46 protein-coding genes (1 of these 46 running past the window's edge) are annotated in these 57,671 nt (G+C 60.5%); 43 read left to right on the plus strand and 3 right to left on the minus strand.

The window, feature by feature from the left end:
* On the minus strand, window positions 1–1,534 hold a 1,534-nt coding region (locus A6M21_RS14495; RefSeq protein ID WP_066670182.1), incomplete at its 3' end, for an FAD-dependent oxidoreductase.
* 323 nt (window positions 1,535–1,857) lie between these two features.
* Between A6M21_RS14495 and fabZ the strand changes: the two genes are divergently transcribed.
* From fabZ to A6M21_RS14655, 26 genes are all read left to right on the plus strand, one after another.
* Window positions 1,858–2,283: a 3-hydroxyacyl-ACP dehydratase FabZ gene (gene fabZ, locus A6M21_RS14500; protein WP_066670312.1), complete on the plus strand. Its 426-nt coding sequence runs from the start codon at window positions 1,858–1,860 to the stop codon at window positions 2,281–2,283.
* Between the two features lie 245 nt (window positions 2,284–2,528).
* Window positions 2,529–3,599 (plus strand): glycosyltransferase family 4 protein, encoded by a 1,071-nt coding sequence (locus tag A6M21_RS14505; RefSeq protein ID WP_066670185.1) that lies wholly within the window; start codon window positions 2,529–2,531, stop codon window positions 3,597–3,599.
* A gap of 106 nt (window positions 3,600–3,705) precedes the next feature.
* A complete protein-coding gene (gene galU / locus A6M21_RS14510) occupies window positions 3,706–4,578 on the plus strand; it encodes a UTP--glucose-1-phosphate uridylyltransferase GalU (protein WP_066670314.1) in 873 nt (290 codons plus the stop codon).
* 59 nt (window positions 4,579–4,637) lie between these two features.
* Complete coding sequence (locus A6M21_RS14515; RefSeq protein WP_066670316.1) at window positions 4,638–5,558, plus strand: SDR family oxidoreductase; 921 nt, start codon at window positions 4,638–4,640, stop codon at window positions 5,556–5,558.
* A gap of 493 nt (window positions 5,559–6,051) precedes the next feature.
* Entirely contained in the window at window positions 6,052–6,789 is a 738-nt protein-coding gene (locus tag A6M21_RS14525; RefSeq protein ID WP_066670191.1) for a DUF421 domain-containing protein, read from the plus strand.
* A gap of 265 nt (window positions 6,790–7,054) precedes the next feature.
* On the plus strand, window positions 7,055–8,527 hold the full coding sequence (locus A6M21_RS14530; protein WP_066670320.1) for a phosphoglucomutase/phosphomannomutase family protein: 1,473 nt from the start codon (window positions 7,055–7,057) through the stop codon (window positions 8,525–8,527).
* A 478-nt stretch (window positions 8,528–9,005) separates the two neighbouring features.
* The gene (metK, locus tag A6M21_RS14540; RefSeq protein ID WP_066670206.1) at window positions 9,006–10,193 is read left to right on the plus strand and encodes a methionine adenosyltransferase; all 1,188 of its coding nucleotides are present in this window, start codon (window positions 9,006–9,008) and stop codon (window positions 10,191–10,193) included.
* Between the two features lie 225 nt (window positions 10,194–10,418).
* Window positions 10,419–10,895 (plus strand): hypothetical protein, encoded by a 477-nt coding sequence (locus A6M21_RS14545; RefSeq protein WP_066670209.1) that lies wholly within the window; start codon window positions 10,419–10,421, stop codon window positions 10,893–10,895.
* A gap of 304 nt (window positions 10,896–11,199) precedes the next feature.
* Window positions 11,200–12,900 (plus strand): GGDEF domain-containing protein, encoded by a 1,701-nt coding sequence (locus A6M21_RS14555; RefSeq protein WP_066670323.1) that lies wholly within the window; start codon window positions 11,200–11,202, stop codon window positions 12,898–12,900.
* A gap of 271 nt (window positions 12,901–13,171) precedes the next feature.
* On the plus strand, window positions 13,172–14,188 hold the full coding sequence (locus A6M21_RS18490; protein ID WP_066670213.1) for a ComFC family protein: 1,017 nt from the start codon (window positions 13,172–13,174) through the stop codon (window positions 14,186–14,188).
* A gap of 422 nt (window positions 14,189–14,610) precedes the next feature.
* Window positions 14,611–14,808 carry a cold shock domain-containing protein gene (locus tag A6M21_RS14565; RefSeq protein WP_066670216.1) on the plus strand — a complete coding sequence of 66 codons (198 nt, stop codon included), beginning with the start codon at window positions 14,611–14,613 and terminating at the stop codon, window positions 14,806–14,808.
* 134 nt (window positions 14,809–14,942) lie between these two features.
* Complete coding sequence (gene hpf / locus A6M21_RS14570; RefSeq protein WP_066670218.1) at window positions 14,943–15,467, plus strand: ribosome hibernation-promoting factor, HPF/YfiA family; 525 nt, start codon at window positions 14,943–14,945, stop codon at window positions 15,465–15,467.
* 337 nt (window positions 15,468–15,804) lie between these two features.
* Window positions 15,805–18,444, plus strand: a complete 2,640-nt coding sequence (gene secA / locus A6M21_RS14575) for a preprotein translocase subunit SecA (protein WP_066670220.1) — start codon at window positions 15,805–15,807, stop codon at window positions 18,442–18,444.
* A 312-nt stretch (window positions 18,445–18,756) separates the two neighbouring features.
* Window positions 18,757–19,861, plus strand: a protein-coding gene (gene prfB / locus A6M21_RS14585; RefSeq protein WP_151191963.1) for a peptide chain release factor 2 whose coding sequence is annotated in 2 segments (ribosomal slippage) — window positions 18,757–18,825 and window positions 18,827–19,861 — 1,104 coding nt in all. Because the reading frame shifts where the segments join, the coding sequence is not laid out codon by codon here.
* Between the two features lie 454 nt (window positions 19,862–20,315).
* A complete protein-coding gene (locus A6M21_RS14590; protein WP_201721907.1) occupies window positions 20,316–21,734 on the plus strand; it encodes a YeiH family protein in 1,419 nt (472 codons plus the stop codon).
* Window positions 21,735–21,877: 143 nt separating this feature from the next.
* Window positions 21,878–22,075 carry a hypothetical protein gene (locus tag A6M21_RS14595; RefSeq protein ID WP_151191964.1) on the plus strand — a complete coding sequence of 66 codons (198 nt, stop codon included), beginning with the start codon at window positions 21,878–21,880 and terminating at the stop codon, window positions 22,073–22,075.
* 718 nt (window positions 22,076–22,793) lie between these two features.
* Complete coding sequence (locus tag A6M21_RS14605; RefSeq protein WP_242868867.1) at window positions 22,794–23,657, plus strand: YitT family protein; 864 nt, start codon at window positions 22,794–22,796, stop codon at window positions 23,655–23,657.
* Window positions 23,658–23,841: 184 nt separating this feature from the next.
* On the plus strand, window positions 23,842–24,663 hold the full coding sequence (locus A6M21_RS14610) for a transketolase (protein WP_427854632.1): 822 nt from the start codon (window positions 23,842–23,844) through the stop codon (window positions 24,661–24,663).
* A gap of 162 nt (window positions 24,664–24,825) precedes the next feature.
* Window positions 24,826–25,773, plus strand: coding sequence for a transketolase family protein (locus A6M21_RS14615; protein WP_066670329.1), 948 nt, complete (start codon window positions 24,826–24,828; stop codon window positions 25,771–25,773).
* A 449-nt stretch (window positions 25,774–26,222) separates the two neighbouring features.
* Window positions 26,223–26,909: a cell division ATP-binding protein FtsE gene (gene ftsE / locus A6M21_RS14620; RefSeq protein ID WP_066670240.1), complete on the plus strand. Its 687-nt coding sequence runs from the start codon at window positions 26,223–26,225 to the stop codon at window positions 26,907–26,909.
* Window positions 26,899–27,786 (plus strand): permease-like cell division protein FtsX, encoded by an 888-nt coding sequence (gene ftsX, locus A6M21_RS14625; protein ID WP_066670242.1) that lies wholly within the window; start codon window positions 26,899–26,901, stop codon window positions 27,784–27,786. Before ftsE ends, ftsX begins: the two co-directional genes overlap by 11 nt.
* Before the next feature lie 27 nt (window positions 27,787–27,813).
* On the plus strand, window positions 27,814–28,938 hold the full coding sequence (locus A6M21_RS14630; RefSeq protein WP_078060756.1) for a murein hydrolase activator EnvC family protein: 1,125 nt from the start codon (window positions 27,814–27,816) through the stop codon (window positions 28,936–28,938).
* Between the two features lie 525 nt (window positions 28,939–29,463).
* Window positions 29,464–30,633 carry a S41 family peptidase gene (locus tag A6M21_RS14635; protein ID WP_066670332.1) on the plus strand — a complete coding sequence of 390 codons (1,170 nt, stop codon included), beginning with the start codon at window positions 29,464–29,466 and terminating at the stop codon, window positions 30,631–30,633.
* 3 nt (window positions 30,634–30,636) lie between these two features.
* On the plus strand, window positions 30,637–31,890 hold the full coding sequence (locus A6M21_RS14640) for a PDZ domain-containing protein (RefSeq protein WP_345788107.1): 1,254 nt from the start codon (window positions 30,637–30,639) through the stop codon (window positions 31,888–31,890).
* Between the two features lie 379 nt (window positions 31,891–32,269).
* Window positions 32,270–32,467 (plus strand): CooT family nickel-binding protein, encoded by a 198-nt coding sequence (locus A6M21_RS14645; protein WP_066670338.1) that lies wholly within the window; start codon window positions 32,270–32,272, stop codon window positions 32,465–32,467.
* A gap of 319 nt (window positions 32,468–32,786) precedes the next feature.
* Window positions 32,787–33,425, plus strand: a complete 639-nt coding sequence (locus A6M21_RS14655) for a uracil-DNA glycosylase (RefSeq protein WP_242868861.1) — start codon at window positions 32,787–32,789, stop codon at window positions 33,423–33,425.
* A 197-nt stretch (window positions 33,426–33,622) separates the two neighbouring features.
* Here the strand turns inward: A6M21_RS14655 and A6M21_RS14660 are convergent, their stop codons facing one another.
* Complete coding sequence (locus tag A6M21_RS14660; protein WP_066670249.1) at window positions 33,623–33,922, minus strand: hypothetical protein; 300 nt, start codon at window positions 33,920–33,922, stop codon at window positions 33,623–33,625.
* Window positions 33,923–34,305: 383 nt separating this feature from the next.
* Between A6M21_RS14660 and A6M21_RS14665 the strand changes: the two genes are divergently transcribed.
* Together A6M21_RS14665 and A6M21_RS14675 are read left to right on the plus strand one after the other, a co-directional pair.
* Window positions 34,306–35,862, plus strand: coding sequence for a substrate-binding domain-containing protein (locus tag A6M21_RS14665; RefSeq protein ID WP_161486088.1), 1,557 nt, complete (start codon window positions 34,306–34,308; stop codon window positions 35,860–35,862).
* Between the two features lie 183 nt (window positions 35,863–36,045).
* Window positions 36,046–36,735: a YkgJ family cysteine cluster protein gene (locus tag A6M21_RS14675; protein ID WP_066670255.1), complete on the plus strand. Its 690-nt coding sequence runs from the start codon at window positions 36,046–36,048 to the stop codon at window positions 36,733–36,735.
* A gap of 25 nt (window positions 36,736–36,760) precedes the next feature.
* On the opposite strand, the gene A6M21_RS14680 is transcribed toward A6M21_RS14675, so the two are convergent.
* The gene (locus A6M21_RS14680; protein WP_078060754.1) at window positions 36,761–37,339 is read right to left on the minus strand and encodes a Uma2 family endonuclease; all 579 of its coding nucleotides are present in this window, start codon (window positions 37,337–37,339) and stop codon (window positions 36,761–36,763) included.
* 132 nt (window positions 37,340–37,471) lie between these two features.
* Between A6M21_RS14680 and uvrB the strand changes: the two genes are divergently transcribed.
* The 15 genes from uvrB to rpoN all read left to right on the plus strand — a co-directional run.
* The gene (gene uvrB / locus A6M21_RS14685; protein WP_282434546.1) at window positions 37,472–39,541 is read left to right on the plus strand and encodes an excinuclease ABC subunit UvrB; all 2,070 of its coding nucleotides are present in this window, start codon (window positions 37,472–37,474) and stop codon (window positions 39,539–39,541) included.
* Window positions 39,542–39,621: 80 nt separating this feature from the next.
* Window positions 39,622–39,771: a hypothetical protein gene (locus A6M21_RS18840; RefSeq protein WP_161486089.1), complete on the plus strand. Its 150-nt coding sequence runs from the start codon at window positions 39,622–39,624 to the stop codon at window positions 39,769–39,771.
* Window positions 39,772–39,787: 16 nt separating this feature from the next.
* The gene (gene uvrA / locus A6M21_RS14695) at window positions 39,788–42,676 is read left to right on the plus strand and encodes an excinuclease ABC subunit UvrA (protein ID WP_066670259.1); all 2,889 of its coding nucleotides are present in this window, start codon (window positions 39,788–39,790) and stop codon (window positions 42,674–42,676) included.
* 242 nt (window positions 42,677–42,918) lie between these two features.
* Window positions 42,919–44,913, plus strand: coding sequence for an excinuclease ABC subunit UvrC (uvrC, locus tag A6M21_RS14700; RefSeq protein WP_066670261.1), 1,995 nt, complete (start codon window positions 42,919–42,921; stop codon window positions 44,911–44,913).
* A 28-nt stretch (window positions 44,914–44,941) separates the two neighbouring features.
* A complete protein-coding gene (locus A6M21_RS14705; RefSeq protein WP_345788108.1) occupies window positions 44,942–45,751 on the plus strand; it encodes a Cof-type HAD-IIB family hydrolase in 810 nt (269 codons plus the stop codon).
* 177 nt (window positions 45,752–45,928) lie between these two features.
* Entirely contained in the window at window positions 45,929–46,900 is a 972-nt protein-coding gene (locus tag A6M21_RS14710) for an ROK family protein (protein WP_242868862.1), read from the plus strand.
* 318 nt (window positions 46,901–47,218) lie between these two features.
* The gene (locus A6M21_RS14720) at window positions 47,219–49,207 is read left to right on the plus strand and encodes an amylo-alpha-1,6-glucosidase (protein ID WP_066670366.1); all 1,989 of its coding nucleotides are present in this window, start codon (window positions 47,219–47,221) and stop codon (window positions 49,205–49,207) included.
* Window positions 49,208–49,363: 156 nt separating this feature from the next.
* Window positions 49,364–50,440, plus strand: coding sequence for a bifunctional phosphoglucose/phosphomannose isomerase (locus tag A6M21_RS14725; protein WP_242868863.1), 1,077 nt, complete (start codon window positions 49,364–49,366; stop codon window positions 50,438–50,440).
* A gap of 309 nt (window positions 50,441–50,749) precedes the next feature.
* Window positions 50,750–51,622, plus strand: coding sequence for an RNase adapter RapZ (gene rapZ / locus A6M21_RS14735; RefSeq protein ID WP_066670371.1), 873 nt, complete (start codon window positions 50,750–50,752; stop codon window positions 51,620–51,622).
* A gap of 5 nt (window positions 51,623–51,627) precedes the next feature.
* A complete protein-coding gene (locus A6M21_RS14740) occupies window positions 51,628–52,965 on the plus strand; it encodes a gluconeogenesis factor YvcK family protein (RefSeq protein ID WP_066670270.1) in 1,338 nt (445 codons plus the stop codon).
* A 187-nt stretch (window positions 52,966–53,152) separates the two neighbouring features.
* Window positions 53,153–54,040 (plus strand): polysaccharide deacetylase family protein, encoded by an 888-nt coding sequence (locus A6M21_RS14750; protein ID WP_066670274.1) that lies wholly within the window; start codon window positions 53,153–53,155, stop codon window positions 54,038–54,040.
* Window positions 54,041–54,436: 396 nt separating this feature from the next.
* Window positions 54,437–55,414, plus strand: a complete 978-nt coding sequence (gene whiA, locus A6M21_RS14760) for a DNA-binding protein WhiA (protein ID WP_066670283.1) — start codon at window positions 54,437–54,439, stop codon at window positions 55,412–55,414.
* 121 nt (window positions 55,415–55,535) lie between these two features.
* Window positions 55,536–56,072: an acyltransferase gene (locus A6M21_RS14765; RefSeq protein ID WP_242868864.1), complete on the plus strand. Its 537-nt coding sequence runs from the start codon at window positions 55,536–55,538 to the stop codon at window positions 56,070–56,072.
* 168 nt (window positions 56,073–56,240) lie between these two features.
* Window positions 56,241–56,855, plus strand: coding sequence for a DUF1405 domain-containing protein (locus tag A6M21_RS14770; RefSeq protein ID WP_242868865.1), 615 nt, complete (start codon window positions 56,241–56,243; stop codon window positions 56,853–56,855).
* A gap of 120 nt (window positions 56,856–56,975) precedes the next feature.
* Window positions 56,976–57,671, plus strand: partial view of an RNA polymerase factor sigma-54 gene (gene rpoN / locus A6M21_RS14775; RefSeq protein ID WP_066670377.1) — the 5' portion only. It continues 726 nt past the right edge of the window; only the first 696 of its 1,422 coding nucleotides appear in the window; it begins with the start codon at window positions 56,976–56,978; the stop codon falls past the right edge of the window.

Consider the following 57,671-nt stretch of genomic DNA (forward strand, 5'->3'; position numbering starts at 1 on the left):
CCCGCCAGTCGGGGCGGTCGCGGCCGGTGACCGGCCAGCCATAAACCCCCTGCCTCTTCAGATCGCGGTGGGAATAGGCGTTGATGTCCATGGCATAAAAACCCAGCCCGATGCGGGTGGCGTAGTTGGCGGCGTCGGTTCCGGGCGGGGAGGCCTGCCCGCTTGCGGCCCGGCCGCCGGGACCGGCGACGGTCATTTTCCCGCCCGCGCCCTGGCAGGCCGCCGGTGTGAGTGCATAATTGCTGTTTTCCGTACCGTTGCCGTTATGTGCCGGGTTCAGGGGCAGGTGGACGGTTTCCCGCAGGTAAAGCAGGTCGCCGACCACCGGTTTGCCCTGGCCGTCTTTGACCAGCGCGGCGTTTTCCAATCCGTAGCGCCGGCCGGTGCGCGGATCGACCACCGAGAATTGGCGCAGGGCCTGTATGAATTCCGGCTTGTCCAGAATATCCCGCGCCTTTACCCAGGCCGTATCGGTATCCAGGCCGTCCGGGCGCACCGCCGGCCAGGCGGGTGTGCCCCGGTCACGCTGATCGGCGCGGCCGTCCACGTTGAAGACCAGCAGGGCGTTGACCCACCACTCCCGGCTGTCCGGCCCGTCCTGGGCGGCATTGAATGGCTTGAGCGCGAACCCCAGCGGGGCGTAATGATCGTTGAACGCACGGACCACCGGATTGTCACGGAAGGTGAGGCTGCCGCCGTCCACCCCCCAGACGCCGTGCCTGCTGCGGGTGAAGTAAATATCGCCGACGCGGGCGGAGCCGGCGGGTACGGTGACCCCGGTGATTTTAAACTGCAGTGTGGCCGCCTGCTGACGGGCCGTTTCCGCCGGCGGGGCGGGCGCGCGCTTTGTATCGCCGCCGTTTCTTTCCGCCGGGTCCAGGTACTGCGCCGGCCAGTCCGCGCGGCCGGTGGTGACGGGCACGCCGGCCAGGCGCGTCAGACGGCCGTCTTCCGAAGCGTCTACGAAGACGCGGCCGGTGACCCGGCGCTCATCGTTACCCCAGCGGATCACGCCCGCGCCGTCCCGGAAAACGTCGCGCAGTTCAAGACCGGTGATGCGCGCCGGCGCTCCGTCCGTTGACACTTTTTCAATGTCATGCGTCCACAGGATGTGAATATTTTTATATTCGGCCAACTCCGCCCGCAGCAGGGAAGCCATGGCGCCGGTATTGTAAAATTGTCCGGTCTGGTTATACCAGTGGGCGAAGGAACCGCCGGCCACCAGTTGTCCGTGCCAGCGCCAGGTATCGAAATAGTTCTGTCCGCCGGAGGTGCCGATGCCGCCCAGCACCGGCTCCGGATCCGGCACGACCAGCAGGATGCTCCTGTCCGGGGCGTTGATGGCCGCGCTGCGGGCGGCCGCGCAGCCGGTGAAACCGCCGCCGTAAATCACGATGTCATAAGATGCGCTTTTTTGCGCATTGCCGGCCGCCGCGCAGCCAAACAGGGCAAACAGCAGGATAATGAGCAATGCCGGTGGAACCAGCAGCACGGCCTGTTTTTTGGTTAAAACGGAACACATCCCTTTGCTCACAGTCATCACCCGGTTTTACACAGCGTTGTTTTTCCGCCGCGGATGTTCCATGCCTTGCCCCGCCCGTCCGGAAAGTTTCCAGCCGTTGCAATGTTCCGTCCGCCGGGGTGTGCGGCAATCCCAGCGGCGGCCGGCCGCCGTTTAAGGCTTGTTTTTATAATGCTACCCGGCAGGAGCTTTTCCGGTTGAGGGAGAATAAACAACGGACGGGTTGTTTACAGTTTATTTTGTGCCGCATACGGCAAGCATACCTTAAAATGCATCCGCAAGCAATCAGCGGCCGAACCGCCGCACAGGGTTTTGGTTGAAAGGAGTTGGACAAAGTGCTGGATATCCAGTCCATACAAAGTATTCTTCCCCATCGCTACCCTTTCCTGCTGGTGGACAGGATTTTGGAACTGGAAGCGGGCAAGCGGGCGGTGGGTATAAAAAATGTAACCGGCAACGAGCAGTTCTTCCAGGGTCATTTCCCCGGCCGTGCTGTCATGCCCGGAGTACTGATTATTGAAGCCATGGCCCAGGTGGGGGCGGTGGCGCTCTTGCAAATGCCGGAGTATGCGGGCAAAATTGCCCTTTTCGCCGGCATTGACCGGGCCCGTTTCCGCCGGCCGGTGGTTCCGGGTGATCAGCTGCGCCTGGAGGTGGAGATTTTAAAACTGCGCGGTCCGGTGGGCAAAGCCGGGGCGCGGGCACTGGTGGACGGCCGGCCGGTAGCGGAAGCGGAATTGATGTTTGCCGTTGAACAGTGAGTCGGAAACAAGACGGTGCGCCCGCCGGCCCGGGAGCGGAACTGTTTCGTGTTGCCGGACAGTTGCCGGACAGTTGATTGATAAAAAAAAGCAGTTTAACCAAAACCGTTAAAAAGCTCGTCCATACTCCCCCGGGTGGCTTTATTCGACTTACGGCGCCATCTGACATGATTTGTAGTAATAAAGTTCACGATGGTACAATACAACTGATACTGTGTTTTATTGTCAACCATGGAGGGATAAAATTGCTCAAGGCAATTATCGGCATCTTGCTGGCCGGGGGGGTAGCCTTTGCCGTCACTCCGTTGGTGATTAAGCGTGCGTTTGTGTGGGGTGCAGTGGACCGGCCCAATGCGCGCAAGGTACATAAGGGATTGATGCCGCGCCTGGGGGGATTGGCCGTTTACCTGGGCTTTGTTCCGGCGGTTTTGCTGACCATGCCGCACAGTCTGTCGGTTTATGGCCTGTTGGCCGGGATGACCCTGATTATGCTGGTGGGTGTGGCGGACGACATCCGCGGTATTTCACCCCGGGTCAAGCTGGCCGGGCAGGTTGTTGCCGCAGTGGCCATGTTTCCCTTCGGATTACATGTGGATTTTATCACCAATCCGTTTAACGCCCGGATCATTGACCTGGCCTGGATGAGCGTTCCGGTGACCGTGTTCTGGCTGGTGGCGGTAACCAACGCTGTCAATCTGATTGACGGACTGGATGGACTGGCGGGCGGGGTTTCCTGCATTGCCGCCCTGACCATGGCCACTGTGGGCTGGACCCAATGGAGGGCCGGCGCCACCGGGCAGCAGGAAGTGGTCCTGCTCGCGCTGACGCTGGCCGCGGCCGTGCTTGGTTTCTTGCGCTACAATTTTCATCCGGCGCGCATTTTTCTTGGTGATTCCGGTTCCATGCTGCTCGGTTTTGCGCTGGCCGGCATGTCGATTATGGGGCTGACCAAAAGTGTGACGGCCATTTCCGTCCTGGTACCCCTGGTTATTCTGGGCATCCCCCTGCTGGATACCACCTTTGCCATTCTGCGCCGGTATCACAAGCACCGGCCCATTTTTCAACCGGATAAGGAACATCTGCATCATCAGTTGATGGCCATGGGCCTGTCCCACCGCCAGACGGTACTGGTGATTTACGGCGTGAGCGCCTTGCTGGGCGTCAGCGCGGTGGTGCTGAACCTGGTGAGCACCGATCAGGCGCTGGCCCTGCTGGCCATACTGGCTGTAGTGATCATTGCTTTTGCCAACAAAGTGGGCGTATTCGGCGGTATATCCCATAAGCGCCCGGTTGGCCGCCAGCACCACCGGATATGATTTTGGCACTGTTGATGGAAACCGTCCCTGCCGGCTTAAAGTTATCCAAGCTGTAAAGCGGTCCTTGTATTTAAGGGCCGCTTATTTTATAAACGGGGGTGTTGGCATGAATATCCGTAAAGCAGTCATACCGGCGGCCGGGCTGGGAGTACGCTTTCTGCCCGCGACCAAGGCGCAACCAAAGGAAATGTTGCCCATTGTAGACATACCCACCATCCAGTACATTGTTGAGGAGGCTGTAAATTCCGGCATTGAGGATCTGATGATTATCACCGGACGAAATAAACGGGCCATCGAGGATCATTTCGATAAATCACCCGCCCTGGAGGAGGAACTGCGCCGGAAGAACAAGCATGCCATGCTGGAACTGGTGCGGGATATCAGCGAGTTGATCGAGATACACTATATCCGCCAGAAGGAGCCCCGCGGCCTGGGACACGCTGTTTACTGCGCACGCAAGTTCATCGGGCCGGAGCCGTTTGCCGTTCTGCTGGGCGACGACATTGTGCGCAGCAAAACCCCCTGTTTGAAGCAGTTGATTGATCTGTACGGGGAAATGCCGGGCACCATCCTGGCTGTGCAGGAGGTGCCGGAGGCGGATGTATCCAAATACGGCATCCTGGACGCCGAGATAGTGCGTGAAAGTGTTTTCCGGGTGCGCGATTTGGTGGAGAAACCGGCCCCCGGCGAGGCGCCTTCCCGCCTGGCCATTATGGGGCGCTATATAATCAGCCCGCGCATCTTTGAAATACTGGCCGACACGCCTCCCGGCGCAGGCGGTGAAATCCAGCTCACGGACGCCCTGCGGGTGCTCTGCCGGGAAGAACCGGTATACGGGCTGGTTTTCAAGGGGCAGCGTTTCGATGTGGGCGACAAGCTGGGCTTTTTAAAGGCCACGGTCGAATTCGCCCTGGACCGGCCTGATTTAACCAAAGAATTTGCCGAGTATCTGAAAGAAGTGGTACAGGATTTGGGTTGAAACCGGCCGGCACGGACGGGGTGTCCCGGTGCGGCTCACTGGAAGGGAGTTCTGTTTTGATGCAAGTGCTGGTCACCGGCGGCGCCGGTTTTATCGGTTCCCACCTGGTTGAACAATTGCTGTCCGGCGGGGCGGATGTAGCCGTGCTGGACGATCTCTCCCGGGGCAGTCTGGCCAATCTGGATTCCCGCGCCGCCCTGTATCACGGTGATATCCGCGATGCCGGCTTTGTCCGGGAAACACTGGACCGGGTGCGCCCGGAGGTGGTTTTACACCACGCCGCCCAGGTGGATGTTCAGATTTCAGTGGCTGATCCGGCGCTGGATGCGGCCGTCAATACCGGCGGCGCCATCAACCTGCTGGAAGCCTGCCGGACGGCCGGCGTGCGCAAGGTGGTCTATGCTTCTTCAGCGGCTGTTTACGGCGATCCGGTTTATCTGCCGGTAGACGAAAAACACCCGCTCAATCCCCTGTCCGGCTATGGCATTTCCAAGCATACGGCGGAACATTACCTGGCCGCCTACCGGGCGCTGTACGGTCTGGAGTTTACCGTCCTGCGCTATGCCAATGTCTACGGACCGCGCCAGGACGCCACCGGGGAAGGCGGTGTGGTGGCCATCTTTACGGACCGGCTGCTGCGCGGGGAGCCGCCGCGTATTTTCGGCGACGGCGAACAAACCCGCGATTTCGTCTACGCCGGCGATGTAGCCGCGGCCAATCTGGCGGCGCTGGACAAAGGGGATGGCCGGGTGCTCAACGTGGGCACCGGGCGGGCCGTGACGGTGAACCGGTTGCTCGCCCTGCTGCAGGAGTTGACGGGGGTTTCTTTGTCCGCTGAATATTGTCCGCCCCGTCCCGGTGACATCCGGGACAGCTATCTGGACTGCACTGCCGCGCAGGAGGCGCTGGGCTGGCGGGCGGACACCGGTTTGCGCGACGGACTGGCCCGTACGGTGGCCTGCTGCCGGAAGCGGTTGTGATCGGACTGCGCCCCGGCCATACCGGCGCCCCGGTTTGGATCGCCCCGGACGGCGGTCCGGGCTCTGCGGGTGCCGCCCGGCGGCCCACAATTGACCGGGGCGCCCGGCGTGCTGTAAAACCCGGTTCCGGCAGCCCGGGTGCGGCGCACCAGGAAAGTTTGAAACCGGGGCGAAAAAAGGCGGCTGTCCCCATTGCTTCCGGGACAGCCGCCCTTTTTTCACCGGCCTGGCGCGGCCGTTTTCTTTTGGGCCTGTATTTTTTTAATCTGCTGCAGGTAGCCGGTGAACATCTTTTTACGCTTATCCAATTGGTTGATTAGTTCCTTCTTTTTATTCATATAACTCCCTTCCATCCAATAAATTTCCGCGTTTGAACATATTATTGCCACTTTATGGAATAAATAAACGCCTTGCCCGCCTGTGGCGGCGCATATTTCCCTTTTCCAGCCGGTAAACTAACCCTTGTACAAAATACTGACGGGGGGCGGGGAATATGAATCCATTCCTGGAGATTTTGCTCCGTGGCCTGGTGGCTTTTCTGGCGGTGCTGGTGATTACCCGGGTGGTGGGCAAGAGCCAGGTCGGTCAACTGACCGTGGCCGACTTTGTCAACGCCATTGTGATTGGCTCCATTGCCGCCACTATGGTTACGGATTTGAAAGAGAGCGGCGGCTATTACCTGTTCGGCCTGCTTTTGTTCGGCCTGCTCACGGTGCTGGCCGAGTATGTATCCTTGAAATCCCGGCCGGCGCGCAAACTGATTGGCGGGGAACCGACCGTGGTCATACATAACGGCAAAATTCTGGAAGACAACATGAAAAAATTGCTGTACAACATAGACGACTTGATGATGCAGTTGCGTCTGAAAAACGTTTTTAACATCGGTGATGTGGAGTACGCCATCGCCGAGCCCAACGGCGGTTTGAGCGTTCTGCTGAAAAGTCACAAGCAGCCCCTGACGCCAAATGATATGCAATTGCCGACCAAATATCAGGGCGTACCCTCGGAGTTGATTGTGGACGGCGTGGTGATCCGGCAAAACCTGCAGCAGAACGGCCTCAACGAAGACTGGCTGTACGGGGAACTGGAAAAGCAGGGGATCAAGTCGCTGCAGGATGTGATGTACGCCAGTCTGGACAGTGACGGCGGGCTTTATGTGGATAAAAGGCAGGATATCATGGACCACGTGACCGACATCACCGATCAACTGCCGGGCAAGATGCCCCAGTAGGCGCTTTTCCGGCCGTACTGCCGGCCGGAATGCTTGTGATAAAAAAATTGCCTTCAGGAAGGAAATATATGGTCCGTAGTGGAAATGTTCCAGTGACCGGCGACAGGGAAGGATGCACCGTGACAGGGAATGCAGCTTCAAGCCTCCGGTGCGGCCGGCCGGTGTCAAATCCGGCCGGGTGGTGGGATTCAGGTCTGTTGTTTCACAGTCGGGGCCGGTTCTGGAATTGGACCGGGGCAGGTACTTTTGCACGGGAGGGAGAACGATGGCGAAAATTTCTTTTGGTACCGACGGCTGGCGGGGTATTCTGGCCAGGGACTTCACCTTTGATAATGTGGCCCTGGTGGCCCGGGCGGTGGCCGGTTATGTGCAGGCGCACGGCCTGGCCGGCCGGGGAATGGTGATTGGTTATGACAACCGCTTTTTGTCTGATCAGCTGGCCGCTACAGTGGCCGGTGTTTTTACCGGACTGGGTATTCCGGTTTATATGACCGGCCGGGCCACGCCCACGCCGGTGACCGCCTTTGCCGTCAAACAACGGCGGGCCGCCGGGGCGGTGATGCTCACCGCCAGTCACAATCCGCCGGAATACAACGGCTTCAAGTTCATCCCCGATTACGCCGGTCCGGCGCTGCCTCATATTACGAAAGAAATCGAAGACAATATCCACCGGCTTCAAGAGGAGGCGGGCGGGGAAAAATCAGCCTTGCCGGCAACTCCGGCCGGACCCGGCACTGCGCCGGGGACAAACGCGCCGCCCGCAGCCGGACGGATGGAGCCGGCGGCGGAAGAGGTCGTCGACCCGCGTCCGGATTACTTTGCACACATCAGAAACCTGGTCGATTTAAGCGCAATTGCCCGTTCCGGCTTGAAGGTGGTCATTGATCCGATGTACGGCGCCGGTATTGGTTATCTGGAAGAACTGCTCGGGGAAGCCGGCGCGCGGGTAACCGTGCTGCATAACCGGCGTGATCCTCTTTTCGGCGGCGGCCTGCCCGAGCCCACAGGCAAGTCCCTGGGAGAGTTGCGCGAACTGGTGCGGGAACAGGAGGCTGATCTCGGGCTGGCCCTGGATGGTGACGCGGACCGCTTCGGTATCATCGACCGGGACGGCGGCTATATTCCGCCCAATCAGTTCCTGCCTCTGCTGTACTATCACCTGCTCACGCGCGGGGAGCGTGGGCCGGCGGCGCGCACCGTGGCCACCAGCCATTTGCTGGACCGGATTGCGGCCGCCAACGGCCAGGAAGTGTTTGAAACCCCGGTGGGCTTCAAGTATATCGGTCAGCACTTGATGGAGAAAGACTGTCTTCTGGGCGGGGAGGAAAGCGGCGGTTTGTCCGTACGCGGCCATATTCCGGAAAAGGACGGCATTCTGGCCGGCCTGCTGGCCGCCCGGATGGTCGCCCAGCACGGCAAGAGCCTGGCCGCCCTGCTGGAAGAAGTGTGGGCGCGTTTCGGCCGGCTGTACAGCGAGCGGCTGGACATTCGCACCACGGCGGAAGAAAAGCGGCGTGTGCTGGGCCTGCTGGGGGAATTGAATCCCGCGCGGGTGGCCGGTTTGTCCGTGGTCCGGCGTGTGACTCTGGACGGTATCAAGCTGGTGCTGGATAACGGCGCCTGGATGCTGGTACGTGCTTCCGGCACCGAACCGGTGTTCCGCATATATGTGGAGGCCAATAGCGCGGAAGAGATGCGCCGGATACAGGAAGGGGCACGGGAGTTGCTCGGCATATAAGAATTTCCGGAGCACAGGGTGCCGGTGCAGCCCGGCCGCAGGCGCATATCCCCGGGCATGTCACGGTTGACATGATGGTATGGAGACGGCGGAACCGGCGGGTTCCGCCGGCGCTCTTTCAGGAGGGCGTCCGGCCGGGGGGCCGGGTATTTTGTTTGACACCATCCGGACCATCTGCTAGAATTAATGTGTGCAAATTGGGGACAGGTGTAAAAAATGATCACGGAGCCGGAAATATCCTGCAGGCGGGGCCGGGCACTGCCCCGCCTTGTAGCGCCCGCAGGTGCTTCGGGCCGGCGTTTCCCGGTGCGGCCGGGAGAAGGCGGCGGTTTTCCGGGCCGGTTTCCGGAACGGAACCGGCCGTCCGGTTGTTTTGTGTGTTGGGGGGAAGGCTGGTTTGGGAGCCGGTGGCTGATAGCTGCATTTCCGGCTGGTGGTTTTTAGTTTTTCATTTTTCACGAAAAAGGGGGCTTGATCAGTGAGACGCCTGTTTACTTCGGAATCGGTGACGGAAGGTCACCCGGACAAGGTGGCCGACCAGATTTCCGATGCCATCCTGGATGAAATTATCGGGCAGGATCCCTATGCCCGGGTAGCCTGTGAGGCGCTGGTGACCACCGGACTGATTCTGGTGGCCGGCGAGATTACCACCCGTTGTTATGTTGATATTCCAAAAATTGCCCGGGAAACGGTGCGCGGAATCGGCTATACCAGGGCCAAGTTCGGCTTTGATTGCGATACCTGCTCGGTAATTACCTCAATTGACGAGCAATCACCGGATATCGCCATGGGGGTGGACAAGGCGCTGGAAGCCCGTGCCGGGGAAATGACCGATTCGGAAATCGAGGCGATCGGTGCCGGCGATCAGGGCATGATGTTCGGTTATGCGACCAATGAAACGAAAGAACTGATGCCCCTGCCCATTTCCCTCGCCCATTGCCTGGCCCGGCGTCTGGCCGTGGTGCGCAAAACCAGGGAGATTCCGTATCTGCGCCCGGACGGCAAGGTGCAGGTGACGGTGGAATACGAAAACGAACGGCCCGTACGCGTGGACACGGTGGTGGTATCCACCCAGCACCATCCCCGGGTGGAAATGGACGCCGTCCGGGAGGATGTTATTCAAAAGGTGATCCGGGCGGTGGTACCGCCGGAATTGCTTGACTCCGCCACGCGCTATTTTGTCAATCCCACCGGGCGCTTTGTGGTGGGTGGACCCCAGGGGGATACCGGCCTCACCGGACGCAAGATCATTGTGGATACTTATGGCGGCATGGCCCGGCACGGCGGGGGAGCCCTTTCCGGCAAGGATCCGACCAAGGTGGACCGTTCCGGTGCCTACGCCGCCCGTTACGTGGCCAAAAACATCGTGGCCGCCGGGCTGGCCGACAAATGCGAAGTGCAGGTGGCCTACGCGATTGGCGTGGCCCGGCCGGTGTCCATTTCGGTGGAAACCTTCGGCACCGGCCGGATCAGTGAGGAAATGCTGGTGCAGCTGATCCGCCGTCATTTCGACCTGCGTCCGGCCGGGATCATCAAGACGCTGGACCTGCGCCGGCCCATTTACCGGCGTACAGCCAACTACGGTCATTTCGGCCGGACGGATATCGATTTGCCCTGGGAGCGCACGGACAAGGCTGAATTGTTGTTAAAAGACGCGCAGTGTTAGCATAAAAGTGGAGCTTGTTGTGAGCCGGCCGCCTGTTTCAGCCCCGGGCATTTCAACGCCCGGGGCAAAGCAGGCGGCCGGACCGGTTTCCGCCGGTGGTGCAGCGGCCCGGAATCTTTTGCCGGAAGTTGCCGGCACAACCGTTATTAACCGCCGCCCCCGTTTTCACCTCCCGGCCGTCACCCGCATATGGTGCAGTAAGAATAACGGCGGGAGGCGGTGGGGATGCTGGCGGTTATGTTCCTGGCGTTGCTGCTGGGGTGGTATGTCTGCGCGGTGGTAAAGGTTTTGCGGCTGTATTCGGCCTGCCTCCGGGGCGGGGAGCATCCGCGGGTGAAACTGGTGGTCATGGTGGGCGGACAGGATTCCGCCGTGGAAGGTTTTTTACGCCGCCTGGCCGCCCGGCGCAACGCCTTCTGGCCGCGGTTGGAGATACTGGTGGTGGTGGACGGGCACCGGGATGACGCCACCCTGTCCATTGCCCGCATCCTGGGACGGGAAGCGGCACTGCCGGCACTGACGGCGGAACAAACGCCGGCCGGTTTGCGGCCGGCCGTGGCGGCCATGTGCGGGCGGCTGCCGGGAGAGCCGCGGGACGGCCGGACCGGAGGAGTGCGCCCGGTGTGGTATTACGACGCCCGCGGCTTGCAGGGGCGGGGCCTGTTGCGGGCGCCGGTTTTCAGTCAACTGGGATGGATTTAGTCCCGGCATGATTGCCCATGCCGGTTTTTTGCCGGGAAAAAATAACCGGGACTTTGGAACCATAATCCAAATAAGATGAAGGTAATAACCGCTTATTGTCGAAATATACCACGAAGCCGGGATGCCGGGGTATCCGGCGCGCCTTGCCGGTATATGCGGCCGCCTTTCCGGTGGCGTGGGGAACGCGTCCCGGGAACGGCCGGCCCGTCCGGACGGGATGCATCCGGACTGAAAAATGCCGCGGCATTTCCGGATGAGGGGGAGCACCGGCTTTTTTAATGGATATTCCCTTGGAGTGATTGGCTTGCGGGGCGGGCGAAGCGTTATACATATTACTTATACCTGGCTGGTTATTGCCCTGGGCGCCTGGGTCATGGTACGAATGTTCAGCCAGCTGGATCTGGATCAGGGGCGTGAGCTGCTTTTGCTGGCCTTCCTGGGAGTACTGGCCGAGTGGCTGGCGGTGACGTTTCCCCAGGGACAGCTTTCAGCCGGCTTTACCGTGGTCCTGGCCACTTACCTGGTTTTCGGCCCCGCCGCCGCCGTTTGGACCGGCGCGCTGGCCATCATGTGCGGGCAGGGCATAATCAACCGGGGCAATCCCCTGCGGGCCACCCTGTTTAACGCGGCACAGCATGTGCTGGCAGTAAAGGGCGGGAGCCTGGCCTTCCAGTTGGCGGGCGGCAGCCTGCCGTTTGTTTTCGACGTACACCGGCTTGCTCCGTTGCTCTTGTTTACGGCCGTATATTTTCTGATCAACCAGCTGCTGGTATATTTTTTTCTTGCTCCCCGGCGCGTCAGGAGTTCCCTGCTGGCCTGGGGGGACGCCCTGCGCTGGGATGCCCTCACCTATGTTTTCAGCGCCCCGCTGGGAGTGCTGACGGGGCTGCTTTTTACCCGGATGGGCGCCGGCGGGGTGGCGCTGTTTTTTATTCCCGTGCTGGTGGCGCAGTTCATATTGCGCCTGTATGTACATCAGGAACTGGCCAACCGCGAATTGACCGCCCTTTACCAGGTGGCCAGGCGCCTGGGTGAACGCCTGGATGTAAAAGAGATTGCGGATCTGGTGCTGCAAGAATCCCGCCGGGTGGCGCCCTGTCACAGCGGGGTGATTTATTTGTGGGACGAGGACAGGCAGCGTTTTGCGGCCGCCGCCACCGCCGGGAGCCGGGCGCCTGAACTGGCGGGCAGTTCCCTGGCCCGGGGCGAGGGATTCCTGGGTTGGGTGATGGACAACGGTCAGGCGGAGATAATTTACGATGCCCGGGAGGATCCGCGGGTGAAAGATCAGCCGGGGCTGTTTCAGGTTTACCGTTCACTGCTAATTATCCCCCTGCTGGCCGATGCCGGAACAGTGGGGGTATTTGTGCTCGGTGACAAGCGCCGGCTGGCTTTTGACGACAACCATCTGCAGATGCTGTCCATCATCGCCGGCCAGGCCGCCGTATCCATGGCCAACGCCCTGCTCATGCGCCGCCTGGAGGAAAGCGCCAATACCGATGGTCTGACGGGCATTTTCAATCACCGTTATTTTTTCCGGCGGGCGGCGGAAGAGTACCGGCGGACACAAAACGAACAGCTTCCCCTGGCGCTGATCATGCTGGATATTGATTCATTCAAATCGGTCAACGATCGATTCGGCCACCAGGCCGGGGATGCGGTATTGGCCGAATTGGCCGGACTGCTGCGTGATGCGGTGGGTGGTTCCGGAATTGTGGCACGTTATGGCGGGGAGGAGTTTGCCGTGTTGCTGCCCGGTTTCGGCCTGGAGCAGGTCGCCGCCATGGCCGAAGTGTTGCGCCGGCGGGTGCGTGAACACGAGTTTGTGGCTGCGGACATGTCCCTTCAGATCCGGGTGAGCCTGGGTGCGGCCGTATGTCCCGGCGATGCGGACGATGTTTCCGCCCTGGTCCGTCGCGCCGATCAGGCGCTGTACCGGGCCAAAGAGAAGGGCAAGGACCGGGTGGTATTGGCTTCCCGCCTGCTGAAACCGGGCGGGCACTAAATGTTGCCAGATACTCCCGGATTGGAGACACAATCAAAAGGCAAAATTTCCGGCACTGACGCCTAAAACACTGGAGCAAGGCACCGGCAAAGGAATAGGGACCGCTTAACCGTCCAACGGCGGAATATCACCGGCACATCCGTTTGCTGTAAGCCGCCGGTGGTACCGGGTCAAGTGAAAAACGGTTTTGCCGCCCGAAACCGGCAGGTGCTTTCCGGTAAGCGGGTGTACGGGCTCTTGAAAGCAGTTATGCAGCGGGGGGAAACTTGTCATGCCATATTTTGTCAGCCCGGCCGGGGGACTGCTGGCCGATTTGCTGGACCTTCTTTTCCCGCCGCGCCGGGCCTGTCCTTTGTGTGGGGCCGCCGGCCGGCCCGGTGAATTTTGTCACCGCTGCCGGGAGATGCTCGCCGCTTTTGGGGAGCGTCCCTATTGTTACGGTTGCGGACGGTTCATGGCCGGTCCGGCGTCCGGCGCATCTTTTGCGGGATTGCCCGCGGTCGCCGCCCCGGACGCGATTGCGGCTCCCGTTACAGGTATGATGGCGGACTCCGCCCCGGACTTGGCCGTGACCCCGGCCGGGGAAGCGGTGTGTCCGGACATTCCTTATTTTTGCCCCGACTGTCTGGTCGGGGGCTTTCCGTTTGCCGCCGGCCGGGCGGTGGGACCGTATGCCGGGTTGTTGCGGGATGCCGTGCACCGCTTGAAATACCGGCGCCGCCGTATGCTGGCCCGTCCGCTGGGCGTTCTGCTGGCCGGCGTGGTGGAATCGCTGCTGCGCGCCGGGGAAGCGACGGATCCGGCGTTGACGGCCGGCCGTGCCGGGCGGGGCGGCCGGGGGGCGGCGGGTGGCCGGATGGTAAACGGGGCGCCGGGCCAGGGTGAAACGGGTATACCCGGCGGAAGCGGGCCGGGTGGTCCCCTGTTGGTGCCGGTGCCCCTGTCGGCGCGGCGCCTGCGGGAGCGGGGGTTCAACCAGGCGGAGTTGCTGGCCTGGGAAGCGGCGTTGGTGCTCGGCATACCTGTTTTGCCGCTGTTGCGCAAAACAAGGGAAACACCATCCCAGGTCGGTTTGTCGCGCCGGGAGCGTCAGGCCAATCTGGCCGGTGCCTTTGATGTCCCGGATGCGTCCGCCGTCCAGGAGCGGGTTGTTTTGCTGGTCGACGATGTACTGACCACGGGCGCCACCGCGTCCGCCTGTGCCGGCGTCCTGCTGGATGCGGGCGCAGCCGCGGTGTGTGTGGCCGTGGTGGCGGCCGGTATTTGGAAAGCGCCGGCAGCCCGGTGAGGGCCGCCGGGGCGATGGTGGGAAACGGGCGCTTTCGACATCATGCATCATTTATGCCGGGGAAAACCGACAGAAAATTCAGCCGGCGGCTGGTTATCCAGACCTAAAACCCTGTAATGGCAGGTTATTAACAGAGTTATCCACATTATCCACAGGCCGGACATCCACAGACCTATTTTTTACCGGAATTTTTCGACATGACAACAACTGCCGTATACCGGCGGGGCAAGCGGCTGGCGGGTCGAAAAAACATGTCCGGGCGGTGTTGCCGGATGACCGGAAGGGCAGGCTGAAGCAATACGTACAGTCTCGCGAACCCGCCACAACCGGTGGAAGGCCTTGACAATAGCGGCGGGATGTGTTAACATACTCCCACGTGAGTTCATTGCCCACGGGATTTTATGCTAGGAGGAATGTATTAAATGCAAGGCAAGGTCAAGTGGTTCAACCCTGAAAAAGGGTACGGCTTCATTGAGAGGGAGGACGGCGGCGACGTGTTCGTCCACTTCTCTGCCATTCAGGAAGAAGGCTTCAAATCCCTCAACGAGGGGCAGATGGTCGAATTCGATATCGTCGAAGGCGCCCGTGGGCCGCAGGCGGCCAACGTTGTGAAAATATAAACTGAGTACGGCAAAAACCCCGGTCGTCCGGCCGGGGTTTTTTTACGGGCAAATTTATCCTGACCCGGCAGGATTTTGGCTTAATTCCGGGAATAATATTAACACGTCAGACCAGAAAGGAGCTGGTGTACCGTATGAAAATACAGGTACGGGGCAGAAATGTGGAAGTTACCGATGCTTTGAAGGAGTATGTGGCCAAACGCCTGGGCAAACTGGAAAAATACAGGGAAAATCTGGGTGACGCCCAGGTCACCATGACGGTGGAAAAGGAATCCCACCGGGTTGAGGTAACTATTCCTGTCAACGGCATGCTGCTGCGGGGGGAAGAAACCACGGGCGACATGTATGCTTCCATTGATCTGGTCGTGGATAAGCTGGAAAAACAGCTGGAAAAGTACAAAGGGAGATTGTTTAAACGGACCGCCAAAACAACAAACGGGGAGATGCGGCCGGCGGAAGAGCGGGACGCCGGCGAGGGGCCCCGGGTGGTGCGTACCAAACGTTTCGCCATCAAGCCGATGGTGGTGGACGAAGCGGTAATGCAGATGAACCTGCTTGGGCACAGCTTTTTCGTTTTTTCCAACGCGGAAACAGAGCAGGTCAATGTGGTCTACCGGCGCAAGGACGGCAATTTCGGCCTGATTGAGCCGGAATTTTAACACCGGATGGCGGGGCCGTCTTCGGTGCCGGGCGGCTCCGTCCGGTTGAGGGACAGGTGCCGGGTTTGCCGCCGGTTTTAGCCGGGATCCCGGCGCTGACACATGAGCTGTTGATATGACTTGTACGTGGTTTGTGGTTCTGGAGCCGGGTTTTCTGCCTGCGCGGGACAGGTCCGGTGCTGTAACGGACAGGCAAGTTTACCGTGGTTTTTGATGCACCGGCACTGCTGCAGTTTTACTCCCCTTGCAACTGCCGGCCGGCGGTGTTACAATATAGAGCAGAGTATTGACAAGAGGAACCTGCCCGGTTCCTCTTATTTCTGAAAGGTGATTTTAGATGTTGAATATACTGCGCAACTGGCTTGACGATAACGCCCGCGAGGTCAAGCGCCTGCAGCGTGTGGTGGAGCAGATCAACGCCCGGGAGCAGGAGGTACAGGCGCTGTCCGATGAAGACCTGCGGGCCAAAACCGGCGAATTCAAAAGCCGCCTGGAGCAGGGGGAAACATTGGATGACCTGCTGCCCGAGGCCTTTGCCGTGGTGCGCGAAGCCGGCCGGCGGGTGCTCGGCATGCGTCACTTCGACGTGCAGTTGATGGGCGGCATCGTGCTGCACCAGGGGCGGGTGGCGGAAATGAAAACCGGTGAAGGAAAAACGCTGGTGGCCACCCTGCCGGTATACCTGAACGCCCTGACCGGGCGGGGCGTGCATGTGGTCACGGTGAACGACTACCTGGCCCGCCGGGACAGCGAGTGGATGGGCCGCCTCTACAAGTTTCTGGGGCTTGACGTGGGGTTGATCGTGCATGGCCTGGAGCCGGAGGAGCGGCGCCGGTCGTACAGCGCCGATGTTATTTACGGCACCAACAACGAATTCGGCTTCGACTACCTGCGGGACAACATGGCCATCCACCCGGACCAGCTGGTGCAGCGGGAGCTTTACTACGCCATTGTGGACGAGGTGGACAGCATCCTGATCGACGAGGCGCGCACGCCTTTGATCATTTCCGGCCAGGCCGACAAGGCCACCGACATGTATTACAACTTTGCCCGCCTGGTGCCCCGTCTGGGCAAGGACGTTGACTATACAGTGGATGAAAAGGCGCACTCGGTGGCCATCACCGAGGAGGGCGTGGCCAAGATGGAAAAATGGCTGGGGGTGGAAAACCTTTACGACGATCAGCACCTGGAGCTGACCCACCACTTGCAGCAGGCATTGAAGGCACATGCCCTGATGAAGCGGGATAAGGATTATGTGGTCAAGGACGGCCAGGTGATCATCGTGGACGAGTTCACCGGCCGGCTGATGTTCGGCCGCCGTTACAGCGACGGGCTGCACCAGGCCATCGAAGCCAAGGAAGGGGTGCGCATCGAGCGGGAGTCCCAGACCCTGGCCACGATCACCTTCCAGAACTATTTCCGCATGTTTGAAAAACTGGCCGGCATGACGGGCACGGCAGCCACCGAAGAAGAGGAACTGCGCAAAATTTACAAGCTGGACGTGGTGGTCGTCCCCACCCACATGCCGATGATCCGCAAGGATTTGCCCGATGTGGTCTACAAGACGGAGGACGCCAAGTTCCGGGCGGTGGTGGATGAAATCGCCCGCCGCCATGCGACCGGGCAGCCGGTGCTGGTGGGCACCATCTCGATCGAAAAGTCGGAAGTCTTGAGCCAGATGCTTAAAAAGCGGGGTGTTCCCCACCAGGTGCTGAATGCCAAGTACCACGACAAGGAGGCCGAGGTGGTCGCCCAGGCCGGACGTCTGGGGTCGGTGACCATCGCCACCAACATGGCCGGCCGCGGCACGGACATCCTGTTGGGCGGCAACCCGGAATTCATGACCCAGTCCGAACTGCGCCGACAGGGTTACGATCCGGCGGCGGATGATCCGGAAGTGCGGCGGTTGTATGCGGAAACACTGGAAAAGTTTAAGCAGCTGACCGCGGCGGAGCATGAAAAGGTGGTCTCTCTGGGCGGCCTGCACATTCTGGGCACCGAGCGCCATGAAAGCCGGCGCATCGACAACCAGCTGCGCGGCCGTTCCGGCCGGCAGGGCGACCCGGGTTCCAGCCAGTTCTTCAGTTCCCTGGAGGACGACCTGATGCGCCTGTTCGGCTCGGAAAATATAGCCGGCATCATGGACCGGCTGGGCATTGAAGAAGACATGCCGATTGAGCACAACCTGATCACCCGCTCGATCGAGACGGCGCAAAAACGGGTGGAAAACCGCAACTTCGACATCCGCAAGCATGTTCTGGAGTATGACGATGTGATGAACCAGCAGCGGGAAATTATATACCAGCAGCGGCGCCAGGTGTTGATGGGGGAAAGCCTGCAGGAGGTCGTCCAGCAAATGATCCGGGATGTGGTGGGCCGGACGGTGGATGCCTACTGTCCCGAAGGCGTGCATCAGGAGGAGTGGGATCTGGCCGGCCTGCTGCAGCAGGCGGCGGAACTCTTCCTGCCCGGGCATGAGCTGGCGGCGGATGAGTTCGCTGACGCCGGGCGTCAGGGCATCAAGGATGAGCTGACGGAAAGGGCGCTGGCCGCTTACGCGGAGCGCGAGGCGGAGTTGGGCGAAGAGATGATGCGGGAGCTGGAACGCGTCGTCCTGCTGCGCATGGTGGACGAAAAATGGATGGATCACCTGGACGCCATGGATCAGCTGCGTGAGGGCATCGGACTGCGTGCTTACGGCCAGAAGGACCCGCTCATCGAGTACAAGTTCGAAGGCTACGAGATGTTCCAGAATATGATTGCCGCCATCCAGGAGGATGTGGTGCGCTATATTTACCGGGTGAATATCGTGCAGGCGCCCCAGCCCCGGCAGCGCCAGGTGGTGGAAAACCGCGGCGATGACGATGGTCCGCAGCAGCCGGTGCGCCGGGAGCAAAAGGTGGGGCGCAACGATCCCTGCCCCTGCGGCAGCGGCAAGAAATACAAAAAATGCTGCGGCCGGGCGCAGGCCAGCTAAAAAAACTTATATCCCAAAGGTGGTGGCCGTACCTCGTCGCTCCAATGCTCCGGTCCGACGAAACAGCGGCTGGCTACGGAGCGAACCAGGCAGCGCTCCATAATGCGCGCGATTTTTTTCTACTCTAAATACTACCTGTTTTCCAACCGGAGGCCGGGGACTTAAAGAACATTGTCCGGCGCGCGATTCGCGCTGCCGGTTCGCTTACCTCAGCTGCGCCGTGTTTCGTTTCCGGACCTGCGCAAGTCGCTCCTCCGGTACGGTCACCACCTTTAAGTCGACTGTTTTTAAACTGAAGAAAGGGTGAATGCAATGTACGCCGAACTGGCCCGGGAACTGGAAGGACTGGGCAAACGCATTGAAGATTTGAGGGTTTCTCTTTGACATCGCTAAAAAAGAGGAAGAAATAAAGCGGCTGGAGGATTCCATGCTCGCCCCGGGCTTTTGGGACGACCAGGAGAAGGCGCAGCAGGTGACCCAGTCGCTTACCGGTTTGAAAGACCGGGTGGCCGCCTACCGGACGCTGGCCGTGGGTCATGAAGAACTGTCCGTGCTGCTGGTGCTGGGCGAGGAGGAAGCGGACGAGGCGGTGGTCCGGGAGGTGGCTGGCGAGCTGAAGGAACTGGAGCGCCGGGTGGCCGGAATGGAACTGGAAGTGCTCTTGAGCGGTCCTTACGACCGGGGCAATGCGATCATTTCCCTGCACGCCGGCGCCGGGGGCACGGAAGCCCAGGACTGGGTGCAGATGCTGCTGCGCATGTACACCCGCTGGGCCGAGGAAAAGGGCTACCGGGTCAACCTGGTGGACGTGCTGCCCGGTGATGAAGCCGGGATCAAAAGCGCCACTTTGATGGTGGCCGGCCCCAACGCCTACGGCTATTTGCGGGCGGAGAAGGGCGTGCACCGGCTGGTACGCATCTCCCCTTTTGATGCGGCCGGGCGCCGGCACACTTCCTTCGCCTCGGTGGATGTGCTGCCCGAGGTGCAGGAGGATGTGGAAGTGGCTATCGAGCCGGAGGATCTGAAGATAGACACCTTCCGTTCCGGCGGCGCCGGCGGCCAGCACGTGAACAAGACCGATTCCGCCGTGCGCATCACCCATCTGCCCACGGGTATTGTAGTGCAGTGCCAGAGCGAGCGCTCCCAGATTTCCAACCGTAATACCGCTATGAAATTGTTGAAGGCAAAGCTGCTCGATCTAGAAATGAAGAAAAAGGAAGCCGAGCTGTCCGCCCTGCGCGGGGAGCAGAGTGAAATCGCCTGGGGCAGCCAAATCCGCTCCTATGTCTTTCATCCCTACAGCCTGGTCAAGGATCACCGCACCGGGGTGGAGGTGGGCAATGTCAACGCCGTCATGGACGGCGCCATCGACGAATTTATCGCCGCCTATTTGCGGGAGCGGGCGCGGGGGAGGTAAGGCGCGGCCGGTCCGCCGGAAAGTTTAGCCGGTCCGGGGTTGATGCACATACCGGTTTCTACAGCCATAATCCGGTGTTAAAAGGCAGGTTTAAACCTGTCTTTTTATTTTATGCATGGAATAAATACGCCTGCAATGAAGGAATTTATTTTGATTCGCCGAATAATAATAACAACTAATGGTGTGCATTATTTTTCTCAATCAAAAGTCCTTTTGCCCCAAGTGAGCAGTTATCTGCTCACTTGGGAGTTTTCGGACCAGTGTGCATTTTTTGCCCGGAATGTGAACTTTTTTGCTCATATTGTCGTCCGGACGACAATATTGATTTAACAATTGCAGGTATAATACTTGTCATAAAGGGGGTGATCGATGGAAAGGGTGCGGCAGGCAAACCGGGGTTTCGCCCCGGACCGGTTGGTATTGTCATGGCTTGAAATCGCAAGGAGGGGTAAAGATGCAGGGAGAAATAAACCTGCCCGATCCCAAGGGCCAGGGCGGTTTTTCACCCGCACCGGCACAAAAGCCGGCATCCATGGGCTGGAAGGAACTGTACCTGAAAGAAGACTGGTGGGCAATTTACCTGGGCATTCTTATTGTTATAATTTCGTTAATCGCCTTTTTCAACGGGAGTAATTTTGTCAAGTCGCTGGCCATCAATCCGGGCGGCCTCAAATGGTCTACTTTCGGCCAGTTGGCCGCACACTTCAGTACAAATTTGAACCTTTATATTATGCAATTAATCTTCTGGCTGGTTGTTTTCGGTATTTCTACGGCGATTATGGGCATCAAACCGTCCAAATTCATTCCGTCGTTTATTTTGCTCTACATTCTTTCCATTATAATGTTTGCCATCGGCGGATGGGTGAATGCACAAAAATTCAACCTGGAACCGCCTCTGGTGGCCTTGATCATCGGTCTGATCATCGCCAACGTGGTGCCGCTGCCCAGGTGGCTTTCCGAAGGTTTCCGGGTGGAGTATTATATCAAAACCGGTATTGTACTTCTTGGTGCGACATTTCCGATCAATCTGGTCGCTTCCGCCGGCCCGGTGGCGCTGCTGCAGGCCACCATCGTTTCCGTGTGTACCTGTCTGACCATCATGTATGTGGCCACCCGCTTTTTCGGCCTGGATCGCAGGTTTGCCGCCGTACTGGGCATGGGCGGGTCGGTTTGCGGCGTTTCCGCTTCCATGGCAGCCGCCAGTGCGGTGGGGGCGAAGAAGGAACACCTGTATGCTTCAGTGACTCTGGTGGTGGTTTGGGCACTGGTGATGATCCTGGCCCTGCCGTTTGTGTCCCGGGCGCTTCACCTGCCCGCCGGGGTGGCCGGGGCCTGGATCGGTACATCCGAATTTGCCGACGCGGCCGGTTTTGCCGCAGCTACTTCTTACGGGCACATGGCCGGCAACGAAAACGGGGCCATTCAGGCCTTTACATTGATGAAAGTGATCGGCCGGGATATGTGGATCGGCATCTGGTCTTTCATCTTCGCCTTGATTGCCTGCCTCAAGTGGGAAAAGGAAGAGTGTGGCGTCAAACCGAGTGCGATGGAGATCTGGTGGCGTTTCCCGAAATTCGTGATCGGGTTTTTCATCGCTTCCATTTTTATGAGCGCCATTACCGCCGGTTTCCCAGCGGCCGAGTTCAAAAAGGTGGTTCAGCCGAACCTGATTGCGCCGATTACCTCACTGCGCACATGGGCCTTTATCTTTTGTTTTCTCAGCATCGGTTTGACCACCCGCTTCAAGGAGCTCAAGTCCACCGGCTGGAAACCGTTCGGCGCCTTTACGATCGGAGTGGCGGTCAATGTCCTGCTCGGGTTTTTGCTGTCCACCCTGGCGTTCCAGAGTTTCTGGTCCAAGCTCGGCAGGTAAGCCTGTTTCGCCGGGGGGCGGGAGCCGCCCCCCGGTTTGCCGCCTGAGCAAAAGCAATGTGCGGAATGGTCCGGGACGGGCCGGGCGGTGAACAATCCGGGCGACGCGTTTGAGCGCAAATTATGTACGCGGGGGTTGGGGAAATGAGAAAATGTGCCGACTGCCGGTATTTCTGCAATGATCCGGAATGGATTGAGAAAACTTTTCCCGCGCTGAACGTGCTCAGCTCCGCCTACGCATCGGTGCGGGCGGATGCCGGTGTGTGCCGGCGGCGCGGGCTGTTTTTGCCGCCGTGGCAAACATGCCGGGAATTTGAAAGTGAAAAGGCAAACTGCCGCTGATGTTTCCAGATGCGCCGCCCGGCCTGCCGGAAGGCCGTTGTACCGGTGGTGACGGTCTGCTGCCATTGAGCCGGGGAAAGCCCGCCGTTTGCCGCCTGTTTTTTACAAAGTGCCGGGGAAGCGGCTTTCACGGCTTTAACAAGTGCCGGCGGGCAGGGAGTTGCCGGTTCCGTCACGGAGTATAAAATTTAAAGCTGCCCGTTATGACGGGCATACATTGGATGAGGCAGTTATATTCCAGGCGGCTGGAATATAACTGTTTTTTATACCGGAAAAGGGGCTATGTGCGGGAGATGTTTGTTTACCGGCCGGGGCTGACCGCCGGGTCTTTTTTGTCATCCGTGGCAGGAATTTGTTGCCGGGGCAAGAATAATAATATCTTGTGCCCGCCGGCCTAAATAGGGTTACCTGTTTCCGGACAAGCTAGATTAAGTCATACGCCCGGTCCGGAGCTTCATGTTTCCGGAAACAGGCCGGGTTAAGGCGCACGGGCATGCCGCCGGACTGGAAGATGCCGGCGGGGATGAGTGGTGGGCGTCAACCGCTTGCGCTGTTGCGTATAAAATGAAAAGCCATTTTAAACACAGTGCGGCTTCAATTGCGTCCGCTGCACCTTTCGGGACCGGCGCCTTCACCGCCCGGTTGAGCGGAACGGAGATGACGGGTTCCGGTTGGTGCGGCGATGTACCAGGGTACCGCGGGCTGGAGGGTGATCTGGTTGTTGCTGGGCGCTCTGGCCGAGTTTTTGGGCGTGACCGCCGGGGTGGTGCTGACCGCCCTGGGACTGGATCTTTTCCTGATTCCCAATAAAATTGCCGCCGGTGGCGTCAGCGGCCTGGCCACGGTCATTCACTACCTCACCGGTTCCCCGGTCGGTCTGACCATGCTGGTTTTAAACGTGCCGTTGTTTGCCATGGGCATTTACCGGCTGGGGTTGAAGTTCGGCTTCCGTTCCCTGTATGGCACGATCAGCCTTTCCCTTTTCGTTGACGGCCTGGCCCGCTACCTGCCGGTACCCACCCACAATCCCCTGCTGGCCGGCATTTTCGGCGGGGTGCTGGTCGGCCTGGGCCTGGGTCTGGTTTTCCGTTACCGGGGCACCACCGGGGGCACCGACCTGGCGGCGGCCGTACTGCGTACATATACCGGGGCCAATGTGGGCCAGTTGCTTTTCCTGGTGGACGGCCTGGTGGTGTTGTTTGCCGGTTTCAGCTTTCATTCCTGGGAACTGGCCATGTACGCCCTGATTACCATTTTCATCACTTCCTGGTTGATCGACCTGGTACAGGAAGGGATCAGCTACACCAAGGCTTTTTTCATCATTTCGGAGCGCATTGAGCAAATGGCGCCCGTCATCCTGCAGGAAATGAACCGGGGCGCCACCGCCTTGCAGGCCCGGGGCATGTATTCCGGGGCGGCGCGGGAAGTGCTCTTTGTGGTGGTCAACCGTTCCGAGGTGACTGCTTTGAAAGATCTGGTCTACCGGACGGATCCGCATGCATTTGTGGTGCTGGCCGATGTGCACGAGGTGCTCGGGGAGGGCTTCAAACAGTGGCAGAAATACCGTCCGCCGCTCAGTTGACGACGTTTGCCGGCGCTCACAGCGGCACCTGGCGCGGGCGCCGCCCGGCGCAGGAATGAGCAAGCGGCCCCGGCCGCATGACGCCGCCGGTTTTGCACTTTTGCGGTGCCAACCGTTGCCGGCGCCGTCTTTGTATGCCGAACAAGTTGCGCCCGTAAGATTTGCGGTAAGGAGGAAAATGCAAGTGGCAACGCAGGAAGAAATCACCCGCCTGGAGGAAAAGGCCAGGCAGTTGCGCCGGCACATCATCCGGATGACCGGGGCGGCCGGTTCGGGGCATCCCGGCGGTTCCCTGTCGGCGGCCGACATTGTGGCCGCCCTGTATTTCCATTTTTTGTGCCTGGACCCGGCGCGGCCGGACTGGCCGGACCGGGACCGCTTCGTGCTTTCCAAGGGCCACGCCGCCCCGGTGCTCTACGCCGCCCTGGCCGAGCGGGGCTATTTCCCGGTGGACGAACTGCTCACCCTGCGCCGCCTGGGCAGCCGCCTGCAGGGCCACCCGGACATGAAGCACCTGCCCGGGGTGGAGATGTCCACCGGTTCCCTGGGACAGGGGTTGGCGGCGGCCAACGGCATGGCGCTGGCCGGCCGGTTGGACGGCCGGGACTACCGGGTCTACGCCCTGCTGGGCGACGGCGAGATCCAGGAAGGGATGATCTGGGAGGCGGCCATGGCGGCGGCTCACTATAAGCTGGATCATGTTACGGCATTTCTGGACCACAATGGTTTTCAAATTGACGGTCCCACCCGGCAGGTGATGTCCCCCGAACCGGTGGCCGACAAATGGCGTGCTTTCGGCTGGGACGTGCAGGTGATCGACGGTCACGACATGGCCGCCATTCTGCAGGCGGTGGAAAAAGCCCGCGCGGTTACGGGCCGGCCGCAGATGATCGTGGCTGAAACAGTGAAGGGCAAGGGCTGTTCCTTTATGGAAAACCAGGTGGGCTGGCACGGCGTGGCGCCCAAACCGGACGAGGTGGAAAGGGCGCTGGCCGAACTGGCGTAAGCCCGCCGTGCAGATATAAATGCCACCCGTACGGCACGAGCCGGGATGGAAAAGACCGGTCTCGTCCGGTGCGAACCGCTGCAGGAAGCTGTTGCCGGCCCGGGAACGGAAAACCCCTCCGCCGGATGCGGGAACAGGATTTATGTGTACAGGAGGAAATCAGTGATGAAAAAAGTCGCCACCCGGGAGGCGTACGGCGAGGCGCTGCTGGAATTGGGCCGGGAAAACCCGGACGTGGTGGTGCTGGACGCCGACCTGGCCAAGTCCACCAAAACCTTTGACTTCGGCAAGCACTTCCCGGAACGTTTTTTTGACATGGGCATCGCCGAGCAGAACATGATCGGCACGGCGGCCGGCCTGGCCGCGGCCGGAAAAATCCCTTTCTGCAGTTCTTTCGCCATTTTTGCCACCGGCCGCGCCTTTGAACAGGTACGCAACAGTGTGGCCTACCCGCATCTGAACGTCAAGATTGCCGCCAGCCACGCCGGGGTCACGGTGGGTGAGGACGGCGGTTCCCACCAGTCGGTGGAGGACATCGCCCTGATGCGCGTCCTGCCCGGCATGACCGTGTTCGTGCCCGCCGACGCGGTAGAAACCAGGGCGGCGGTGCGGGCGGCGGCGGGCATGAACGGTCCGGTGTACATCCGTCTGGGCCGGCCGGGCGTGCCCGTGCTGCATGAGCAAAGTCTTGACTTTAAGCCCGGCCGGGCGATAAAATTGCGCGACGGCGGGGACGCCGCCATCTTTGCCACCGGCATCATGGTCTCCATGGCCCTGGAGGCGGCGGAAATCCTGACCGGCGAAGGTATCGGGGTGCGCGTGCTGGACATGCACACGATCAAGCCGCTGGACGAAGCGGCGGTATTGCAGGCGGCAAAAGAGACGGGGGCCATTGTCACCGCCGAGGAGCACAGCATAATCGGCGGTCTGGGCGGGGCGGTGGCCGAGACGGTATGCGCCTCCCACCCGGTGCCCGTTTACCGCGTCGGCCTGTCCGACGTATTCGGCGAGTCGGGTAAACCGGCGGAGTTGCTGGAGAGGTTCGGTTTGACGCCTGCCCGCCTGGTGACGGCGGTGCAGGAAGTGCTCAAGCAGAAAGCTGCGCTTTGATACCGGCGCTGAAGAAGGTGCCCGCGAATAATATTGTGTTTTGAAGCCGGCGGCCGGCGGCAAAAACAGGTATAATACGGTCCGGGTTTTTCACACCGCCAAAGTATGTCTAAAACCTGCTTCAGCGTGCTGCAAAAAAGGCATAAGACCTCCGGTCTTATGAACCGGGAGCAACCGCACCGCCACCACCCCGTGTGTGTCCGGAACAGGTGCGCTCCGGCCGGGGCGCCGGGAATGCATAAATGTGTGCGTTTGATTGAACTTCCGGCGTGTCCGTTTTCTGGCCGGGTGATCAGGATGTTGCAGGAATTTTTCTACAGCCCTGCCCGTTTCCCGGGCAGGTTGTTTCATTTTTTTGGGTTTTTAAGAGGATCTAAGGAATTGTTGTCGAAGTGAATGGTGTTGACAGACGGCATCATGGCTATGACATCAGATTTGAGGTGTTTGGAATGATCCGCTTTTATGGAGTAAGCAAGGTTTACCAGAACGGTGTCACTGCTTTGAACAATATCAACCTGCATATCCGCAAAGGGGAATTTCTGTTCCTGGTCGGTCCCAGCGGAGCGGGCAAATCCACCCTGACCAAATTGATTTTTCGCGAAGAGTTGCCCACCAGGGGGCAGGTGATCTTCAGCGGCAAAAATGTGGCCCGGATGCGTCACGGTGAAATACCCTACCTGCGCCGCAAAATCGGCATGGTCTTTCAGGACTTCCGCCTGTTGCCCCAGAAGAAAGTGTGGGAAAATGTGGCTTTTGCGCTGGAGGTGACCGGCGTTTCCCGCCGGGAGATCAAGCGCCGGGTGCCCGAGGCGCTGAAAATGGTTGGACTGGAGGACAAGGCGGGCATGCTGCCCACCCAGTTGTCCGGCGGTGAGCAGCAGCGCGTGGGCATCGCCCGGGCGATGATCAACAATCCGTCGTTGCTGGTGGCCGATGAACCTACAGGCAACCTGGATCCAGAAACATCCTGGGAGTTGATGAACCTTTTCCAGGAAATCAACCAACGGGGAACCACCATTATTATGGCCACCCACGCCTGGGACATTGTGGACAAGCTGAAAAAGCGGGTGGTGGCCCTGAATTGCGGGCAAATCGTCCGGGATGAGGAAGGCGGGGGATACCGGGATGAGGCTTAGCACCATCGGCTATTACTTCCGGGAGGCCTTCTCGTCCCTGGTGCGCAACAGCTGGCTTTCCCTGGCCTCGGTGGGCACAGTCACCGTTTCTCTTTTGATTCTGGGTTTTTCGCTGTTGCTGGTCCTGAACGCCGACCGCATGGCCGCTACACTGGAATCCAGCGTGGAAATCAGTGCTTTTTTGCACAGCGGTGTCAAACAGGCACAAATCACTTCCCTGGAGCAGGAAATCAAAGCACTGCCGGGGGTGACGGAAGTGCGCTACGTCTCCAAGGAGCAGGCGCTGACCGAAATGCGGCAGAGTTTCGGTCAGCGTAAGGATATTTTGGACGGTCTGGACAAGGACAACCCTTTGCCCGACGCCTTCCGGATCAAGACGCAGCAGGCCGGGCAGGTGCCCGGCGTGGCGGCGAAGATTCAAACCTTCTCCGGGGTGGACGAGGTGCGTTACGGCCGGGGAGTGGTGGAAAAGCTGCTCGCCGTGACCCACTGGATCCGGGTGGCCGGAATGGCGATCATGATTGCCCTGGCGGCGGCGGCGGTTTTTCTCATTTCCACCACCATCCGCATGTCCGTTTTCGCCCGGCGCCGTGAGATCAGCATCATGAAATTTCTCGGGGCGACCAACTGGTTTGTACGCTTTCCTTTCCTGTTGGAAGGGATGGTGCTGGGTCTGGCCGGTTCCCTTTTGGCCGGACTGGCCGTCTATTTCGGTTATTTTTCCCTGGCGCGGCATGTCAACGAAACATTGCCATTCATTCCCCTGGTCACCGGCATGCAGTACCTGCTCATCATGCTTGGCGGCCTGATCGCCCTGGGTTTGCTCATCGGTGCCCTGGGCAGTGCCATTTCCATCCGTCGCTTTTTGAATGTTTAAGAATTCCGGGAGGGGGAGCCAGTGCGGATGCCGGGAAAAAAGCTGGTTGCCTTGTTGTTGACGCTGCTCCTGTCCGGCGCCGGTACGGGTGTGGCCCGGGGCGCCGGTTTGCAGGACCAACTGGATCAGACCAGGCAGGAATTGCAACAGCAGCAGCAACAGGTCAATCAGTCACAAAGGGAAGTCAAGGGATACGCCGACCAGGTGGCTCAATCCGAGCAATCCCTTACCGCCACGCAGAACAAGCTGCATGATTTAAATCAAAATTTAAAGTCGGCCCAGGTGGACATCAACCGTACCCGGGCGGCGCTGCAGCAGGCCGAGGCGCGCCTGGCGGCAAGCACGCAGATGATGGATCAACGGTTGCGGGATGTTTACCAGTCCGGCCAGGTGAGCTATCTGGAGGTTTTACTGGAAGCCAGAAGCTTCGGCGATTTTATCAACCGCTATGAATTGTTGAAGCGGGTGGTGGCGCGGGATGTACATATAGTCAGCGACTTTACCGCCCGGCGGCAGGAGGTGGCCGATCAAAAGGCCCGCCTGGAGCAGCGGCGCAACCGGATTCAGTCGTTGATCGCGCAGCAGGAAGCCGTCCGGCAGCAACTGGCGCAGCAGCAGGCGCAGCAGAAAGTGCTGCTGGCCTCGGCCAGGCAGGAACTCAGCCGCCATGAGGATGCGGCCGACCGTTTGAAGGCACAGGAAGAGGAGATTCTGCGCCAGATTGCCCTGGAACAGGCCAGGAACAACCCCTCGCCGGCGCGGGGGGGCGCGTTCAGCTGGCCGCTGCCCGGATACACGAATATCTCATCTCCATTCGGCAACCGCGAACATCCCATCCTGGGTTACACGCGCCTGCATAACGGCATTGACATTCCGGCCCCCACCGGCACGCCCATTCATGCCGCCCAGGCCGGTACGGTCATTTATGCCGGCTATATGAGCGGTTACGGCAATGTGGTCATGATTGACCACGGCGGCGGCGTTACCACCCTGTACGCCCACCAGTCCGCCATCCTGGTCTCCCGCGGCCAGGAGGTAAGCCGGGGGCAGGTGATCGGCCGGGTGGGCAGTACCGGTTTATCCACCGGACCGCACCTGCATTTTACAGTGATGGTCAACGGGACGGCGGTGAATCCCCTGTCCTATGTTTAGGAAACAGCACCCTGTTTGGGAAAAATACCGCTACCGGTAAACCGCCGGCCGATATGCCGCGGGAAGCCTTAGGCCGCCCCGGACGGTGGAGAAAACCATCGCTGCCGGGTATTACATATTGACTGATCATGGGATGATCCGCCGGCAGCGGTTCTTTAAAAGTTGCCGGGCATCATGCAGCAATTGATATTTCGGCCGGCGGCGCGGCGGATTGTTTGACGGCGCAGCCGGGGTTGCGGCTAAAACAACGGTAAAAGCAGGCGGGGCGGAAGAAATATTGTCCGTCCCGCCTGGTTTTACCGTTTATCCGGTCATATAAAGTTCCGGTTGCCTGACAACCATAAAAACTTGCCGGTTGTTTTCCGCCGGCGGCGTGACGATTGAAACCCCCCCTCCCACTGACGGGTGTTTTCCTTTATATTGACGGGGATGAATTTTCTTCCTGTTGTTGTAATTGACTGCCCGATGATGTAGTATAATACATGTGTGCAAGGAAAGAAAAGGAACAGGCAGGTGGGGGTCCCGGTGAGCTTCTATGAGGACGGTTCACGGAGCAGGGTTGGCCGCTGGCTGGTGGCGCTGGCCGCGGTGCTTTTTTTAATTTTTGTAGTGGTGGGCGGTCTGTTTGCCGTCAACTATAAAAACCTGGGCAACCTGATCAAGGTTGTTTCCCTGGTGCGTACGCAATACCTGCAACCGGTCGGCACCACCACATTGGTGGACGGGGCCATGCGCGGGATTGTGGAGTCGCTTGGCGATCCCTATTCGGTATATCTGGATCCGAAAACCTATGCCAGCCTTCAGGAACAGATCCGGGGCAGCTTCGGCGGCCTGGGCATTCTGGTCGGATTGCAGGATCATTATTTGACGGTGGCCCGCGCTTACGGGGGAACGCCGGCACAAAAGGCCGGGATTAAAAAAGGCGATATCATCACCCGCATTAACGGCCGCGACGCCCGGGACATCGATCTGGAGACGGCCATCGGTTTGATGCGCGGCCCGGTGGGTACGACCATCAGCCTGACGATTGCCCGCAAGGGTGTACCCCAGCCCTGGAATGTAGAGCTGACCCGGGAAGAAATCAGTGTACCCACGGTGGAGGGCAAAATCATTCCGGGTACACAGATCGGCTATATCGCCATCAGCCAGTTTACAGAAAAAACCCCGCAGGAAATGGACAGCGTGGTGGCCCAATTGAAAAGCCAGCACATGCGTGCCGTGCTGCTGGATCTCAGGGACAACCCGGGCGGGGAGCTGCAGTCGGCGGTGAAGGTGGCCAACTATTTCGTGCCCAAAGGGCCGGTGGTCTACATCGATTACCGCTCCGGCCGGGACGAAACCTATTCCTCCAACGGTCAGAACCTGGGGCTGCCCCTGGTGGTGCTGGTCAACGGCAACAGCGCCAGCGCGGCGGAAATACTGTCCGGGGCCATCAAGGACACCAGGGCCGGTACGCTGGTGGGAGAAAAAACTTTCGGCAAGGGCATTGTGCAGACCGTTTTCGACCTGGGCAACGGGGCCGGCCTGAAGCTCACCACCGCCCGCTACCTGACACCGGCCAGGCATGATATCAATAAAAAGGGTATTATGCCCGACGTGGTGGTAGAGCAACCGGCACACGCCACGGTGGATCTGCAGATGCAAAAAGGGATTGAGCTGCTGAAAGAAAAGCTGGGTGAAAAAGCGGCGGCGTAGCGGGTGGTGTTTTCTTTGTTTCCCTTCAACCAGGTGGTGCCCTTGATTTTTTCCTCCCTGGCCCGGGCGTTGCTGGACCCCCTGTTCTGGGTGGTGGTACTGCTGGTGGCCCTGCAGTACCGGCGCATGGCCGCGGTGAAGGAAAGTTTTTTCGGCCTGCCGCCCGGCGGCGTCTGGCGGGATACCCTGTCCGCCGCCGCTTACGGCGTACTGGGCGGCCTGGCGGGCAGTTTTTTGATGGTGCTCATCGGGGTGACCCTTTCCGGTTCGGGCCTCATTTACCTCTGGCCGGTGGCCATTCTGCTCATGCTGATCAATGCCCGTTTTCTATGTTTTGCCTATGCCGGTGGGATCCTGGCTTTAAGCAAGGTACTGTTCGGCCTTCCAGATATAAACATCGCCCAGGTGCTGGCCCTGGTGGCCATCCTGCACATGGTGGAAAGCATGCTTATTTTGGTCAGCGGCCATCTGGGCGCCGTGCCCGCCTACTACAAAGAGCCCGGCGGCCGGGTGGTGGGCGGGTTCGCCCTGCAGCGCTTCTGGCCGATCCCCATTGTAGCCCTGATGGTGGTTGGCCAAACGGCGGTGCAGCAGGGGGTGAACATGCCCGCCTGGTGGCCGTTGCTCAAGCCGGCGGTGCCGGGCAATCCGGCCAACTTGATTTACAGCCTGATTCCCGTGGTGGCCGGCCTGGGCTACGGCGACCTGGCCGTATCGCGGCGGCCCGGGCAAAAAAGCCGCCTGTCCGCCCTGTTTCTGGGACTTTATAGTTTAACCCTGATTTTGCTGGCGGTGGCGGCACAGAGTTCGAAAATCATCACCCTGCTGGCGGCGTTGTTTTCCCCGCTCGGTCATGAACTGGTCATCCATATCGGCAAAAAGGTGGAATTCCGCGGGCGGCCGGTTTTCACACCCGATCCGCGCGGGTTGAGGGTGCTCGAGGTGCTGCCCGGTTCCCCCGCCTGGCAGGCCGGAATGCGCTCCGGGGATGTATTGACCACCGTCAACGGTTGGCCGGTCAACTCCCGCCAGGGCTTGGAGACGGCGCTGGATGCGGTGCCCTGGCAGGTGGAGGTGGAGTTTCTGGCCGGGGCGGCGGAGGTATTGCGCCGGGAAACGGTACGCCTGCAGCGCTGGGGGCAACCTTTCGGCATCCTGCCGGTGCCCGCCGGCGACGAAGAAGCTTCCATGGACCTGTCCACCGCCGGCCCGCTGGGTCGCTGGTGGGGGGAGTTCTGGCGGCGTTTCCGGGGGTAGCGGGACGGCCGGATTGTCCGCCGCCCGGTTGGTCCGGATGGTAACGCGCGCTCGTCCCGGCGCTTTGAACCGGTGCCGGCCGTATTAATTGCCCGGGCGATGCCCGTCAATCCCGCCCGGGCCTTGCTTGTGGACATGCCATGTAAGCCTCCCAGTTGACCGGAACAATTTTTGACCGTTGACAGTTTTTCAGCGCCGGATTTATAATGAATCTAAAGGCGGTCATGGAGACCGGTTCCGGTTGAACCACCCGGGTTGGGGGTAATTGTCACCCGCTTTTCCGGGGGCGAAAATGACAAAGCTTGTCCATCGGGCCACGGAGGCCGGCAGAAATGTCAGTATTTCCGCGGCCTTTTTTAATCATCAGGGGGTGAAATTCATGTGTGAAGCCAATGCCTACCTGCGCAAGGACGGTAATGACGAACTGTTTTTGGAAATGGTGGACCGGGTGGTGCCCGGCGAGGAGGGTCTTTTGCTGGAGGACATCTTCGGCCGGCGCAAGGTGATCAAGGCTAAAATTGTGGAACTTGCCCTGGTGGACCACCGCATTGTCCTGGAAAAGGATGAGCAAAACTAATTGGGGGCGTGGGGCGGCACGAAAAACCGTCCCCGGATCGTGCCTCTTGCGGGGGTAAATCTGACAGCGTCCGTACTGCCGGCATTTGTACCGGCCGGGAATGGAAAGCCGTTTGCGGACGGCCCCGCCTGTTTACTGCGACCCCGGTTTATACCGGGGTCTTTCTTTGTTTTTGTACAAGGCAGGATAATGGCGGTTTTTGGCGAAGGAAGAAAGATACAGTGGAAACGGGTGAATTAATCAAACGGTGGCACATTCGCGGCAGGCCGGGAAAACGTGCTTACTGCCGGTAAATTATTTCAATGCGGGGTGTTCGGCTGTGCTCTGGACTGAGGAAAGCTTGTTTGCCGATCCTGATTGGGATCTGTCCGGGATAAAGGAAATGTCGGCGCTGGAAGAGAAGGTGAAGACGTGCCGCCGCTGCGGTCTGCGCGCCGGTTGCCGCGGCGTGGTTTTCGGCGAGGGCAACCCGGCGGCAAGGCTGGTCTTTTGCGGTGAAGGACCGGGGGCGGATGAAGACCGCCTGGGCCGCCCCTTCGTCGGCCGGGCCGGCCAGTTGCTGGACAAAATGCTGGCGGCCTGCGGCTTCCAGCGCTTTGAACACGTCTACATACTGAACGCGGTGAAGTGCCGGCCGCCGGGCAACCGCATTCCCACCGACGAGGAGCGGGCGGCCTGCCGGCTCAACCTGGACGCCCAGCTGCGTTTGCTCAAACCAGTGATCATGGTGCTGCTGGGGGCCACCGCCCTGCAGGCGGTGCTGGACCCCAAAGGGCGCATCACCAAAGACCGGGGGCGGTGGGTGGAGAGAAACGGCGTGTTGATCATGCCCACCTACCATCCGGCGGCGCTGCTGCGCAACCCCAACCTGAAGCGCGATACCTGGGCGGACCTCAAGCAGGTGGTGGTCAAATACCGGGAACTGGTGGACCCGGGGCATTGTTCGCCGCACTGCTGAGTGAGTTTGCTGCAGCATAAGTTTTCTTTCCGGAATGCACAGATATGGGCAACGGTGCGTCTGAACCAGATCCGGACCGTTTTTGGTGAGGATTTTAATTCCGGCGGCACGGTTGAACGGCTGGGTTCATCAACCCGCTTGAAGAACATTTTAGTTTTGAGCGACTCTTAGCGTTATAATGCGCCGGCGGCGCGCGCCTATAAAGAGCAGGCGTCGTGCACCCCTGTTACCGGGCCGGGCAGGTTCGGCGGCCAGGCGGTGACGCCCTGGCGCCGTGCCTGGTGCAAAAGGGCGATGAAGCGCCTTTCGGCGGCGTTGATTTTGAAAACCAGGTAGTCGACCATTTCCTGATCGGCAAAGTTGTATTCATTCAACGCTTCCCGCCAGGCCAGGCGGGCTTCGTCCACCATTCCGGCCAGGGTGGATCCGGGCCGGGAGGCCAGGCGTGCCCGCAGGTAGTTGACCAGTGTATGCCAGAGGGAAACCAGCCTGTTCATTTTCCACACTCCTTATATTATGCTGAAATAATTCAAGCGACGGGTAACGACGGATCCGGTACGCCGGACAGCTAATCACGCCCGTCGGCGCCGGCAATAAAGTTGGTCCTACGAATTTCCTTTCCGCGGGCTTCAAGAAAAATGAGCATCGGGAAGCCCTTGTCCGGGTCCGGACATCATAGAGCAACAGTCCTGGCACCGGGTAAAAGGCGTGGGAAACGAAATAACCAATTTGGCTCCAGGTTTAATTTTCCATAAATAGTTATGCCAGCAACTGCACACTTATGATGTGCCTTTTTTATTTTATTACCGTCTTTCAGGGTGGTCATATTTGCTTTGCATCGTATGCATAATAGATGTATTACGGTGCGGGGGTGATCCCGTTGGCGGGCAAAATAATGCGGCCGGTGCTGGCGGTTATTTTATGCGCCGGCCTGTTGCTGCCGGCCGGCTGCGGTAAAAAGGGCGCCAAAAAACCGCTTGCCCAGCAAATGAAGATTGCTGTCGCCCTGGCCGACATGCAGCGGGACGGCAACCAGACACTCAAACAGGTGATCGAGAAAAGGGCGAAAGATGAAAATGTGCGCATCACCTGGCTGGATGCCAAAAACGACCCCCGGGAGCAGGAAAAGCAGCTGTCCGGTCTGGGACAGAAGAAAATAAAGGCGGTGGTGCTGCAGGCCGTGGATCCGGCCGCCGCACCCCGCCCGGTGCAGCAAATGGTGCAGCGGAATGTCAAGGTGGTGGCTCTGGAGACATTGCCGGCCAACACCCCGGTGGATGCCTATGTGGCTTCCGACCATATCCGGGCCGGGCAGCTGCAGGCGCGTTTTGTCACTGAAGCTTTGAACCAGGCGGCGGGCACGTCCGCCGTTCCCCGGGTGCCGGCCGCACCCGGTCCGGGTGGCGTGGGCGGACCGGCCGGTAGCTCCGGTGGTGGGAAAAGCAGTGGCGACGTTTCCGGCGGGCAGGGCGGTACTGGCGGTAAAAGCGGTTCCGGCGGGCAGGGCGGCAGTGAAAAAGACGGTGCCTCTGTTCAGGGCGGGCCGGCCGGCGGCGCTCAAATCACACCGCCCGGCGCCCAGTTGCCGGCCCGCCGGCCGGTGAACGTGGTCATCCTGCAGGGTGATCCGCGGGACACAGCCGCCCGGGAGATTGCCGGGGCGGCCCGCGAGGCGCTGGCCGGCGAGCCGCGGGCGCGGGTGGTGCAGGAAGCGGCGCAGCCGCTGGGCGATCCCCGCCTGGCGGCATTGGCGGTGCAGGACGTTCTGAGCAAATACAACAATCAAATTGACGCGGTACTGGCCACCGACAGCCGGTTGGCCATGGCCGCGGTGGAAGTATTGAAGGCGGCCGGTCTGAACAACCGGGTGCTTACCGTGGGCGTGGGGACGGATCAGCAGGCTTTACAGGCGCTGCCCGGCGGCGAACACGACGCCGAGGTGGACACCCGGCCCGACCTGCTCGGGCAGTATGCCCTGGACGCGGCGGTGGGGCTGGCCAAGACGGGACACTGGCAGTACAATACACAGGTGACCAATGGCGATTATAACGTGCCCGCGCGCATCATCCCGGTGCGCCTGATTCAGAGCGCCAACGCCTATCTGCTGCAGCAGCGCCTGGGCAAGGGCGGCGGACGGGGACAGGCGGGCGGCGGCAGCAGTCAGAGTGGCGGCAGCGGCGGCGGCAGTGAAGCGGGCGGCGGGCAGCAGGGCGGGGGCGATGAGCAGGGCGGCCAGGCCGGGGGCGGCAAACAAAAACCGGGCACCACTTTGCGCATCACCACCCAGGATGGTAAAACTGTGGAAGTGCACATCAAGGGCGAAGTCAAAAAGATTGAAAGTGTGGAAGGCGGCAAACCCGGCGGTGGAGGCGGTGCAGGCGGTGCAGGCGGTGCAGGCGGTGCAGGCGGCGCAGGCGGCGGGGCGGGCGGCCGGTAACAGGCCGGGAACCGGTGCCGGGACATCAAAAGAGCATGACCAAAAGCCCGTTTTCCGGTTTTCAATCACCGGAACGGGCTTGCTTGTTGCTCATACCGCTGGTATTGATTCCAAGGGTAAAACAAAGTATACTAAAAGGGTCCAGACAGCAGGGGAGCGTTTTTCCCGGAAAGGGGTACCGGATTGAAGATAAGGGTGTTCAACTGCCAAATCAACGGGCAGACCGGTTACGACCTGTGTGTTTCAAATGAAGAAGCAACCGTTCAGGACTACCTGGACGCCGTAAACGGCTATATTACGGCGCATTGCCCGCCCTGTGACGGCTGCACCAGTTGTTGCCGGGAGCGGGTGCCTCTGACCGCCCAGGATGTGGCGGTTTACCTGCGGGACGGGGAAATACGCCGGTTGTTGGGTACAGGCGGGACGGGAAAATTTAGCGACCCGGCACCGCCGCTGCTGCCGGAGTTCCTGAAACGTTTCGGCCATGTTTATGTGGACGGTGCGGTGGTGGACATCGGCCTGGCCCACCGGCGGGGCGGCGCCTGCATTTTCCTGGATCCGGGGCGCAAGCGCTGCACCAATTACGCCTTGCGTCCGCTGGTCTGCCAGACCTTCATCTGCCGGCCGGTCTCCCGGCGGGCGGATGAATTGCGCGGGCGACTGGTCAACGCCGGCATGGACGAACTGGTGCGCCGCTGGCTGCTGGAAAGCCGGCGGGCCGGGGTGCGCCCGGTGATGCACGAGGCCCGCCGGCCGCGGCCGCAGTTAAGCGATTACCGGTCCGGGGCCTGCAGCGGAAAAGAGTATTATCGTCAGCTCCGGCTTAAGGATGTTTGTTCGCCCGGATTATGGCGCGCGCTGTATAAAAGTTGAATGAGTTTGACGGGATGCGGCCTGCTTAGAAAATGCTTTCTATTTCCACGGTAAATCCCGGAATTACATGCGATTCTACCGGGCCCGTTTTTTCCGCCTTCTGTTCAAGCGAAAATCTGTTGTTGGCCCGGGTATATATTTCCACGCTCTGTTCCCCGGGGTCCACTACCCAGTATTCTTTTACTCCATGTTTTTCGTAGGTCTTGAATTTTTTCCGCAGGTCATAATAGGCCGTGCCGGGGGAGAGTATTTCCACCACCAGGTCGGGTGCCCCGTTGATTCTTGTTTTTTCGACTATCGACATTCTGTTCCCGGCAATAAAAATAATATCGGGCTGGTAAGTTTCCGTTTCCTCGAAGTAGACGTCAACAGGTGCGAACAGGGCCAGGCCCAGTCCCTTTTCCAACGCATGCAGAGCCAGTTTGACGCCCAGTTTCATGGATATGGTCTGGTGGTAGGGAGTGGGCGACGGTGTCATAATCAGACTTCCTCCAATCAACTGGCAGGGGGCGCCCTCGGGAAGCCGGGCATAATCTTTGTAAGTCCAGCTTTTTTCTTCGGCGGCAGCCATTTGGGCGATCGTTCCGGACAACGGCAATCCCATCCACACCACCTCCGTGCATATATTTTAATCTTACCCGCCGGGCCGGAAGATGTCAACCAATCTTCCTCTTTTTCCAGCTCCTGCCACCATTGACACGGTCCTTTGTCCGGGGTAGAATCTAGGTGAAATGGGGTGAGCAACATCGCCGTGAACATAAGCAAGGCCAGCAACGGCCTTTTTAAGTTGCAGTCGGACTACCGGCCGCGGGGCGACCAGCCCAAAGCGATTGCCCAACTGGTGGAGGGGCTGCAAAAGGGCTATCCGATGCAGACGCTGCTGGGAGTGACGGGCAGCGGCAAGACCTACACCATGGCCCAGGTGATCCAGGCCGTGCAGCGGCCGGCGCTGGTGCTGGCGCCCAACAAAACCCTGGCCGCCCAGTTGTGCGGCGAGTTCCGGGAGTTTTTCCCGGATAATGCGGTGGATTACTTTATCAGCTATTACGATTATTACCAGCCCGAGGCTTATATCGCCCAAACGGATACTTACATCGAGAAGGATTCTTCGATCAACGACGAGATAGACAAGCTGCGCCACTCGGCTACCTGCGCCCTGTTCGAGCGGCGGGACGTGATCATCGTGGCCAGCGTGTCCTGCATTTACGGCCTGGGCGATCCGGAGGAATACAGCACGCTAGTGCTTTCCCTGCGCCGCGGGGGCAGTTACGACCGGGACGCGGTGCTGCGCAAGCTGGTGGACATCCAGTATGAGCGCAACGACATCAATTTCACCCGCGGCAAGTTCCGGGTGCTCGGGGACGTGGTCGAGATCTTCCCTGTTTCCTACACCGAAAAGGCCATCCGGGTGGACTTTTGCGGCGACGAGATCGAGCGCCTGCTGGAATTCGATGTGCTCACCGGGGAGATCCTGGGTGAAAGGCAGCATGTGTCCATCTTTCCGGCCAGCCACTACACCGTTTCCCGGGAGCGGATGGAGCGGGCCATTGCTACCATCGAATCCGAACTGGCCGGCCGCCTGGCCGAACTGCGCGCCCGGGACAGGCTGCTGGAGGCGCAGCGCCTGGAGCAGCGCACCAATTACGACATCGAAATGATGCGGGAGATGGGCTACTGCAAGGGCATTGAGAACTACTCCCGCCACCTGACCGGGCGGGCGCCGGGTGAACCGCCCTATACGCTGCTGGATTACTTCCCGCGGGACTTTTTGTTGTTCATTGACGAATCACACGTGTCCGTGCCCCAGGTGCGGGGGATGTACGAGGGGGACCGTTCACGCAAGGAAACGCTGGTGGAGTACGGTTTCCGCCTGCCGTCGGCCTTCGACAACCGGCCGCTGACGTTTCCCGAATTTGAGCGGAAAATAAACCAGGCGGTTTTCGTTTCCGCCACGCCCGGTCCGTATGAGCTGGAGCACAGCCGGCAGGTGGTGGAGCAGATCATCCGGCCCACCGGCCTGGTCGACCCGGAGATCTCCGTGCGCCCCACCCGGGGGCAGATTGACGACCTGCTCGGGGAAATCCGGCAGCGTACGGCAAAGGGCCAGCGGGTGCTGGTGACTACGCTGACCAAGAAGATGGCCGAGGACCTGACCGATTATTTCCGGGAACTGGGCGTCAAGGTACGCTATATGCATTCGGATATCAATGCCATTGAGCGTATGGAGATCATCCGCGACCTGCGCCTGGGTGAATTCGACGTGCTGGTGGGTATCAACCTGCTGCGGGAGGGCCTGGACCTGCCCGAAGTAAGCCTGGTGGCCATCCTGGACGCGGACAAGGAAGGCTACCTGCGCTCCGAGCGCTCCCTGATCCAGACCATGGGCCGGGCGGCGCGCAATGTGGAAGGCAAGGTGATCATGTACGCCGACCGGGTCACCGAGTCGATGGCCCGGGCGATTGACGAAACCGGGCGCCGGCGCAAGCTGCAGCTGGACTTCAACCGGCAGCACGGAATTGTGCCGCAGACAGTGCAAAAGGGCGTGCGGGATGTAATCGAGGCCACCCGGGCCGCCGAACCGCGTGCCGCCTACCGGGCGCCGGCGGAGAAGCATAAAAAGAAACTGTCCCGGAAGGAAATGAAGCAGATCATCGCCCGGCTGGAGAAAGAGATGCGGGAAGCGGCGCGCCATCTGGAATTCGAGCGGGCGGCCGAACTGCGCGACGCACTGATCGAACTGCGCCTGGAACTGCGGGGCAAGGATTCCCGTCTGGTGCCCGTGAGCGGGGAAGCGGCGGGGGAATAGCGGCTGTATCGCCTGCAGATATGATTGTAACGGGCCGCCATCCGGTCCGATGCACGGCCCCGCCCGGCGGGGAGCCGGTATTGCCGGATGATGCGGCTAAAGGAATCTCTTTATGCGCTACCGGGGAGCCGCCGGAAAGCGGCCTGCACCTGCACCTTCCCGGGGCCTGCAAGCCGGCCGGGGAATACTTCCGGCGTGAAGGTGCTTTACCCGGTGAACAGGTTGAATGAAAGGAAAGGGTTCTTGATGCCCGGAAAAATCATCATCAAGGGCGCGCGCGCCCACAACCTGAAAAATATCGACGTGGAGATCCCCCGGGACAAGCTGGTGGTGCTCACCGGCCTGTCCGGTTCGGGCAAGTCCTCGCTGGCCTTTGACACCATTTACGCCGAGGGGCAGCGCCGTTACGTGGAGTCCCTGTCGGCCTATGCCCGGCAGTTTCTGGGGCAGATGGACAAACCGGACGTGGACAACATCGAGGGGCTTTCCCCGGCCATTTCCATCGACCAGAAAACGACCAGCCACAATCCCCGTTCCACCGTGGGCACGGTGACGGAGATTTACGACTACCTGCGCCTGCTTTACGCCCGTGCCGGCCGGGTGCACTGCCCGCAGTGCGGGCGGCCGATCGCCCGGCAGACGGTGGAGCAGATGGTGGATCAGTTGATGGCCTTGCCGGAGGGCACCCGCCTCTCCATTCTGGCGCCGGTGGTGCGGGGCAAGAAGGGTGAACATCAGAAAGTGCTGGAGGAAATCCGCCGCTGCGGCTTCGCCCGGATACGGGTGAACGGCCAGTTGCTGGAAACGGCGGCGGAAGTCAAGCTGGAAAAGAACAAGAAGCATACCATTGAGATCGTGGTCGACCGGATCATCGTACGTCCCGGCGCCCAGCGGCGGCTGGCCGATTCCCTGGAAACGGCGCTGAAAAACGCCTCCGGCATCGCCCTGGCCGTGGTGACGGACGGGCCGGAGATGATGTTCAATGAAAATTTCGGCTGCCCGGACTGCGGCGTCAGCCTGCCGGAAATCGCCCCCCGCCTGTTTTCCTTCAACAGCCCGTTCGGCGCCTGTCCCACCTGCACCGGCCTGGGGGTGAGGCAGGAGGTGGACCCGGATCTGGTCATTCCCGACCGGCGCAAGTCCATCGCCGGCGGGGCGGTGGAAGGCTGGTTCAAGGGCAGCAACGCCTATGCCTGTCTGGAAGCGGTGGCGGCAAAGTACGGCTTTGGCCTGGACACCCCAGTGCGTGATCTGGCGCCGGAACATTTGGAAAAAATCCTTTACGGCACGGGCAGGGAAGCGGTGGACATCCCGCACCGGGATACTTTCGGCCGCTTGCGCACGTATCACGTCCCCTTCGAGGGCGTGTTGAACAATCTGGCCCGCCGCTACAAGGAAACCGCCTCCAGCTTCATGCGCGAGGAAATTGAGCGCTACATGAGCACCCGTCCCTGCCCGGACTGCGGCGGCGCCCGGCTCAAACCGGAGGCGCTGGCGGTGAAGGTGGGCGGCCTGTCCATTGTGGAGTTGACCCGGTTGCCGGTGCTCAAGGCGCGTGATTTCTTTACCGACCTGGAACTGACCGAACGGGAGCGGCTGATCGCCCGCCAGGTGCTCAAGGAAATCAATGCCCGTCTGGGCTTTCTGGTCAATGTGGGTCTGGACTACCTCACCCTGGACCGGCCGGCAGGCACGCTTTCCGGCGGGGAAGCGCAGCGCATCCGCCTGGCCACCCAGATCGGCAGCGGACTGACCGGCGTGCTCTACATTCTGGACGAGCCGAGCATCGGCCTGCACCAGCGGGACAACCAGCGCCTGCTGGACACCCTGCTGCATCTGCGCGACCTGGGGAATACGGTAATTGTGGTCGAGCACGACGAGGATACCATCCGCACCGCCGATTACATTATCGACATCGGCCCCGGCGCGGGGGCGAACGGCGGTGAAGTGGTGGCCGCGGGCACCCCGGCGGAGATCGAGCGGGAGCCCCGCTCCATTACCGGCCAGTATTTGAGCGGCCGCAAGCGGATCCCGCTGCCCGCCCTGCGCCGGCCGCCCAACGGCAAGGCGCTGGAGGTGATCGGGGCGGCGGAGCATAATTTGAAGGAAATCAACGTAACCTTCCCCCTGGGCGTCTTCACCTGTGTGACCGGGGTTTCCGGTTCGGGTAAAAGCACCCTGGTCAATGAAATCATGTATAGATACCTGGCCCGGGAACTGCACGGCGCACGCTCCCAGCAGCCGGGCGCCTGCCGGGAAATCCGCGGCCTGGCCAACCTGGACAAGGTGATCAACGTGGACCAGTCGCCGATCGGCCGTACCCCCCGCTCCAACCCGGCTACTTACACCGGTGTGTTCAACGACATCCGGGAACTGTTCTCCCAGACCCCGGAGGCGCGGGTGCGCGGCTACAAACCGGGGCGGTTCAGTTTCAACGTCAAGGGCGGGCGCTGCGAGGCCTGCTCCGGTGACGGCATCATCAAGATTGAAATGCATTTCCTGCCTGACGTTTATGTGCCCTGCGAAGTGTGCAAGGGCCGGCGCTACAACCGGGAAACGCTGGAAGTGAAATACAAGGGGAAAAGCATCGCTGACGTACTGGACATGACAGTGGATCAGGCGGTGGAATTTTTCCGCCACCTGCCTAAAATCCACCGCCGCTTAAAGACGTTGCAGGACGTGGGACTGGGCTACATCCGCCTCGGCCAGCCGGCGCCGGAGTTGTCCGGGGGCGAGGCGCAGCGGGTGAAGCTGGCTACCGAGCTGTCCCGGCGTTCAAACGGGCGCACGCTGTACATCCTGGACGAGCCGACCACCGGCCTGCACACGGCCGACGTGCACCGTCTTTTGCAGGTGTTGCACCGGCTGGTGGAGGCGGGGGACACAGTGGTGGTCATCGAGCACAACCTGGATGTGATCAAGACCGCCGACTACATTATCGACCTGGGCCCCGAGGGGGGCGACCGGGGCGGCCGGGTGGTGGCCGCGGGTACGCCGGAACAGGTGGCGGAGATAATGGAGTCGTACACCGGCCGGTTCCTGCACCGGGTGCTGGAAAATGCGCCGGTGGAAGTAGATCTGGCGGCGCCGGAAGATGAAGCGGACCGCTGCCGGGTGGCGGGGAGCGTCCGGTAGGGCCGGGGCCGGCCCGCCCGGGGTGGCGGAGCCATAAGTTGGTTTGAGTGCCCGGAAGCGTGACGCAGGGGCGGAGACAATACAAAGTAACCGCCCCGGCGTTTCCGGGTGTTCCGGAAATTAGCATGATGTTCATGCAAGTAATACTGCCGCCGCATAATTTAAGGCCGCCCGGCTGGCGGCGGATGGTTTGCGCCCGGTGCCGGGGCGGATTGAATTTGGATGGAAGGTGAAGTTTTGCCGTGACGGCGGAGGAAAAATTGCAGCATCTGCCCGACCGGCCCGGAGTCTATATCTTTCACGATGCGGGCGGGGAGATCATTTACGTGGGCAAGGCCGTTTCCCTGAAAAACCGGGTGCGTTCCTATTTCCAGTCCGGTGCCCGTCAGAGCGTCAAAGTGCGTTCCCTGATGAACCGGGCGGCGGACTTTGAATATATTGTCACCGACAACGAGGTGGAGGCGCTGATCCTGGAATCGAACCTGATCAAGGAACACCGCCCCCGCTATAATATTTATTTGAAAGACGACAAGAGCTACCCCTACCTCAAAGTAACCCTGGCCGAGGATTTCCCCCGGATTTTCATCACCCGCCGGGTGGTGCGGGACGGTTCCCGTTATTTCGGCCCCTACACCATGGTCGGGGCGGTACACGAGACGTTGAAGCTGCTGCGTCAGCTTTTTCCCTTCCGTACCTGCAAGCAGAAGCTGGCGGCGCCGGGTGAGCCGGAGAGGGATGCCGGGGCCGGAAAGAATGGTGCGCCGGCGGAAGGATTGGTCCGGGCCGGAAGCGCCGGCGCCGTTTCAGCGGTGCCGCAATCGAAGCCGGTCGGCGGCCGGACCGGAGGTTCCGGAGTCCGTCGCGCCTGCTTGAACCACCACATCGGCCGCTGCCCGGCCCCCTGTGCCGGCATGATCACCCGGGATGAATACCGGGGGCTGATCCGGGAGATCTGCCTGTTCCTGGAGGGCAGGCACGAAGATTTGCTCAAGAGTCTGAAAAAGCAGATGGAAGAAGCGGCGGATCAGCTGGCATTCGAGCGCGCCGCCCGTCTGCGCGACCAGATCCGGGCGGTGGAGCGGGTGCTGGAAAGCCAGAAAATTGTTTCTTCCGGCGCCGGCGACCGGGATGTGGTGGCCCTGGCCAGGGACGGCGGCGAAAGCTCGCTGATGGTGTTTTTTGTGCGCGGCGGCAAATTGCTGGGCCGGGAGCACTTTTTGTTGTCCGGTACGGAGGGCATGGAACGGGGCGAGGTGGTGGCCGCCTTTGTCAAGCAGTATTACCACCGGGCTGATTTTGTGCCCCCGGAAATAGTTTTATCCGAAATGGAAGCGGAAGAGCTGCCGGCGGTTGAACAGTGGCTGTCCGGCCGCCGGGGCGGCCGGGTGCATATTAATGTGCCGCAGCGGGGGGAGAAAAAGAAGCTGGTGGAAATGGCCGGCAAAAACGCCCTGCTGGCCCTGCAGGAAGCGCAACTGAACCGCCTGGCCGGGGCACGGGCGGAGCAGGCGCCGGCGGAACTGGCCCGCGCCCTGGGGCTGGACAATGTGCCCGAGCGGATGGAATGCTACGATATTTCCAATACCCAGGGCAGCGAGAGCGTCGGTTCCATGGTGGTCTTCGAGGCGGGGCGGCCGGCCAGGGACCAGTACCGCCGCTTCAAGATCCGCACGGTGAAGGGGCCGGATGATTACGCCTCCCTGCAGGAGGTGTTACGCCGCCGTTTTTCCCGCGCCCGGGAGGAGCGCGAACTGATCAATACGGGTCAGTTGTCATCTAAAGAAGCCAAATTCCACCGCCTGCCCGGCCTGGTGATCATCGACGGGGGCAAGGGCCAGCTGTCGGCGGCCCGGGCGGTGATGCGCGAACTGGGCTTTGACCATATTCCCGCCTTCGGTTTGGCCAAGGAAGAAGAACTGCTTTTCGCCGAAGACCGCAGCGAACCGGTCCGCCTGCCCCCGGAATCGCAGGCGCTGCATCTGGTGCAGCGCCTGCGGGATGAGGCGCACCGCTTCGCCGTCACATATCACCGCCAGTTGCGCACCAAACGTAACCTCAAGTCCCTGCTGGACGAGGTGGCCGGCGTCGGCCCCGCCCGCCGGCGGGCGCTGTTGCGGGCCTATCCCTCCCTGGAGGCGATGAGCCGGGCCGCACTGGAGGAGCTGGCCGCCGTGCCGGGCATGAACCGCCCGGCGGCGGAAGCGGTACACCGTTTCCTGCACGGTGAAAAGGATTAGCGATGCTGTCCCGGGGGAGGAATTATTTTTGAACTACCGTTTACTGGCCATGGATCTGGACGATACTTTATTAGACAACAGTTTACGTGTACGTGAAGAGGACCGGCGGGCGCTGGAACGGGCGCGCCGCGCCGGGGTGGTGGTCACCCTGGCCACCGGGCGCATGTACCGCGCCACCCTGCCTTTCGTTGAGGAACTAGCCATCGACGCGCCGGTGATCACCTACCAGGGCGCCCTGGTCAAACATCCGCGCACCGGGCGGGTGCTCCTGCACCGGCCGGTGCCTTTGGCGCTGGCGTTGGAAATCGTCGGCCGGCTGGCGGCGCGCGGTTTCCATTTGAATGTTTACCTGGATGATGAATTGTACGTGGCCGGGCATACGCCGGAAAGCCGGCTTTACGCCTCCATTTCCCGGGTGGAGGCGCGGGCGGTGGGACCGCTGGGGCCGTTTTTGCAAAAAACCGGGCGGGATCCGACCAAAGTGCTGGCCATTGCCGGGGAGGAGGAGATCAACCGCCTGCTAGCGGAAATGCAGCCGCTTTATGAGGGCCGCCTGCATGTGACCAAATCAAAGCCGCGCTTTCTGGAATTCTCCCACCCCCGGGCGGACAAGGGGCATGCCCTGGCGGCGGTGGCCGCGTGCTACGGCCTGCGCCGGGAAGAGGTAATTGCCGTCGGGGACAGTTACAACGATCTGGAAATGATCGACTGGGCCGGTCTGGGTGTGGCGGTGGCCAACGCCCGGCCGGAAATCCGCGCCCGGGCCGCTTTCGTCACCGCCTCCAATGAAGACGGCGGGGTGGCCCGGGTGGTGGAAAAGTTTATTGGCGCAACTTAAAATTTTATACAGAGCAGGAATTTTGTACTATATTGGCGAAATGGATCCTGTAAAACAAGCTTGAACCCGGAAAAAAGCCACTATATTGTCAAAACGTCTGCATATGCGCCGGGCCGTTCCACCGCTGCTGTTTGTTGTTTTGTGCGCGGCTGCTGGTTTATGGGGGGGGTGGCAAGTTTGCCGGAGCAAGAACATAACCTTGTGCTTGGCGTGGATCTGGGCGGCACTAAAATCTATACCGCCCTGGCCGATCACAGCGGCCGGGTACTGTCCGCGGTCAAAGTGCCGACCGGGGAACACGCACCGGAAAATGTGATTGCCCGGATTGTTCAAACCGTTGAGGAAGTGCGGCACCGCTCCGGCATCGATGCCGGTGACATCTGTGCGCTGGGGGCCGGTGCACCCGGTCCCCTGGATCCCGTCCGGGGCATTGTTCACCAGGCACCCAACCTGGGCTGGCACGACGTGCCGCTGAAGGCTTTACTGGAAGACGCGCTGCAACTGCCGGTAGCGGTGGATAATGACGCCAACCTGGCCGCGCTGGGCGAATACGTGTACGGAGCCGGCCGGGGAGAGGACGACATGGTTTATATTACTGTCAGCACCGGCATCGGCGGCGGGCTGATTTTCGGCGGGCGGCTCTATCACGGCGCCGGCGGCGGGGCGGGGGAGATCGGCCATATGACGGTGGATCCGGACGGCCCGTTGTGCAGCTGCGGCAACCGCGGCTGTCTGGAAGCATTGGCTTCGGGGACGGCCATCGCCCGGGCGGCCCGGGAACTGGTGGATGCCGGCGGGGGGGCGGCTATCCTGGCGGCGGCCGGCGGCCGGGCTGTTTCCGCCGAGACGGTGGCTGCGGCGGCCGCCGCCGGCGACGCCGAAGCGTCCGGCATCCTGACGGCGGCCGGGCGGGTGCTGGGTTGCGGTGTGGCCAACCTGGTCAACCTGCTCAACCCCGGGCTGGTCGTACTGGGCGGCGGCGCCATGCAGGCCGGCCGTTTATTGTGGCAGGCCATGGAGGATGAGTTGCAAAGACGTGCCCTGTCCCATCCCCTCGGCGGTGTACGCCTGGCGCCGGCCGCCCTGGGCAGCCGGTCGGGGGTGCTGGGTGCGGTGGCTCTGGCCTTGCGTTGTACGGGGACGGGATAGTTAAGCGGCACACCGGTATTGCGGGAGGGTGGACCGGCCGTTTACGCCGGGACAAGCGGAAACAGGCTGCGCTAATCGTTTTTCCCCGGAACCGGACGGATAACGGCCGGCCTGCGGTAAACAATTCCGGAGCCAAACGGATGCCGGTTGTGTCCGCCGGGAACCCGTAATACGGGTAATGTATACTCTTATGCCGTAAATCCGGCAGCGGGGAAACCAGGTGGGACTATTCCGATTCGCATAAGAGGTTGGCCTGCGGATTATGATATAGGGAGGTTCCTGCAGATAGCCGGCAAAGGTAAGCGAGGGGTGGGCGTTTTGCGATTTGGCAAGGGGGAATGGCGCAGTTTCGAACGGGGTGCCGAAAAAGAGTGGCTGGTTACCAACGGCCTGGGGGGATACGCTTCGGCGACCATCATTGGCGCCAATACCCGCAAGTATCACGGGCTGCTGGTCGCTTCCCTGCAGCCGCCGGTCCGGCGCACGTTGTTGCTGGCCAAACTGGAGGAACGCGTCGAAACGGCCGGGCGCGTTTACAATCTGGCCACCAATCAGACAGACCGCGGCGTTACCGAGTTTGGCTTTGTGCACCTGCAACAGGTATTGCTGGACAGTTTCCCCACTTTTATTTACAGCTTTGCCGACATCATTTTGCAAAAACAGGTTTTCATGGTTTACGGTGAAAACACCACTGTGATCGTTTACCGCATCCATAATGGTGCAGAAGCGGCGCTGCTCCGGTTGACCCCCCTGGTCAACTGCCGTGATTTTCACTGGACCACCCGCAAAGGACAGGTTTCCTTCACCCAGGAAAAGATCGCCCATGGCACGAATATCCGGAACGCTTCCGGCGTGCCGCCCCTGCGTCTGGTCAGCAGCGCCGGGGATTTCAGTGCGGGAGAAGACTGGTTCTATAACATGTATTACGCCGCGGAAAGCGAGCGGGGTGAAAGCGCTCTGGAAGATCATTTTATTCCGGGTCAATTCACTGTGCCGCTGGCTGCCGGTCAGGAGACGACAGTCACCTTTATCGCCACCGTGGAAGATGTTTTTACCCTGGACGGACCGGCATTGCAGGAGATGGAAAACCGGCGCCTGCAGGAACTGGTGGAGCGTGCCGGGTACCGGGACGGTCTGGCCCGCCGGCTGGTGCAGGCGGCGGACGCCTTTATCGTGCGCCGTGACTCGACCGGGGCTAAAAGCATCATTGCCGGCTATCACTGGTTCAACGACTGGGGCCGGGACACCATGATCGCCCTGCCCGGGCTGACGCTGGTCACCAGACGCTTCGAGGACGCACGGGAAATATTGTTCACCTTCGCCCGCTATTGCAAGGACGGGCTGTTGCCGAACATGTTTCCCGACGCGGACGGCGAACCGCTGTATAATACGGCGGACGCCTCCTTGTGGTATTTTCAGGCGGTGTGGAAATATCTGCAGTACACGGGCGATTACTCTTTTGTACGTGGAGAAATCTATCCCGTGCTGAAGGAAATTATCCGCCGGCATGTGGAAGGCACCCGGTTTAATATTAAAATGGATGCCGACGGGTTGCTGACCGCCGGTTCACCCGGGGTGCAACTGACCTGGATGGACGCCAAGGTAGATCAGTGGGTGGTCACGCCCCGCCACGGCAAGCCGGTGGAAATCAACGCCCTGTGGTACAATGCCCTGTGTATCATGCGTGAACTGGCCGTCCGCTATGAAGATGAGTTCCCTTACCAGGATCTGCCCGGACGGGTCCGGGACAGCTTCCGGCGCCAGTTCTGGTTTGCCGGCGGGAATTACCTTTATGACGTGATCGTTGACGGTGGTGCGGATGCTTCGCTGCGGCCGAACCAGATCATTGCCTTGAGCCTGCCTTATACCATGCTGGACCGGGAACAGGGCCGGCAGGTGCTCCGCCGGGTGTGGCAGGAACTGTACGCCACCTACGGCCTGCGCAGCCTGTCCCCCGGCGACCCCGCCTACCGGGGCGTCTACAGCGGCGACCGGGTGCAGCGGGACGGGGCTTATCACCAGGGTACCGTCTGGAGCTGGTTGATCGGTCCTTTTGTCACCGCTTTCCGCCGGGTGCACAATTATTCCACGGCCAGCCGGCTGCAGGCGGCCCGTTTGCTCTCCCCCTTCCGGGATCATCTACGCGATCACGGTACCGGATTCATTTCCGAGATATTTGACGGCAATGAGCCGGTTATTCCCCGTGGCGCCATTGCGCAGGCCTGGGGGGTGGCCGAGGTTTTACGCGCTTATGTCGAGGATGTGCTGGAAATCAAACCGGAAGGGGCGGGTGGTTCGCAGCAGTGAACTTTCCGTTGGAAGAATCCTGTTTTACGGCCGGCCGGGGAGATCGGCCGGTTCCCGTCCGGGCCGGGCGGTATGAAGCGTCGTTTCAGGAATGGCAGGCTTTCCCCCGGCGGCAAGCAATGACGGCCGGGATGCGATAATCTTTAGCCAAGGAGTGTGTTCAGATTGACCCAGCATTTATTGGACGACCAGCGGGCACTTTACGGCGCTGATTCCATGCACATGTTTGATGCCCTGTCCGGACTGCCCGAACAATGCATCCGGGCCTGGGAACTGGGCATGGCCCTTACTGTTTCCGCCCGGGCTGAAATCCGCCAGGTGATGGTCACCGGACTGGGCGGGTCGGCCATTGGCGGTGATTTGTTGCGGATCTTTGCCGGCAAGCGCCTGCCGGTGCCCGTGACGGTCAACCGTGATTACGTGCTGCCCAAATTTGTGGGGCCGCAAACACTGCTTTTTGCCACCAGTTATTCGGGGAACACCGAGGAAACCCTGAGCGCCTACCGGGAGGCACGGGAGAAAGGGGCGCAGATCATCGCCCTGACCACCGGCGGCAAACTTAAAGCAATGGCGGAGAAGGACGGCGTGCCGGTGATCACCGTGCCCGGCGGTATCTCCCCCCGGGCGGCCACCGGCTACCTGTTCCTGCCCACGCTGGCTGTTTTGCAAAAATTAGGCCTGCTGGAGCCCCTGGATGAGCAGGTGGCGGAATTGAGCCGGCATCTGCAGGCTATGCGGGAGCAGCTCAAACCGGAGACGCCCCTGGCGGAAAACCGGGCCAAGCAGGTGGCGATCAATTTCTTCCAACGCATTCCGGTGATCTGGGGTGCTTCCGGCACCAGTGAAGTGGTCGCCCAGCGCTGGAAGGGCCAGGTGAATGAAAATGCCAAAGCGCCGGCATACTGGAACGTTTTCCCGGAGCTGAACCACAATGAGCTGGTCGGTTTCCAAAAACCGGAGGAATTGTTGCGCCAGTTATATATCGTGATTTTACGGGATACTCAGGATCACCCGCGGGTGCAAAAACGGTACGCCATCACCAGGGAAATTATGGGCGGGGCGGTGGCCGGCATGGATGAGATAGAGGCTACCGGGAATGGTGATCTGGCCCGCCTGTATTCCCTGATTTACCCCGGCGACTACGCCAGCGTCTATCTGGCCCTGCTCTACGGCATCGATCCCGGTCCGGTGAAGGTGATCGACCAGTTGAAGGCGCGCCTGGCGGAACAGTAAGGTCCCGGGTGCCCGGGGCTGCCGGCGGCAGACGGCAAAAACACGGTCAAAACGCCGCGGTGCCGCTGCGGTACAAAAACGGAAAAGGTATGCTTCAGGATAAAACATTAATTGGGCCGGCGCCGTTTTCCGGCAGGGAACCGGCGCCGGATGCAGAACATATTAGACGTGGAGGCGAACGGAAGCGGAGTGACCAAGAGGGGCCTTCCGGGCTGTTTTAATCCTTTTGTTGACTAGTTGGCCGTGCCGCTGATGCCGGGGCGGCAAAAGATTTCCAACCCGGATGTAATTTTTACTGGGGATGATTGTATGCCTTTATCCAGGCTCGTGATAGTCACCGGGTTGTCCGGCGCCGGTAAGACCCAGGCCGTGCGCAGCCTGGAAGACCTGGGCTTTTTTTGTGTGGACAACCTGCCCCCGACCCTGATTCCCAAGTTTGCCGAGTTGTGCGCACAATCTTCCCGGGGGATTAATAAAATAGCACTGGTGGTGGATATCCGGGGCGGTGAGTTTTTTGACGCCCTTTTTGAGGTACTGGCCGATTTGGACCGGCAGGGTATCGGATATGAGATTCTGTTCCTGGAGGCCTCGGATGAAACGCTGGTACACCGCTTTAAGGAGTCCCGGCGCAGCCATCCTCTGAGCATGGACGGCCAGGTGCTGCAGGGCATCCGGGAGGAGCGGGGCAGGTTGCGGGAACTGCGCGGCCGGGCGCATAAAATTATTGATACGTCTCATATGAGCACGCACCAGCTGAAAGAAGAGCTGGCCTCCCTGTTCGGTGACGGCGCCGGGACGGCGGCTTTGCGGATTACAGTGGTTTCCTTCGGTTACAAGTTTGGCATTCCGCTAGACAGCGACCTGGTTTTTGACGTCCGTTTCCTGCCCAATCCGCATTATGACCCGGTGTTGCGCCCCCTGACCGGTGAAGACCGGCCGGTGCAGGACTTTATCTGCCGTTCGCCGCTGACCGGCGAATTTATGGAAAGGTTTTTCCAGTTCATTGACTTCCTGATTCCCCAATACGTTCAGGAAGGGAAAACAACATTGACCATTGCCATCGGCTGTACCGGCGGGCAGCACCGCTCGGTGGCGCTGGCCCGCCGGCTGGGCGATTACCTGGCGGCAAAAGGCTACCGGACGACGGTCCGGCACCGGGACATTTCCACCAAACAGGGGTGAATCGGATGGACCTGCTCAAGTGGCTTTATCCGGGGTTGCACTTCAAACGCTGGCTGGCCCTGGCCCTGGGCGGGCTGTTGCTGGCCGCGGCCGGCATAGCCCTGCTGGCCCGGGCTTTATTGGGCGATCATCAAGTTTTTTTACTTACCTGGAGCGGGGAAGTTTTCGGTGCCGACCGCGCCTGGGCGGGAGGCCTGGTTTTTCTCGGTTTGGGCCTGCCGGCGCTGGTTTTCGGCATCCTGCGGGCCTTCCGTTCAGTGGTCACGGCGCTGGCCCCGGAGGACCAGTACCGGCTGGTGGACATTCTTTACACCCGCCAGTTTTTGCGCCGCGGACCGCGCATTGTGGTCATCGGCGGCGGTACCGGCCTGTCCGTGCTGCTGCGCGGCTTGAAGCAATACACCAGCAATCTGACAGCCATTGTTTCAGTGGCGGACGACGGAGGCAGTTCCGGCCGCCTGCGGGGCGATTACGGCATGCTGCCGCCGGGGGACATCCGCAACTGTCTGGTGGCCCTGGCGGACAAGGAACCGTTAATGGAGGAACTGCTCCAGTACCGCTTCACCTCCGGCGAGCTGCAGGGACACAACCTGGGCAACCTTTTGCTGGCCGCCTTGAACGACGTGGCTGGCGGTTTTCACGAGGCGGTGGAGGGACTGAGCAAGGTGCTGGCCATCCGGGGCCGTGTGCTGCCGGCCACCCTGCAGGATGTGATGCTGGGAGCGGAATTGTGCGACGGCACACTGGTTTACGGGGAGTCTTGCATTCCCCTCTGCCGCCGGCGGATCAAGCGTGTTTTTCTGAAACCGGGCGAGTGCTTCCCCCTGCCGGAAGCACTGGAGGCGATCCGGGAGGCCGACGCGGTGGTGCTGGGGCCGGGCAGCCTGTATACCAGCATTTTGCCCAACCTGCTGGTGCGCGGTATCGCCGGTGCGCTAGACCGCTCCCGGGCGGTTAAAATTTACGTCTGCAATGTGATGACCCAGCCCGGTGAGACCGACGGCTATACGGCCAGTCAGCACCTGCAGGCTATCTTGTCCCACGCCGGGCCGGTGGTGGATTGCATGGTGGTCAACCAGGAGGAAATACCGGCCCGGTTACGTTCCCGCTACCGCCGGGAAGGTGCGGTGCCGGTGACAGTCGACCGGGAAGCGATCGAAAACCTGGGCGTACAGGTGGCGGCCGGCAACCTGGTCCAGGAAAGCAACGTGGTGCGTCACCATCCGGATAAGCTGGCCCGGTTGATTATGGAACTGGTGCTGACGGAAAGGAAAGTGGAACGTGTCCGCGGCCTGACTGTTTCCGGCAACCGGACGTCCGGCCGGAAGAGCGTGGGCACATAAGCCCGGTGGATGTCCCGGATGATGAAAAGGCCGCCTCCGCCGGCGGCTTTTTTGCGTTGCCGCCCGCATTTTCAGCGTTGCCGGCCGGACCGCGGGCATGCTATGATCAATTTAATACGCCGCCTTTTTATGAGGCGGTGTTCCGGCATGATATTGTCCGGCAAAGTTATTTGATGGGGGAAAAATAATGTTCAGATTGACCGTTATAGCCGCGGCAAGTATCTGTTTTCTGAGCCTGGCGGTTTTCCTGGGGGTGCGCAATGCGGAAAATTCCCTGGCGGAAGCCTTGCTGCCCGTTGTGCCCGCCGCAATTGAGCACAGTAATCAGGTGCCCATACTGATGTTTCACAAAGTGAACCCGGATCCACGGGTGGGCGGACTGGGGCTGCGGGTGCCGCCGGACAAGTTTGACCGTGAAATGGCCTATTTGCATCAAAACGGTTTTCACACCGTCTCCCTGACCGATGTGGTGGAGCATTACCGGACCGGGAAGCCGCTTCCCGCCCGCCCGGTGGTGATCACCTTTGATGACGGCTACCGGGATAACTTCACTTATGCCTTCCCCATTTTAAAAAAGTATCACTTTACGGCCACCATCTTCGTGGTTGCCGATACCGTGGGCGGGATCAATTCCTTTGACGTGCGGGCGCACTTGCAGCCCGTGAACCGGATGGCCAGTTGGGCGGAGCTGGGACAAATGGCCGCCGCCGGCATCACCATCGGCTCCCATACCCTGGATCATCCACATCTGGCGCAGATTCCGCCGGCCGAGGCGTGGCGCCAGATCCGGCAGAGCCGGATGGTATTGGAAAAACATCTGGGCCGGCCGGTGCGCGTTTTTTCCTATCCCTACGGCAGCTTCAACTCCCGGGTGGCGCAGATGGTCCGGGACAGCGGCTACCTGGCCGCTGTAACCACTGTGCAGGGTATTGCCGGTCCGGGCAGTGATCCCTGGCTGTTAAAACGGGTGCGGATCATGGGCAGTTATGACTTGGACAAGTTTGCCGGCGAACTGCTCCGGTATTACCGGGTGGTGCACAGCCCGGCACATCCGGCCGGGGGGCGGGCGGCCTGACAGTATCTGTGCCGTTGGCACATGATGGTGGGCAGGTACTTGTGGCCGCTGTAAAGGTATCCGGTCTTCGCCGGATGGTTCCGGTGCCCGCCGGCCCCGGTATGACGGATAAGCCGTTGCAGGCACCGGCTGCAGCCCGTTTTGGCATTATACTATGAATAAGTCCTGCCGCGGGTAAGACCGCGACTGCTTTTTTTGATGCCCCGGCACCGTTTGAAGCGGTGCTGTTTTGTTACGCGCTGCAGGTTGTGATATAATGTTTTTGAGACAGCGGTGTTCCATTTGCCGCCGGACGCGTCGCGGCAGGCGGCTGTGAAAGGTTGTGGCGGTTTCGGCTTCAACCGCCGGGCGGTCCCGGGTCCGGAGGCCGTTCCTGTTTTAAAGTGGTGAATTATTTTGTCTTTTTCGGCTGTAACCAAAAACGAGCTTGCCCGGCTGGTGGGGGAACGGGAATGTTGCCGGTTGGCCGAACTGGCCGCCCTGGTCAAAATGGACGGCAGTCTGCAGATCAGCGGCCGGCATCAGCTTGCCCTGGCTGTAGTGACTGAAAATGCCGCCGTGGCCCGGAAGATTTTCTCCCTGCTCAAGCAGCTTTTCGGTGTGCAGGCGGAGGTGCTGGTCCAGCGCAAGATGCGCCTGCGTAAAAATAATGTTTATCTGGTCCGGGTGCCCCCCGGCGCCGGCACCGGGGAGATTTTACGCCGCCTGGGCATGGTGGACGGACGGGATAATTTATGTCCGGGTATAAAACAAGAGTTGATCCACCGGGAATGCTGCCGCCGGGCGTACCTGCGCGGAGTTTTCCTGGGCGGCGGGTCGGTGAACAATCCGGAAGGGACCTATCACCTGGAGATCATTACCAACAACCGCCATCATGCCCGGGATATCTGCCGTTTAATGTGCCGGGAAGGCATGAGCGCCCGGGTAAGCGCGCGTAAAAACTGGTTCGTGGTTTACCTGAAAGACAGCGCGCAAATTGTGGATTGCCTGAACATCATGGGCGCCCACACCGCGCTGCTCGATTTTGAAAACGTGCGCGTATACAAGGATGTGCGCAACCAGGTCAACCGCCTGGTCAATTGTGAAACGGCCAATTTGAACAAAACGGTGGACGCGGCCATGCAGCAGGTGGAAAACATCCGCCTGATTGCCGGCACCATGGGCCTGGACAGGTTATCCCCCGGACTGCGCCAGGTGGCCGAAGCGCGCCTGCAGCATCCGGACGCCAGTTTGCGGGAACTGGGCGAATTGCTGCAACCCCGGGTGGGCAAGTCCGGCGTCAACCACCGTATGCGCAAGCTGGCGGAAATTGCCGCCCGGTTGCAAAACAAGGATCAAACCGGACCCGAAAGAGCGGGGGACGCGCCGGTTTGAGCATGGCGCACCCCCGTCCGGCGAGGCGTTGTTTTGAACCGTGAAAAGTCATTTCCCGGCAATCCGTGCCGTTTATTGCGTAAAGCGGGACATTTGTGGCAAAAAGGAGCATCCGGTTCCATTGGACAAACCTGCGGAAGTTCCCCGGCGCCTGGAGAGCCACCCGGCGCCGCCGGGGCGCAATTCCATGCAACTCTGGTGGCGGTTGGTACCCCCCTGGCGGGTGGTTTATCATTTCATCGTGATCACCTTTTGCCGCTTCCTGCCCTTTCTGGAATTGAAAAACTGCCTCTACCGGCGCCTGCTGGGCATGCGGGTGGGCCGCCACGCCTCGGTGGGTCTGATGGTCATGCTGGATGTGTTTTTCCCGCAGTTTATTTCCATCGGCGAGAACAGCATTATTGGTTACAACACCACCATTCTCTGCCATGAGTTTCTGGTACCCGAATACCGCACCGGCCGGGTGGAAATCGGCGCCGGGGTGCTCATCGGGGCCAACTGTACCATTCTGGCCGGGGTGCGCATCGGTGACGGCGCCACGGTGGCGGCCGGTTCCCTGGTCAACCGGGACGTGCCGCCGGGTGTGCTGGCGGCAGGTGTGCCGGCGAGGATCAGAAGTCAGAGGTCAGAGGCCGGAAGCCGGAGGAAACAAGATTGAGCGGTGTGGCGGAAACCGGCGGCTTCCGGCGGGGATCGGAAGCCGGAGGCCGGAAAAAACCAGATTAGAAGCGGAAGGGCGGCGGTTTTTCTGACAGAAAAAGATTGCCGGAAGCCGGGCGCCGGGAAGGACGCCGCGGGGATTGGCGCACCGGCCCCACGCGGGGGGGTGCAAACCGCTTTTGCGGCAACCCTGTGGCCTTTGTGGCGGGAATTCTGGCGTGATCCGTGGCAGGCCCGCTTTGTCCGGCCGCTGTTGATTATCAACCTGCTGGGATCGGTTTACGGATTTTACTGGTATCATGAACAGCTGGCTGCCACCCCCTTTTACGCCTGGCTTTTCGTGCCGGACAGCCCGCTGGCCACCACCCTGTTCGCCCTGGCCCTGGCCGGGTCGCTGGCCGGGTTCAAAAGCACGCTGTTGCGTGCCGTGGCCTGTACCGCCTCGATCAAGTACGGCCTGTGGGCGGTGGTGGTGATCAGCCAGTTCTGGTGGTTGGGCGGGCAGCCGGCGCCCACCGAATCCATGCTCTGGTTTTCTCATCTGGGCATGGCCGCCCAGGGTTTTGTCTATTTGCGCCGGGTGCGCTGGGGCGCGCCGGTGGCGCTTTTCACCGGCGGCTGGATGTTTTTGAACGATGCGCTGGATTACGGGGCTGGACTGCATCCCTACCTGTTCGCCGCCGGTCAGGAAACGGCGGCGGCAATTACGGCGGCGGTCTTGTCCGGGCTGCTTTTCGCCTGTCTCTGGAGCCGGTGCCGGTCGGCCGGGGAGCGGTATTGAAGTAATTACCTGGTGAATATGGTGCGAACAAAGGGAATCGTGCAGGAAAAGTAAAGGCGGTAAGAGAATAAAATAATATAAGAGTTGTGCTTCGAAGCACACGGGTAAGGAGTGATACCGGTGCGCCTGGGCTACGGTCTGAATGTGGAACAGACTCAAAAACTGGTCATGACTCCGGAGTTGCGCCAGGCCATTACGGTGCTGCAACTGTCCTCCCTGGAGTTGAGTATGTATATCCAAAAGCAGCTTGAAGAAAACCCCCTGCTTGAACTGAAGGATGACGAGCCGGAACGGGACGGCGAACAGGCCGGGGACACGGCGCAGGCGGAAGAGGCAGCGGAGGAGCCGAAGCGGGAATATGACGTGGACTGGGAGGAGTACTTTCAGGACAGCAGTGATCTGGGTATGCCGAGAAGGGAAAAAAACCCCGAGCCGGCAGCCTATACCTACGAAAACTTTTTAAGCCAGGCACCCACCCTGACGGAGCACCTGTTGTTTCAACTGCACCTGAGCAACTGCGATCCACGGGCGATGGCCATCGGGGAGTATCTGATCGGTAACATGGATGAGCACGGTTACCTGCGCACCAGCGTGGAGGATGCCGCCGCCTATCTGGGCGAACATCCCGGGGCGGTGGAGGATGTGCTTAAAATCATCCAGACTTTCGATCCGCCGGGGGTGGGCGCCCGCACATTGCAGGAATGCCTGTTGATTCAAGTTGACCAGTTGGGGATTGAGGACCGCCTGCTCCGGCAGGTGATCCGGGATCACCTGCTGGACCTGGCCAAGGGCAAGTTTGGCCGCATGGCGCAGCAA

The organism is Desulfotomaculum copahuensis (genome assembly GCF_001655685.1).
In the GTDB taxonomy this organism is placed as follows: domain Bacteria; phylum Bacillota; class Desulfotomaculia; order Desulfotomaculales; family Desulfovirgulaceae; genus Desulfotomaculum_G; species Desulfotomaculum_G copahuensis.

Coding starts and splice junctions, on each gene's coding strand:
- A6M21_RS18490 (WP_066670213.1), top strand. CDS start 13,172: ATGCCATATTTTGTCAGCCCGGCCGGGGGACTGCTGGCCGATTTGCTG.
- A6M21_RS14660 (WP_066670249.1), bottom strand. CDS start 33,922: ATGAACAGGCTGGTTTCCCTCTGGCATACACTGGTCAACTACCTGCGG.
- A6M21_RS14645 (WP_066670338.1), top strand. CDS start 32,270: ATGTGTGAAGCCAATGCCTACCTGCGCAAGGACGGTAATGACGAACTG.
- A6M21_RS14740 (WP_066670270.1), top strand. CDS start 51,628: ATGGACCTGCTCAAGTGGCTTTATCCGGGGTTGCACTTCAAACGCTGG.
- A6M21_RS14590 (WP_201721907.1), top strand. CDS start 20,316: ATGCAGGGAGAAATAAACCTGCCCGATCCCAAGGGCCAGGGCGGTTTT.
- A6M21_RS14515 (WP_066670316.1), top strand. CDS start 4,638: ATGCAAGTGCTGGTCACCGGCGGCGCCGGTTTTATCGGTTCCCACCTG.
- A6M21_RS14525 (WP_066670191.1), top strand. CDS start 6,052: ATGAATCCATTCCTGGAGATTTTGCTCCGTGGCCTGGTGGCTTTTCTG.
- secA (WP_066670220.1), top strand. CDS start 15,805: ATGTTGAATATACTGCGCAACTGGCTTGACGATAACGCCCGCGAGGTC.
- A6M21_RS14680 (WP_078060754.1), bottom strand. CDS start 37,339: ATGGGATTGCCGTTGTCCGGAACGATCGCCCAAATGGCTGCCGCCGAA.
- A6M21_RS14545 (WP_066670209.1), top strand. CDS start 10,419: ATGCTGGCGGTTATGTTCCTGGCGTTGCTGCTGGGGTGGTATGTCTGC.
- A6M21_RS14750 (WP_066670274.1), top strand. CDS start 53,153: ATGTTCAGATTGACCGTTATAGCCGCGGCAAGTATCTGTTTTCTGAGC.
- uvrA (WP_066670259.1), top strand. CDS start 39,788: ATGCCCGGAAAAATCATCATCAAGGGCGCGCGCGCCCACAACCTGAAA.
- rapZ (WP_066670371.1), top strand. CDS start 50,750: ATGCCTTTATCCAGGCTCGTGATAGTCACCGGGTTGTCCGGCGCCGGT.
- ftsE (WP_066670240.1), top strand. CDS start 26,223: ATGATCCGCTTTTATGGAGTAAGCAAGGTTTACCAGAACGGTGTCACT.
- hpf (WP_066670218.1), top strand. CDS start 14,943: ATGAAAATACAGGTACGGGGCAGAAATGTGGAAGTTACCGATGCTTTG.
- A6M21_RS14530 (WP_066670320.1), top strand. CDS start 7,055: ATGGCGAAAATTTCTTTTGGTACCGACGGCTGGCGGGGTATTCTGGCC.
- galU (WP_066670314.1), top strand. CDS start 3,706: ATGAATATCCGTAAAGCAGTCATACCGGCGGCCGGGCTGGGAGTACGC.
- ftsX (WP_066670242.1), top strand. CDS start 26,899: ATGAGGCTTAGCACCATCGGCTATTACTTCCGGGAGGCCTTCTCGTCC.
- A6M21_RS14630 (WP_078060756.1), top strand. CDS start 27,814: ATGCCGGGAAAAAAGCTGGTTGCCTTGTTGTTGACGCTGCTCCTGTCC.
- A6M21_RS14595 (WP_151191964.1), top strand. CDS start 21,878: ATGAGAAAATGTGCCGACTGCCGGTATTTCTGCAATGATCCGGAATGG.
- A6M21_RS14565 (WP_066670216.1), top strand. CDS start 14,611: ATGCAAGGCAAGGTCAAGTGGTTCAACCCTGAAAAAGGGTACGGCTTC.